This window comes from Streptomyces sp. NPDC001348 (assembly GCF_053597535.1).
Genome location: NZ_JBSFIK010000023.1, coordinates 1 through 50,650, shown reverse-complemented (window position 1 = coordinate 50,650; position 50,650 = coordinate 1). Strand labels below are relative to the sequence as shown.

Below are 50,650 nucleotides of genomic sequence, written 5' to 3'. Positions count from 1 at the left end.
GTCCGGCAAGATCGGGCCGCGGATCGGTGTCGTGAAGGACTACGACCGCACGCTCCCGAAGATCCCCGCCTACCCGGCGGAGCTCAACCAGGTGTGGACCAACCTGATCGACAACGCGGTCTCCGCCGTCGACAGCGCGGGCGGGGACGGCACGCTGACCGTACGGACCGCGCTCGACCACGAGCGGGTGCTGGTGGAGTTCCGGGACACCGGTCCCGGCGTCCCGCCGGAGATCCGGGACCGCATCTTCGACCCCTTCTTCACCACCAAGCCGGTGGGACAGGGCACCGGGCTGGGCCTGGACATCTCCTGGCGGATCGTCGTCAACAAGCACCACGGCACCCTGCGGGTGGAGTCGGTGCCCGGCGACACCCGCTTCCAGGTCCTGCTTCCCCTGACCGCCGAGACGCCCGAGGAGGCAGCATGAGCGCGGAGTCCGCGATCGACCCGAGTGTCCCGCCGAGCGGCACCGGCTGCGTGGAGTGCGACGCGGCCGGCGGCTGGTGGTTCCACCTGCGGCGCTGCGCGGCTTGCGGCCACATCGGCTGCTGCGACGACTCCCCCGCCAAGCACGCCACCGCCCACCACCGGGAGACGGGGCACCCGGTGATCCGCAGCTTCGAGCCGGGCGAGGCCTGGTTCTGGAACTACGACACCGAGGAGCTGTACGAGTCCGGCCCCGAGCTGGCCCCACCGGCCGCCCACCCCGCGGACCAGCCCGCACCGGGGCCCGCGGGACGGGTCCCGGCCGACTGGGCCGAGACGCTGCGCTGAGCCGGGTTCCTACGGGCCGGCGCAGTCGAGGGAGTTCAGATCGACGGCGTCGGCCATCGCCTGCATGCCCTTGTCGTCGGGGTGCAGGTGGTCGCCGCCGTCGAGGAAGGGCAGCAGGCGCTCGGGGTCGTAGGGGCTGCGCAGGACGCGGTCGAAGTCGGTGACCGCGTCGAACTCCCCGCTGGTGCGGACGAATTCGTTCACCTGCTGCCGTACGGCCTCCGCCGCCGGATCCCATTCGGGCCAGCCCTTGAAGGGGCCGACGGTGGCCCCGACCACGCATTTCCCGGCCGCGTGCGCCCGGTCTGCGATCTCCCGGTACCCGGCGATCAGATCCTGGGCGGTGACGCCGGTGTGCGCCTTGAGGTCGTTGACGCCCTCGAAGAGGAAGACGGTCCGCACCCCCGGCTGGGACAGCACGTCCCGGTCCAGCCGGTGCAGCGCGCTCTGTCCGGCGCCGTCCGCCAGGACCTGGTTGCCCGAGATCCCCTCGTTGGCCACGCCCTGGAGCGGGCTGCCGGCCGAGTGGAGCCGCCGGGCGAGGTAGTCGGGCCAGCGGCGGTCCAGATCGGTGGTGGACTGCCAGCCGTCGGTGATGGAGTCGCCCAGGGCGGCCACGGCACCGGTGGCCGCGCCTGACGGGCGTACGGAGACGGCGTCGAGGTAGAACCAGGAGCCGGTCGTGCCGGTCCAGTGGGCGGCGCTCTCCTCGCCGGTATGGTCGCCCTGGGTGGCGTACGACGTCTGCATGGCCATGCCGTGACCGGTGGCGGGGCCCGCCGCGTCCGGGCTGTGCAGGCTGACCACCAGGTTCGTCGCGGCGGGCAGACCGCCGGGCAGCGGGTCGCTCCACACGGTGGTCCCGGCCGGGACGGTGACGGTGCGGGAGCCGCCGAAGGTGAGCCGCCGGTTGCTGCCCCGGCGCAGCGCGGCGCCCTGGTCCTGGACGCCCGCGTAGACACTGTCCAGGGTCAGCGGCCGGTCCCCGAATGCGTTGGAGAGCCGGATCCGCGGGCCGCTGCCGGCGGCGCTGGTGTGCACGACCAGCCGGTAGGAGCGGTCGGCGACGCCGTCGCCGAGACGGTCGGCGCTCGCCGCCCAGGTGACGACGCCGGGCGGGGTGGTGGCCGATGCCCGGACGGGGGCCGCCTGGCAGCCCAGGACGGTCAGCAGGACGGCGGCGAGGCGGCAGGCCCGTCCGATGCGGCCGGTCACCGGGCGAGGTCCTTCAGCGTGACCGATCCGCCGGGGCGCAGGGTGACGGTGCGGGACCTACCGCCGTACGCCACCTCGGTCGTACGGCCGCCGACACTCCGGATCCGGGCCTCGGTCGGCTTCCCGTCCTTCCAGTGCAGGTCGACGACGAAGCCGCCGCGGGCCCCCGCCCCGGTGAGCGAACCGGACGCGGCCCAGGCGCCCGGGAGGGCGGGCAGCAGTTCCAGATGGCCCGGACGGGAGTACAGCAGCATCTCGGTCATCGCGGCCGGGGTGCCGAAGTTGGCGTCGATCTGGAAGATGCCCCGGCCCTGCTTGACCTGGTAGATGTCGAAGAGGTTCACGGCCGTGCCGTTGCCGCCCCCGGTCGAGGGGCGCAGGTTCGTCATGACCAGCTGGTAGGCCTTGTCGGCGTTCTTCAGCCGGGCCCAGCACAGGGCGCGCCAGGCGTTGGCCCAGCCGAAGCTGTTCATGCCGCGGGCGGTGAGCAGGGCGGTGGCGCCGGCGACGAGGTCGGCGGGGGTGGAGCCGTCGGGCCGGATGCGGTCGCCGGGGAAGAGACCGACCAGCGGGGACAGGTGCCGGTGGGTGGTCTCGCCGAGGTTGTCCGGGGACATCCACTCCTCCAGCCAGCCGGTCCTGGGGCTCACCCGGGGCAGGTACAGACGCTCGCGGAGCGCGCCGACGGTGTCCGCGTACCCAGGATCCCGCTTCAGCTCGGCCGCCGCAGCGCGGAAGTTCCCGAACAGCGCCCACACCAGTTCCTGGGCGTAGGTGATGCCCTTGGCGGTCAGCGGGCCCTGCTCGGGCGACCAGTCGCTGTCGGCGACCAGCACCTCGCGCCCGGTGTCCGGCTCGGTGACGGTGACCAGCCGCGCCTCCCAGAACTCGCAGGCGCCCTTGAGGAGCGGGTAGATCCGCTCGAGGTGGGCGCGCGAGCGGGTGAACTCGTAGTGCTCCCAGAGGGTGTTGCACAGCCAGGCGTTGCCGGCCGGATGCCACCACCAGCCCAGTCCCCCGTGGGGGTTGGTGGATATCGCGACCGTCCAGCCGGCGTTCTTCCCGCTGGAGTTGCGGTAGCGGTTGCGCGGGTCGTTGAAGTGGTCCCGGGTGAGTGCCGTCCAGGACGGGAGCTGGGCGAGACAGTAGTCGGTGAGGGCGTCGAAGCAGTCCGGGAGGCCCGCCCGGTCGGCCATCCAGTAGTTCATCTGGACGTTGATGTCGGTGTGGTAGTCGCCCATCCAGTCCGGGTCGTTGCCGTCGAGCCACAGCCCCTGCAGGCCCAGCGGCAGGCTGCCCCGGGACCCCGAGATCATGAGGTAGCGGCCGAACTGGAGGTAGGCGGCCTCGAGTTCCGGGTCGGGCTCGCCGTCCCGGGAGCGGGCCTGGAGCCGTTCCCAGGTGTCGAGGGAGCGCTGGGCGTCGGACGACGTACCCAGACGGACGTCGAACCGTGCGAACAGCTCCCGGTGGTCGGCGACATGTGTGCCGAGCAGGGTGCCGGCCGGGTGGCGGGAGGCGGCGCGGACCTTGGTGCGGGCCAGCGCCTCCGGGTCGAGGGACGGGTTCCGGTAGTGGGCGGTGGCGTCCGGCGCGTAGTCGGTGCCGCCGCTGACCACGACGGTCAGTTCCGTGCATCCGGAGAAGACGATGCGTGTGCCGCCCACCCGGACGCTGCCGTCCCTGCCGTGGGCGGCGACGGCCGCCCCGTACCGCAGGCCGTTCGGGAAGGCACCGGCGAACGACGCGGCGGCCGCGGGGGTTTCGCCGTGCGTGCCCTCCAGGGTCACCGCGCCGGTGTAGTGCCCGCCGCCGCTCTGGGTGAAGTGGAGGACGATCACGTCGTCGGGGCGGCTGGCGAACAGTTGCCGTCGGTACGTCACCGAGGAACGGACGTACGACGTCGTCACCAGGCCCTGGTCGAGGTCGAGGGTGCGGCGGTAGCCGGAGACTGCGGACAGCTCGTGGCCGGGAAGGTCGACGGTGAGCCGGGCGAGCAGGGTGAAGGAGCCGAAGTCGGTGCGGCCGTAGGGGAACTGGCCGTCGGCGTCGAGGGTGTCGTTGAGGCCGCCGGTCCACATCGTGGCGTCGGTGACCAGGAGCAGTTCGCGGCCGGGGTCGTTGCTCGCGAGGGCGCCGAGACGGCCGTTGCCCACGGGCAGGCCCCGGTCGATCATCGAGTGCTCGTCGGCGGGGGCCTGCCACCACAGACGGTGGCGTGAGGTTCCTGCCACCGGAGCGGTCTCGGTGGGCCGCAGGGGTGCGGCCGTCGCGGTGAAGGCGGGCAGTCCGGCGAGGGCTCCGGTGGCGGCGGCGAGAGCGAGGAAGCCGCGCCTGCTGGTCGGGTTTTCCATGGTGGGCTCCGATTCCTCTAGCGCGGCGACCTGGGAACGTCGATGCGGTCGATGTCCGGCGCGTAGCCGGGACCGCTGCTGTCGAAGGTGAGTGTGTTGGCGCCCGCCTTGAGTGTCACGGGCACGCTCACCGTCTCCACGGTTCCCCAGTCGCCGGAGGACGGGAACCGGTGGCGGGTGGCGGCACCGGAGTTCGCGGAGATGTCCACCGAGCGGGGGTCTCCGCTGACTTAGGCGACCCGCACCAGGTAGGTGCCGGGCCTGTCGACCGTGATGTCGTTGAAGCGCAGCCTGCCGCCGAGGTAGAGGTCGCCGGTCTTCTTCCCGCCGGAGCACGCCGAGCAGTCGGCGACGGAGGCGTTGCCGGCGAGGGTGTTGGCGGCGGACTCCGCCTCGTAGCCGGTCGCGGTGAGGGCGCCGCCGTGCGGGGTGACGGTGAACAGGCGGGAGCCGTGGGCGGGCAGCGCCTCGGTGACCCTGTTCCGGTACGTGCCGAGGTCCTCGTGGTTCCACAGGTCCCGGACGGCCGCCCTGCCGGTGAAGCCGAGGGAGGAGAAGTCGGCCGTGACGGCGGCGGGGGCGTCGGCGAGGTTGAACAGGGCGACCGAGTAGGTGCCGTCGGGGTTCTTCGCGGCCCACACCTGCTGGGGGTCCGACGGGGTCACCGGCCGGGCGGGCGGGGTGCCGGCCTGGTCGACGGCGATGACCTCGCGGTTGGTCAGGAGCTTCAGACCGTAGTCGTCCAGACGGGTCAGGTCGTCGCCGGTGTAGAGCGGGGACTTGGCGATGGCCCACAGGGTGGCGTAGCTCTGCCGCTCGGCCTGGGTCAGACCGTCCATGGCGCCGTTGCCGACGTCCAGGGAGTCGAGGTCGTTCCAGCCGCCCGGACCGGCGTGCTTCGTCCAGCCGGGGGCGTCGTCCCAGCGGTCGTCGACGGAGTTCACCCAGCTGACAAGGGTGTTGCAGGAGCACTCGACGTCGGTGTCGATGCGCCAGCCGTTGGAGTACTTCTTCCAGTCGGCGGCGTGCCCGATGTCCAGGGACCAGGACAGTTCGAGGTGAACGGGACGGCCGGTGGCGGCGATGGCCTTGTTCCAGGCGGCCACGTCGGCAACGTTGTCGTACTGGTCGCCGCTCTTGCCGGAGCCCGGTCCGACGCCGTCCAGCTTGAGGAAGTCGTAGCCCCAGTCGGCGATCGACCGCGCCTGGGAGTCCACGTACTTCTGTGCGCAGGGACGGGAGAAGTCGAGCTTGTACGAGCTGTCCCAGCCGTGGGTGGTGCGCAGGTCGGGATAGACGATGTCGCCGGTGGTGCAGCCGTCGGCGTCCAGGACCGGTGTCCTCCCGTCGCCGTACACCTCCTTCTCCAGTCCTGCGGGAAGGTAGATGCCGGCCTTGAGGCCCTTGGCATGGATGCGGTCGGCTACGGCCTTCATGCCACTGGGGAAGCGCTTCGGGTCGGCCTTCTGGCGTCCGTACCGGTCGTACCCGGGCTTCCAGCCGCGGACAGGCGAGTGCCCCGCGCGGGGCGCGGGGCACTCGGGTCTGCCTTCGGTCCGTCCGCCGTCAGTGACGGGCGGCCGGCGTGTTGGCGGCGGTGACGTTGACCGCGGCCCACGCCTTGTCCACCGTCTTGTACTCGGTGCTGGTCGCCCCGTACAGGTCCTTGGCCGCCTTCAGCGTCGCCACACGCGCGTCGTGGAAGTCGGTCGTGGAGACCATGTAGCGGGTCAGGGCGCGGTAGAAGATCGCCGTCGCCTTGGTGCGGCCGATGCCCTTGACCGTGGAGCCGTCGTAGGTCGGCGAGTCGTAGGTGACGGTGCCGATCTTCTTCTTGCCACTGCCCTCGGCGAGGAGGTAGTAGGCGTGCGAGGAGACACCGGAACCCGCGTGCACCTCGGTGTCGACGGTGTCCGGCGCCCAGTAGTCGATCGTGCCCTCGAGCTTGTCGAGCGACGGCTTGTCCAGGCGGCGCAGGAACTTCTGGGCCAGGCCGAGCTTCTCACCGATCAGGTAGTCCGGCGTGTCCTTCGCGTTGTTGGCGAAGAACTCCACGTTGGAACCGAAGATGTCGGCGAGCGACTCGTTCAGCGAGCCGGGCTCGCCGTACTGGTTGCCATCGGGGTCGACGTAGGTCGGCTCGAGCTTCGCCGTGGCCTCCACCACGCCGTGGGTGAGCTCGTGACCGGTGACGTCGAGCACGACCAGCGGCTTCTTGAACATCTGGCCGTCGCCGTCGCCGTACAGCATGCAGTTGCAGGTGGGGTCCCAGAAGGCGTTGGCGACCTTCTTGCCCCAGTGGACCATCGCCTGGGCCGCCTTGCTGTTGTTGGCTATGCCCTTGCGCCCGAAGGTCTTCTTGTAGAAGTCCAGGGTCTCGGTGACTCCGAACTGGGCGTCGGCGGCGGCGCTCACCCGGCTGGTGGTCTGGCCGTTGCCCCACACGTCGGTGGTGTTGGTGAACTTCGTACCGGCGCTGAACTTCTCCGTGTACGAGCCCTTGGCGTCCCGCGTCTCGGTGCCGTACCGGCTGGGGTCCTTCAGCTGGTAGTGGCCGCGCGAGGTCGCCGTGGTGGTCAGACCGACGGTGCCCACGAAGAGGGTCTTGCCGGTGCCGTGCGCGGTCGCCGGGTAGTGCGTGACACCGGACACGCCGGAGCCGAGGAGGCCGGCGCTGCCGGTGCCGGCGCCGATACCGGTGGCCGGGTCGATCGTCTCGCCGCGCTGCCGCAGGGTGTCGAGCAGCTTCGGCGACAGGAACTCGTCGCTGTCGGGCATGTTGCTGCGCACCTTGCCGGTGACGGCGTCGACGACGACCGTGTGCGAGCCGTCGTTGTCGGTGACCGTCACCTGGTAGGCGAGGGCGGCGGCGCCGTTACGGGCGTCGACGACGAGTTCGGCGGCGCCCGCGTCGCCCTGGGCGGCTGCGGCGGCCTTCTGCTGGGCCTGCTGGGCGGTCAGCTTGGCCTGCTTGGCGGCGGGCTTCACCGCGTGGTCGGCCGCCCGGGTGACACCCGTGTAGGCCAGCTGCCGGGAGAGGTGGACGACGAGGTCGCCGCCGAGCACCTGCATTCCGTTGTGGCTCCTGACGAACCGGACGTGCCGAGCACCCTCCGGGTCGATCAGTACGTCCTGGGCGTGGAGCTCGTCGCCCTGCGACACGCCGGTCGCGGAGGCGTGGGCGAAGGCGGCGGTCCGCGCGGCCTGCACGATCGAGTCGGCCGTCGTCGCGGACGACGACGCGCTGTTCCCGGCCCCCGTGGACGGACCGGCGAAGGCCGTGCCGGCCAGGCCCGTGGCAGCCGTCGCCACTGCGATGGCAACCGCCACGCTGCGTATGTGCGGTCTACGCACTATGTAGGGTTCCTTCGTTCGAAGGCAGCCGGGGTCACCAACCGCCTTGAGACATGGCGGGGTTGGCCCGCGCCACGAGGGCTGGTCGGGCCCCCGACGAACCCTTACGGATGAGTCATGTCCGCGTAAAGGCGGAATGATCGCTTTCGCGGTCTTCTATGACAATCCTTTACGAATACGCACCGCAGGGTGATCGATGCATGACCAACTGTGTGTCACCTGTGGTGATGTGACGAGACACGAGTAGGTTCCGTTGCCCTGATGTGATGTATCTCGCACCACATGAGGTGCGGATGGGAGTGGTGACGGATGGTCAAGGCAACGGTCGGCAAAGGTCTGGTCCTCGGGGCGGTCGCCCTGTCCCTCCTGGCGCCGCCCGCTCAGGCCGCGCACCCGGGTGTGCGGGCACGGACGTCGGCGGCGGATCTGCCGGTGCCCGACACCGCCGGGCTGCGTGCGGCGCTGCGTTCGGCGGTCACCGAGGGCGCGCCCGGCGCCATGGCCCGGATCGACGACCACGGCACCGTGTACAAGGCGGTGCGGGGCGTCGCCGACCGCGGCACCGGGCGGGCCATCGACACCGCCGACCACTTCCGAGTCGGCAGTGTCACCAAGACCTTCACGACCGTCGTCCTGCTGCAACTGGCCGACGAGCACAGGCTCAGCCTCGACGCGCCGGTCAACCGGTACCTGCCCGGTCTGCTGCCGGACGACCGGATCACGGTGCGGCACCTGCTGAGCCACCGCAGCGGCCTGTACGACTACACCGACGACATGTTCGCCAAGAGCGTCTCCGGCTTTGCGGCCGTGCGCAACAAGGTCTTCACCTACCGCGGCCTGGTCGGTCTCTCCCTCGCGAAGCCGCGCACCAACGCACCGGGCGCCGCGTACTCGTACTCCAACACCAACTTCGTCGTGGCCGGGATGCTCATCGAGAAACTGACCGGGCATCCGGTACGGAACGAGTACGAGAACCGGATCTTCAGGCCGCTGCGCCTTCGCGACACCTTCTACGTCCACCCCGACACGAAGATCCCCGGCCGCTACGCCAGGGGTTATCTCACCCCGGACACGACGGGCGACGCACTGGTCGACGCCACCGAGCAGACGGTGTCCTGGGCGCAGAGCGCGGGGGCCGTCATCTCCAGCACCCGCGACCTGAACACCTTCTACTCCGCGCTGCTCGGCGGAAAGCTGACCTCGGCCGCGCGGCTGGCGGAGATGGAGCGGTGGATCCCGGTCGACGGCACCTCCGCGTACGGGCTCGGGCTGCGCCGGCGCACCCTGTCCTGCGGGGTCTCGGTCTACGGTCACACGGGCGCCGTCCAGGGCTACTACACCTACGCCTTCACGTCCGGCGACGGCCGGCGCAGCCTCACCGCGGTCGCGAACACGTCCAACAACGGCACCGTGCTGAGCGCCATGGCGGGAACCCTGGAGTCGGCGTTCTGCGGCAAGCGACCGAAGGAACGCCGGGGCCTCCTGGCCGTCGAGTGGAACGAGGACAAGATGCGATGAGAGAGGACCACGTTCCGTGATCTTGGCGGAACCATTCCGTCCGGGACACCATGCGCGCATGAAGGGTGACCTCTTTTCCAGTCAGCACGTGGTGCAGCCGGCCGTGGCGCCGGGAATGTCCGCCGAGAACGCCAAGTGCCTCAGGTACACGGTGAACGGTGAGATGCACGCCCGCCAGGGCGCGATGGTGGCCTGGCGCGGCGACCTCCAGTTCGAGCGCAAGGGGCAGGGTGTCGGCGGTATGCTCAAGCGCGCGTTCACCGGTGAGGGCCTGCCCCTCATGGCGGTGCGCGGGCAGGGTGAGGCGTGGTTCGCGCACGAGGCCCAGAACTGTTTCATCGTCGACGTCGAGCCCGGCGACCAGTTCACCGTCAACGGCCGCAACGTGCTCTGCTTCGACGCCTCGCTGGCGTACGAGATCAAGACCGTCAAGGGCTCGGGCATCGCCGGGGGCGGCCTGTTCAACAGCGTCTTCACCGGACAGGGCCGGCTCGGCCTGATGTGCGAGGGCAACCCACTGGTCATACCGGTCTCCGCGCAGGCGCCGGTGTACGTCGACACGGACGCGGTGGTGGGCTGGACCGCCCAGTTGCAGACCTCGCTGCACCGCTCGCAGTCCATCGGCTCGATGCTGCGCGGCGGTTCCGGGGAGGCCGTGCAACTCAAGCTCCAGGGCGAGGGGTATGTCGTGGTGCGCCCGAGCGAGGTGACGCCGCAGAAGGCGGAGCAGCACTGACGCCCACTGGAACGAGTTGCTCCGCGAAAGCAACCCCGTCGGCCGTACCGGCGTCTTGATCGGCAACAGACCGAGACCAGCCCTGGCCCGCAAGGCCAGGGCTGAAAACCGACGGACTATACACATTGTGTATACACGGCGTGTATAGAAAGGCAGTCATGTACGGCAAGGCATTCGCCCCGGAATACCAGGGCGCCCTCACCACCCTGTCCGTGAACTCCTCGCTGGTGGACGTGCTGGCCGAGGGCACCGAGCGGCTGCGCGCGGCCGAGCGCGACGGACGGCGCGACGAGGCCGCCCGCTGCGGGCTCGCGGTCGCCGAGGCCCATCGCCGGCTCGGCCAGGTGCGGGACGCCGACCGGGCGTGGAAGGCGAGTTACCGTGCCGCCCGGGAGGCCGGTGACACGGCGGCGATGGCATGGGCGCTGTGGAGCGGCGGCACGCTCGCCCGGCAGCGCGGCGCGTTCCCGCTGGCCTGGCGGCTGCTGGGGCTCGCCGCCGAACTCGGCGAGCGGGGCGGGGACATCGTGGTGCGCGGCTACTCACTGGCCGGGCTGGCGGAGACGGGCCGCATCCAGGGCGACTACGAGGCCGTCGGCCGACTGCACGAGCAACTGCTCTCCGAGGCACGCAGGCGCGGGGAGGCACGGCACACGGTGTGGGCACTGGAGGGGATCGCGCAGATGCACCGCAACACCGGCTCCTACGACACGGCGTACGCCATGTTCGAGGAGGCGGCGGAGATAGCCGACCGCGCGAACGACCGGCGCGGACACGCGTGGGCGCTGCGCGGTCTCGCCGACATCCTCTCGGTGCGCGACGGGGACACCGGGCGGGCGCTCGCCCTGCTCTCGCAGGCGGAGACGACGTGCCGCGCGATGAACCTCTCCAGCGCGCTCGCCTACAACCACAAGATGCGCGGCAACGTCCTGTACCGCGCCGGCCGGTACGCGGAGGCGAGGGAAATGTACGAGACGGCGCTCGGGGAGTTCCGGGCGATGGGCGAACCGCGCGGCGAGGCACTGGCCCGCCTCGGCCTCGCCAAGTCGCTGGCCCGGCTGGGCCGGGACCGGGCCGAGACGGCGGCCGAACTCGCGGATCTGGCCCGCACGGTGCGGCGCGGCGGGCTGCGGCACGTGGGGCGGATGGTCACCCTCGCACAGCAGGAGTTCGACGTCGAGGCGGAGGCCGCACGGTGAGCGCGCTCGACTCTCCGGTGCAGGCACCGCCGTCCCCGCCCGAAGTGCTGGACCGCTGCCGGGAACTGGTACGGCCCGCACTCGCCGAGGCCGTGGGCCGACTGCATCCGTGGGTGGGTGAGATGGCGGCCTACACCTTCGGATGGTGCGAGGTGGGCGGCGCGCCGGCCGTCGCCCCCGGCGGCAAGGGCGTACGGCAGGCGCTGGCCGTGCTCGGGGCGGAGGCGGTCGGCGCGCCCGCACGGGCCGGGGTCGCGGGGGCTGTCGCGGTGGAACTGGTGCACGCGTTCTCACTGCTGCACGACGACATCATGGACGGAGACGCGACCCGGCGTCGCCGTCCCACCGTCTGGAAGGCGTACGGCACCGGACCCGCGGTGCTGGCAGGAGACGCCCTGTTCGCGCTGGCCGTGGAGACCCTGGCGGTCGAGCCGGGCGGAGCGGGTGCGGTACGGGTGCTGTCGGCGGCGCTGGCCGATCTGGTGCGCGGGCAGGCGGACGACCTGCTCTTCACCGCCCGGCCGTGGGCCGGGCCGGACCGGGTCTCACCGGCCGAGTACCGGGCGATGGCCGAGCACAAGACGGGCGCCCTCCTCGGCTGCGCGGCCGCGCTGGGTGCCGCGCTCGGCGGGGCGCCCGCCGCCACGGTCGCCGCGCTCGACGAGGCCGGCCGGGCTCTGGGGGTCGCCTTCCAGCTGGTGGACGACGTCCTGGGCATCTGGGGCGACCCGGCGGTCACCGGCAAACCGGTCCACGGTGATCTGCGGGAACGGAAGAAGACGTACCCGGTGCTGGCCGCGCTCGCCTCACCGGGACCCGGCGCACGCCGCCTCGCCGCGCTCCTGGACTCCCCCGAGGAGACGGATGCGGCGGCCGGGCTGGTCGAGGAGCTCGGCGGCCGCGCCGCGGCACTGGCCGAGGCCGCCAGGCATACGGCAATGGCTCGAGCGGCACTCACCGCCCTGCCACTGGCGGCCGAACCGGCCGGTGAACTGCGGTGCCTGGTCGGCTTCCTGGTGCGTCGCCAACTGTGAAGCGGGCCGACCCCGGCGGAACACCCGGACGAGTGCGCGGTTTTACCGTGGGTTACCCCCAGGTCGCGGCCCGGCCATACGCCGTTTTCCCCAAGGTGCGGGGCTGACCTGCGGTTTGAACAAAAGGCAGGAAGCGGCTTCGAGTTGCGGATCGTTTGAACGCAACGTGTCGCGCCCCGCGTACCTCTGGGAAAGACGAGGCAGGGGTTGCAGCGAGGGATGACCATGGTCAAGGCGCACGTCTCCGCACAAGAGCTGGTAGCGGGCAGGTACCGGCTCCTCGAGGTCGTCGGCCGCGAAACGAACCGCGTCTGCTGGTACGCCGAGGACCTGGAGGCGGAACGGCCACGGCTGATCACCCGGATCGCGCTCCCGGACGGCCCGGCCGAGGAGACTCCACGCCGGACCTCCGCCCGCCTCCTGCGCACCTCGGAGGTCATGAGTGTGCTCCGCCCCGGCCGGGTGCCCACGGTGATCGACGCGATCGAGGAGTCCGGCGTGCTGTGGACGGTCACCGACGTGATCGGCGGTACACCGCTCGGCGAACTCCTCACCCAGGAGGGACCGTTCCACTACGTGCGGGCTGCCCGGATCGCGCTGGAGCTGCTCGACGTACTGGATGCCGCGCACGACGAGGGCTTCACCCACGGCGAGCTCAGCCCCGGTCAGGTGTTCGTGCGGGACCGGGGGCCGGTCGTCGTCGCGGGCTTCGGGCTGGCGGGCGCGACCCTCGCGCCACGGGTGACCGCACCGTCGTACGCCTCTCCCGAACAGGCCCGCGACGAGCGCATCGGCCCGGCCGCCGACCTGTGGGCGCTCGGCGCGATCCTCTACACCATGGTGGAGGGACGGCCGCCGTTCCGGGACCGGGGCCGTTTCGAGTCCACCCTCAAGGGAGTGGACCGGCTGCCCCTGCGCACCCCGTTGCGGGCCGGTCCACTGGCCCAGGTCGTGCAGGGCCTGCTGCGCAAGGACTCGCGGGAGCGGCTGACCCGGCCGTCGGCCCGCGAGGCGCTCAGCCGGGTGCTGAGCGAGGACTTCGACGCCGAGCGGCAGGTCGCCGCCGTGCCCCGGCTGCACGGCGCGTACACCGCGTTCCTGCACTCCGGCGGGGCGTGGGGCCGACGGGCCATGGTCGCCGGGACCGCGTTCGCCGTGGTCACGGTCGCGGTCGCGGTACTGGCCGCGACGCACCAGCTGCCGGGTACCGGCTCGGGCTCCGACACCGCCTCGTCCGCCACCGCGCCCCAGCCGTCGGCGACCGCCACCCGGTCGTCCCCGGCGCCCGGCGCTCCGGGCGACCGCACCGACGGCAGGAAGTCTCCCGGAGCCTCCGCGACACCCTCCCCCGCACCGACCGGCACACCCTCACCCCGCCCCTCGCCGTCCGCCACCACCACCGCCACCGCCCCCGCCACCGCCACCGCCACCACCAGCGCGCTCCCGGACGGCTACCACCGCTACACCGCGCCGGAGGGCTTCTCCGTCGCGTTGCCCGACGGCTGGAAGAGGCTGGACACGACCCGTGAGTCCGACGCCTACCGCGTCATCTTCGGCGAGGCGGACGGCTCCCCCACCCTCGCGGTCACCTACAGCGAGGGCGAGCGCGTCGGGCCCGATCCGGTCGCCATCTGGCGGGACGACGTGGAGCCGAACCTGCGCAAGCACGCGGGCTTCCGGCGGATCGGCTCGATCCGGGCCACCACCTACCAGGGGTACAAGGCGGCCGACATGGAGTGGGTCGAGGGAACCGGCGAGGACGCCGTGCACACCTTCGGCCGCGGTTTCCTGCTCGGCGGCCACCGCGCCTTCTCCCTGCGCTTCACGACCCCGGCGGCCGACTGGGAGAAGGCGGACAACAAGGAGGCGCAGCAGACCTTCCTGCGCACCTTCCGGCCGACGGCGAACTGACCCGGCTCCGCTCGAACGGGCCGTTTTCCGTCCGGCAGGCAGGGGACCCGAGGTTCATGGTGCAAATCGGATACACGATGATGACCGAGCAGGCTGGCCCACGTGACCTCGTCGACCATCTGGTGCGCGCCGAGGAAGCGGGCTTCGACTTCTCGGTGACCTCGGACCACTACTTCCCCTGGCTGCGCTCGCAGGGCCACTCCTCCTACGCCTGGAGCGTGCTCGGGGCCGCCGCCCAGGCCACGTCGCGCATCCCGCTGATGACGTACGTGACCTGCCCGACCTTCCGTTACCACCCGGCGATCGTGGCGCAGAAGGCGGCCACGGTGCAGTTGCTGTCCGAGGGCCGTTTCCGGCTCGGGCTGGGCTCCGGGGAGAACCTGAACGAGCACGTCGTGGGCGGCGGCTGGCCGCCCGTGGACGTACGGCACGAGATGCTCGAGGAGGCCGTGGAGATCATCCGCGCGCTCTTCGAGGGCAAGCACGTCACCCACCACGGCACGCACTTCGACGTGGAGTCGGCCCGGCTGTGGGATCTGCCGGAACAGTCGCCGGAAATCGGCATCGCCGTCTCCGGCGAGCAGTCCTGCAAGCTCGCGGGCCACCACGCCGACCTGGTCATCGCCACCGAGCCGAAAGCGAACCTTCTCGAGGCCTTCGACCGGCACGGCGGCACCGGCAAGCCGCGGGTGGGCCAGCTGCCGGTCTGCTACGACCCCGACCGGGACACCGCGATCGAGCGGGCCCACGCCCAGTTCCGCTGGTTCGGGAGTGGCTGGAAGGTCAACTCGGAGCTGCCGCACCCGGACTCCTTCGAGGCGGCCACCCAGTTCGTGACGCCCGACGACGTGGCCGCGTCGATCCCGTGCGGTGACGACCCGGACGCCTTCGTGGAAGCCGTACGTCCCTACGCGGAGGCCGGGTTCACCGAGATCGCCCTGGTGCAGATCGGCGGCGACTCCCAGCCCGCGTACCTGGACTGGTCCGCGAAGACGCTGCTGCCCGCACTGCGCGACGCGTTCGGCTGAACGGGAGAAAAGGCAATCTCCTGGCAATCACCCGAACGACTGAGCATCTTGTGCGCTTCGGGGGTACTAGAGGGTCCTACGTCGATCGTCCCGGAGGCCCTCGGTGACCCCCTTCGTGCACAAGACCCTCGTCGTACAGCTCCAGGCGGGCGGTACGGAGCGCTGCCCCGTCCTCGCCCACCTGACGTACGACGCCGACGACCCGTTCGCCGTCACCGCGGTGTTCGCCCACGACGGGCGGGTGCTCGCCCGGTGGCGGCTGGACCGGGAGATGCTCGCCGACGGGCTGGACCGGGCGGTCGGCGTGGGAGACGTACGGTTCCGGCCGGTGGCCACCGGGCCGTGGCACGAGCTGCGGATGGACTTCTACGGCGACGTGCACGCCGACGGTGGCCGCCACCGGGCCGTGGTGTACGCGTGGGCGCCCGCTGTCGCCGCCTTCCTGCGGGACACCTGGGCGGCCGTGGCACCGGGCCGGGAGGAGGTCCGGGTGGACGACTTCCTGGCGCAGATCCTCGCCACCGGCTGAGTCACCGCGCGACCACGGCTGAGCAGCCGTACGCGAGCCCTGCGGCGACCCTGATCAGGGTGCACCCCGCGCCGCGCCCCGCGATCGACGTTGGACCGACGTTACCCGCCGACGGCCCGCCACGGCCGCGCCTCACCGCCGCGCGGCGGCCGGTGGCCGGTGCCGCCGACCGTGAGCGCCTGCCTCGCCTTGGTGCACGACCGGCAGCCCGACGGCGCCGGATGGTCAGCGAGAGGTGTGACGGCGCCGCGTCCACAGGGGGATCCCGTACCAGCAGACCAGGTACCAGGCGACGACCGCCGCCACCAGCCAGGGCACGTACCCGTCGTGCGTGGCCACCCGGAGGATCAGCAGGAGCGAGGCTGTCATGGTGGCCAGCAGCAGGACCAGGCCGATGAAGGTCAGCCGCGAGGCCATGCGCACCGCCTGCGGCTTCACCCGCCGCCCGGCCACGAGCCGGTGCAGTGACACCGGCCCGATGAGCGCGCCGGTCGCGCAGGCGCCCAGGCACACGGTCACGATGTAGATGACCTGGTCGGTGTGGGAGAGCTGGGCGTACTTGGCCTGGAAGACGACGGTGAGCAGGAAGCCGAAGAGGATCTGCACTCCGGTCTGGGCGACGCGGACCTCCTGGATCAGCTCGACCCACATCCGGTCGGCTCTCTCCTCCTCGGTCTCGTTGCGCCCCCGGCGCCGCTCTGCGCCCTCGCGGGTGTCCTCCACGTCTCCTCCTGCCTCGGGTATGCGAGTTCCGTAGCCTCGCGAGTTCCCCGAAACGGCGGGATCGTGCCTGCTCAACCGTCCGGCCGTGACCGGGCCGGACGGCCACCGAGCGGAGGGGCCACCGTTACCAGCGGCTCTCGACCTGGTCCTGGATACGGCGCTCGTACAGCTCCCGGATCGCGCTGAACGTCTCCTCGGGCGGTGCGGGGAGCCTGGCGGCGGCCGCGTTGGCGCGGGCCTGGTCCGGGGTGCGGGCGCCGGGGATGACCGTGGTGACGCCTGGCTGCTCGATGATCCAGCGCAGGGCCAGCTGGGCGGGGGTGTAGCCCTCGGGGGCCAGGGCCGCGAACTCGGCGGCCGCCTCGACGCCGGTCCCGTAGTCGACGCCGGAGAAGGTCTCGCCCTGGTCGAAGGCCTCGCCGTGCCGGTTGAAGGTGCGGTGGTCGTTGGCCGCGAAGACCGTGTCCCTGGTGTACTTGCCGGACAGCAGCCCGGAGGCCAGCGGCACCCGGGCGATGATCCCGACGCCCGCCTCCCGGGCGGCGGGGAGCACCTCGCGCAGGGGCTTCATCCGGAACGGGTTGAGGATGATCTGGACGCTGGCCACGTTCGGGCGGGCGATCGCGGTCAGCGCCTCGGCACAGGTCTCCACGCTCACGCCGTACGCCGCGATCCGCTCCTCCTCGACGAGCGTGTCCAGCGCGTCGAAGACCTCGTCGGAGGAGTAGACGGGGGTGGGCGGGCAGTGCAGCTGCACCAGGTCGACGCGGTCGACGCCGAGGTTGCGCCGGGAGCGGTCGTTCCAGTCGCGGAAGTTGTCCAGGACGTAGTTCTGCGGGATCTGCTCGACCCGGCGGCCCATCTTCGTCGCCACCAGCACGTGCAGGTCGGGCCTGCCGCTCAGGAAGGCGGCGATGGTCTGCTCACTGCGCCCGTCGCCGTACACGTCCGCCGTGTCGAAGAAGGTCACGCCCGCCTCGGCCGCCGCCTCCAGTACGGCGAGGGCCTCCTTGTCGTCCACGTCGCCCCAGTCGGCGCCCAGCTGCCATGTGCCCAGGCCCACCACCGACGCCCACTGCCCCGACCTGCCCATCACGCGTTCGTCCATGCCGCCAGTCTGTCACCCGGCCCCCACCCGGCGCGGGACAGGGGCCCGGCCCCGCCGTCGTGCGTCCGGGCGGGCTGCCCGACCAGGTGACGGCCCGGGCAGGTCAGGGCGCCCCGGGGGTCAACTGGGACTGCACGACCGCGCCGTAGCGCTCGGTGAGGTCGTCGACATCGGCCGAGCGGACATGGGAACCGCGCGCGATGCCGTACATCACGCCGAGTCCGAGGAGGCTGGAGACGGCCAGCTCGGCGCGCAGCGGGGCGTCGGGGCCGGTGAGCTGCTCGGCGAGACGCTCGGTCACCTGCGTGCGGAAGTTGGCGCGCAGGACGTCCCCTCGGTCGCCGTGCAGCGGCGCGAAGGCGATGCGCAGCAGCGGGTCGGCGCCCCGTTCGCGCTGGCTGGCCAGGACGTGCCGGACCATGTGCCGCCCGAGCTGTTCCAGGGGGGCGTCGAAAAGGGCGGAGGCGTCGGCCTCGAAGGACATGACCCGGGAGAAGAGGGCGTCCTTGTTACCGAAGTACTTCACGATCAGCGGCGCGCTGACCCCGGCGCGTTCGGCGACGGCCTTGAGCGTGATGTCGGCGTGGGCGTGCCGTGCCAGGAGATGGCGGGCCGCGCGGAGGATGGCCGCCTTGGTGGCTTCGGCGTCCCTGCGGGCGGTACCGGTCGCGGCGGTGTCGTGCGGGCTGCTCGCGGCGGTCACGCTTCCTCCAGTGCCCCGTCGTGGTCCCGCGTCCCGCCCGTGTCCGCCGGCACGGAACTCTCGGCGGTGGGGGCGTCCCCGGGTATGGACAGTGCGGCCGCGCAGGCCGCCAGGGCGACGGCACCGGCGATGGCGAACGCCAGGAGGTAGCCGTGCAGCGTCGGGACCGGTACCCCGCCGACCGGGCTGCTGTGGTGCACGAGGACGGCGGCGACGGCCGCGCTGGAGACGGCCTGGCCGATGGTGCGCATCAGGACGTTGACACCGTTGGCGGAGGCGGTCTGCCCGGCCGGGACTGCGCGCAGGATCAGGGTGGGCAGCGCCGAGTAGGCCAGGGTGGTGCCGGTCGCCACCACCGTCGCCCCGAGGACGATCATCCACAGCTCCCGGCTGTCGGCGATCCGCACGGCGTACCCGCAGGCGATGACGGCGGCTCCCAGGGCCAGCGTGATCCGCGGTCCGCGCGCCGCCGAGATACGGGCGGAGAGAGGCGAGAACAGGAGCATGGTGACACCACCCGGCAGCAGGCACAGGCCGGTGGCGACGATCGACAGCTGCAGACCGTATCCGGTGGCCTTCGGCGCCTGCACCAGCTGGGCGGTGACCAGGGAGTTGGCGTAGAAGGCGAAGCCCGTCAGGAGGGCGGCCACGTGGGACAGGCCCACCCGCGGCCTGGTCACGAGCCGCAGGTCGACCAGCGGGCGCTCGGCGCGCAGCTGCTGCCACCACCACAGGGCGAGCACGAGCGCGGCGGAGCCGAAGAGGGCGACGATCCGCGGGCTGCCCCACCCCCACTCTCCGCCCTGGGACACCGCCAGCAGCAGGCAGACGAGCCCGGCGGCGAGCCCCAGTGCGCCGAGCACGTCGAACCGGCCGGGCTCCCGCACCGGTGACTCCTGCACCGCCCACCACACGGCCGTGACACCGAGCGCACCGAGGGCGCTGGTCAGCCAGAACATGGTGTGCCAGTCGGCGTACTGCACGACCAGCGCGGCGAGCGGCAGCCCCAGGGCGGCGCCGATACCGACGGTGGAACTCATCAGCGCCACGGCGGACCCCCGGCGCTCGGGCGGCAGTTCGTCCCGCAGGATGCTGATGGACAGCGGCACGACGGAGGCCGCGGCGCCCTGCAGGGCGCGGGCGGCGATGAGGACGCCGATGTCGGAGGACAGGGCGCACATCACCGAGCCGACGGTCATCAGCGCGAGGGACGCGATGAGCACCCGCCGCTTGCCGTACATGTCCCCGGCGCGCCCGAGCACCGGGGTCAGGACGGCGCCGGAGAGCAGTGTCGCCGTGACCATCCAGGAGACGGTGGCCGCGGACGCACCGGTCAGCCGGGGCAGGTCGGGCAACAGCGGGACGACGACCGTCTGCATGACCGCCATGAGGATGCCGCCCGAGGCCAGCACCGGGATGGTGAGGCGCTCCCGGAGGGGCCGGGTTATGGGGACGGGCTGGTCCATCGGTCGCTCCTGAGGGGCGCGCTGCGAGGTGAATCTCCATTCACCTTACCAATTCACCCGGGCGGGTGAATGGTCATTCACCCGGGTTTCCGGTGGTCACACCCGTGTGCCCGAGGAGCGCGTGTGCAGCGCGCGGGCCGCCCTCGGTCCGAGCCACCGCTTGAGCCGGCGCAGCACCGCGAGCTGCCCGACCGCCTTGTCGAGGCCGTAGTAGAGCTGTGGGGGCACGTACGGCAGCAGCGGCGAGTGGCGCTGGCCGAGCAGGGCGAACATCTGGTGCGGGGGCAGGTCGATGTAGCGGGTCAGGTTCTCGTACCACTGGGCGCTGTAACGGGCGGCGCTCTGCGCGGCCAGCAGGTCCGCCTGGCGCTGCCGTTCGTAGGCGGCCAGGGCCTCGGGGCGCCTGCCGTACTCGCGCAGGACGTCGGCCAGGCAGAGGGCGTCCTCCAGGGCGAGGGCGGTGCCCGCGTCGGCGGAGTAGTGGGTGGTGTGCGCGGCATCGCCCAGCAGGACCAGGTTGCGGCGGTACCAGGTGCGGTTGGTGAGGGTGCGGAAGGTGAGCCACTGGGCGCTGCCGTCGGCGGCGGATCGGCCGATCAGGGGGTGGCCGTCGAGGAAGTCGGCGAACAGGTGCTCCAGCAGCGCCAGTGCGTCGGCCTCGCTCGCCCGGTCCAGACCGAGGCCGGTGAAGGTCTCGGGGGAGCACTCCACGACGCAGGTGCCGTGGGTGGCGCTGCAGCCGTGGCCGTAGGCCCAGATCCAGCCGTGCTCGGTCTCGGTGAAGGCGAAGGTGAAGGCGTCGAAGACCTGGGTGGTGCCGAGCCAGATGTAGCGGTTGCGGCCCGAGACGATCCGTGTGCCGAAGTGGTCGCGGTACCGGTCGCGCAGTGCGCTGTGCACGCCGTCGGCCGCCACGGTCAGGTCGGTGCCAGGGGGTACGGCGGTGATCTCACTTCCGTAGGCGAGACGGACGCCCAGCGAGCGGGCGCGGCGGGCGAGGAGTTCGAGGAGCCGGTGGCGGCCGATGCCGAATCCCTCGTCGAGATGCCGGGCCGTCAGGCCCCGGACGTGCGCGGCACGTTCGGTCCAGCGCACCGAGTTCTGCTCGACGGCGAGTGCCGACACGGGGTCGTGCGCGTGCAGTCTGTCGAGCAGTCCGCGACGGTACGTCACCCCCCAGCCGTAGGTCGAGCCCTCCGGGTCGCGCTCGTGGACGGTGATGTCGTGAGACGGGTTCTGCAGCTTGAGCAGGATCGCGATGTACAGGCCGGCGGGCCCGCCTCCGACGCATGCGACCTTCACGCACACACCCCCGGGATGTCACTCAAAGTGGTCGATTGGCACCGCAGGGTAACAAAGATCGGATGGTAGGGCCGGGGTTCGGGATCGCGTCAGCTTCCGGCGGTGAGCGGCACCACTCGGACGGACGGCCGCCGCCAAAGATCACCCGCAAGAGCCCCCGGCGGGCAAGGAATTCCCGCTTCCGTCCCCCTCGGGCCGTCACGGCGGCAAGATCATCTTTGTTCAACACTGTACGACATGTAGCGGATTGTCCGGATCGCAGCCAACCCGATCCGAGGGATTTCTCCCGTTCTCGGGTGGGCCGATAGGCATGCGGGGCCATCACCCGAACGCATCAGGAGGTCCCGCATGCCGGAACTCACCCGACGTCGCGCGCTCACCGCCGCGGCCGCCCTCACCGCCGCGGCCGGGGTCAGGGCCGTCGACACACCCGCCGCATCCGCCGCCGAGCACCACCACGGCTCCCCCGCGGTCTTCGACGAGGTCTACAAGGGCCGCCGGATACAGGGCCGCCCGGCGGACGGCGGCGGCCACCACCACGACCACGACAGCGGCTACGCCGTGTTCGTCGACGGTGTGGAACTGCACGTGATGCGGAACGCCGACGGCAGCTGGATCAGCGTCGTCAGCCACTACGACCCGGTGCCCACGCCGCGCGCCGCCGCCCGTGCCGCGGTCGACGAACTGCAGGGCGCCACCCTGCTGCCCTTCCCCGCCAACTGACCCCCACCCGCCAGGACATCCGGAGCACCGCGCACATGACCGTACGCAAGAACCAGGCCGCCCTGACCGCCGACGAGAAGCGGCGGTTCGTCGCCGCCGTCCTGGAGCTCAAGCGCAGTGGGCGCTACGACGAGTTCGTCAGGACGCACAACTCCTTCATCATGTCCGACACCGACAACAGTGAGCGGACCGGCCACCGTTCACCGTCCTTCCTGCCGTGGCACCGCAGATTCCTGCTCGACTTCGAGCGTGCGCTGCAGCAGGTGGACGCGTCGGTCGCGCTGCCGTACTGGGACTGGAGCACGGACCGCACGGCCCGCGCCTCGCTGTGGGCGCCGGACCTCCTCGGCGGCACCGGGCGAAGTCTGGACGGCCGGGTCATGGACGGGCCGTTCGCCGCGTCCACCGGCAACTGGCCGATCACCGTTCGGGTGGACGGGCGCACGTTCCTGCGCCGTTCGCTCGGCTCCGGGGTGCGCGAGCTGCCGACGCCGGCCGAGGTGGAGTCGGTACTGGCGATACGGACGTACGACATGGCGCCCTACAACAGCGCCTCGGACGGCTTCCGCAACCACCTCGAGGGCTGGCGCGGGGTCAATCTGCACAACCGGGTCCACGTCTGGGTGGGCGGGCAGATGGCCACCGGGGTCTCTCCCAACGACCCTGTGTTCTGGCTGCACCACGCCTACGTCGACAAGCTGTGGGCCGAGTGGCAGCACCGGCACCCGGACGCCGGATACGTGCCCTCGGGCGGCACGCCGGACGTGGTGGACCTGAACGAGACCATGAAGCCGTGGAACGACGTGCGTCCGGCGGACCTGCTGGACCACACGGCGTTCTACACGTTCGACACCGCCTGAGGCGCCGCCCGGCCGGTCAGGCCCCAAGGGGTCCTTGCACTATGCCCGCCCGGGTCGCGCGGCCTGGCACCGCACCTCGCCGCGTTGCCGAAAAGCCCTGGTAGCTCCTCCCCCACTCTCGGCTTCACTCGAGCGGGGGCCCCATCGAGGGCTCTCCGGCGCCTTGCGATGCACGGCACCGGACCACGCGACCTCATCGGGCGCTCATAGTGCAAGGACCCCTAAGCCTCGGCCGTACGGCACTCGGGGTGGCCCCAGCCCTGCGGGTTCTTCGCGATGGGCTCGCCGGCCGCGTAGGGGCGGCCGCACGCACAGCGGCCGGGGAACTTCGCCTTGATCGTGCGGGAGGAGGAACCGCCGCTGCTGCGGGGCGCCTTCCTGCGCGGGGTCCTGGCCGCCGGGACGTCGGGCGAGGGCGGCGGCTCCGGGGAACCGAGGTCGCTGCCCGCCGCCTGCTGCACGCTCGCCGCCTGGCTGGCGGCGCGGTCGGCGAAGTCGTTCAGGGGATCGCCGTCGACCTGGTGGGCGGGCACGTAGCGGAACTCGACCGAGCGGCCGTCGAGCAGCTCGTCGATGCGCACCACCAGGTCCTGGTTGGCGACGGGCTTGCCGGCGGCCGTCTTCCAGCCGTTGCGCTTCCAGCCGGGCAGCCAGGTGGTGACGGCCTTCATGGCGTACTGCGAGTCCATCCTGATCTCCAGCGGCACGTCCGGGTCGCTGGCCGTCAGCAGGCGTTCGAGCGCGGTGAGTTCCGCGACGTTGTTGGTGGCCCTGCCGAGCGGCCCGGCCTCCCAGCGGGCCGGCTTCTCGGCGTCGTCGGAGATCACCCACGCCCAGCCCGCCGGACCTGGGTTTCCCTTCGAAGCCCCGTCGCACGCGGCCACCACTCGTTCACGCATGGCCCCGATCATGCCACGCCCGCAACGGGCGCCCGGCACGCCTAGGAGACGTCCGTGGTCTTCGGCATCTCGCCCTGCCTGGTCGTGATGTCGATCACCGAGAAGTTCGCGCCCTGCGGATCGCTCAGCGCGGCGAAACGGCCGAAAGGGCTGTCCATCGGGCCGAACCGGAGGACACCGCCGCGCTTGGTGGCGCGGGCCACGGCGTCGTCGCAGTCGCCGACCGTGAAGTACACGTTGACGTACGAGGGCACCTCGGGCGGGAAGTCGTCCGTCATCCTCATCCGGCCCAGGACGGTGTCGTCACCCGCCCTGAACATCCGGAAGTCGATGCTCGCGTCGTCGATCCGCTGCGCGGTGTAGGGGAAGACCGCCGGGAGGAAGGCGTCCGTCTGCTCGGGGTCCCGGGTGAAGAACTCGGCCCAGCAGTAGGCGCCGGGCACCGCCGTGGCCTCGAAGCCCTCGTGGGTGCCGCCCTGCCAGACACCGAACACGGCGCCGCCCGGCTCACGGGCCAGGCACATGGTGCCGAACTCACCGACCTCCATGGGCCCCATGAGCACCTCGCCGCCGTTGTCCCGGATCTTCTCGGCCGTCGCGGCGGCGTCCTCGGCGGCGAGGTACAGGCACCACTGCGGCTGTCCCTCCTGACCGGGCATCGGCGGCACCACCGCGGCCACCGCCTTGCCGTCCGCATAGGCCTGGGTGTAGTTGCCGTACTCCGACGACGACTCGCCGAAGGTCCAGCCGAGGACGTCGCCGTAGAAGCTCTTGGCCTGCTCGACGTCGCTGAACATCGCATCGGCCCAACAAGGGGTTCCCTCAGGTCGTACGGCCATGGTCGTGGCCCTCTCCCGTTCGACGCCACTGCCCGATTTTCACCTCTTCACGCTAGTCATCCCCGGGGCGGCCCGCGCGCCGAACCGGGCGCGCCGCCGGAGACTGGGAGGAGACGGCGGTTTTCCGGCGGACGGGGCACGGGATGACGGACGTGGCGGGGAGGGTTTCCGCGACGATGCGGGCGTGGTCGGTGGTCCGCCCGGGCCCGGTCGAGGGCGATCCCCTGCGGCTCGTGGAGCGGCCGGTGCCGGTACCCGGGGACGACGAGCTGCTGGTCCGGGTGCTCGCCTGCGGGGTGTGCCGCACCGACCTGCACGTCACCGAGGGCGACCTGCCGGAGCGCCGGCCGGGTGTGACCCCGGGACACGAAGTGGTCGGGGTGGTGGCGGGGACCGGGGCGGCCGTCGAGGACTTCGCCGTGGGGGAACGGGTGGGCGCGGCCTGGCTGCGGCGCACCGACGGCAGCTGCGCCCACTGTCTGCGCGGTGCGGAGAACCTGTGCCCGGAGTCGGCGTACACCGGCTGGGACACCGACGGCGGCTACGCCGAGTACACGACGGTCCCGGCCGAGTTCGCCCACCGGCTGCCCGGCGGCCTGGACGACGTGGCCGCCGCGCCCCTGCTGTGTGCGGGGATCATCGGCTACCGCGCGCTGCGGCGCACCGCGCTCCCGCCGGGCGGCCGGCTCGGACTGTACGGCTTCGGGGGCAGCGCCCACCTGTGCGCCCAGGTGGCACTGGCCGAGGGGGCCACCGTGCACGTGCTGACCCGTGGCGAGGCCGCCCGGCGACTGGCGCACGAGCTCGGCGCCGCCTCGGCGCGCGACGCCTACGACCGGCCGCCCGAGCCCCTGGACGCCGCGATCCTGTTCGCACCGGCCGGCGACCTGGTCCCGGTGGCGCTGCGCGCCCTCGACCGGGGCGGGATCCTGGCGGTGGCCGGCATCCATCTGAGTGACGTACCGCCGCTGCACTACGAGACCGAGCTGTTCTACGAGAAGGAACTGCGCAGCGTCACCTCCAGCACGCGCGCGGACGCCCGAGAGTTCCTGTCCCTGGCCGCGCTGCACGGCATCCGGGCGCGGACGCACACCTATCCCCTGTCACGGGCGCTGAAGGCCCTCAGGGACCTGAAGGCCGGCCGTTTCGACGGGGCGGCTGTGCTGGTGAACGACTTCTCCTGAACCCGGCGGATGCCGCCAAGGGGGCGGGGCGGGACGCGGCGGGACGCCAAAACCCTTCGACAGGGTGCTCCCCCGACCGCTGGAATGGGGGCCGTGTGTGCCATGAAGATGCGCCCGGACGAGGTCGACATCGACGTCGATGTCGTCCGCCGGCTGATCGCTGACCAGTTCCCCGTCTGGGCGTCGCTGCCCGTGGAGCGCCTCGAGTCCGCGGGGACCGAGAACGCCATGTTCCGCCTCGGCGCCGACAAGGTCGTACGGCTCCCCCGGCACCCCGGTGCCGTGGACGACGTGCTGCACGAGCAGTGCCGGCTGCCCGGACTGGGGCCCTGGTTGCCCGTGCCCACGCCCGAGCCGGTCGGGCGGGGCGAGCCCGGCGCGGGCTTCCCCTGGCCCTGGTCGGTGTACCGCTGGCTGGAGGGGCGCAATCCGGTGGCCGGGCGGCTGGAGGAACCCGGGGCGCTCGCCGGGGACCTCGCCGGGTTCGTCCGCGCGCTGCGCCGGATCGACCCGGCGGACGGACCGCCGGGGTACCGGGGCGTTCCCCTGGCGACCCGGGACGCGCCCACCCGGGACGCGATCGCCCGGCTGGCGGACCGGGGCGTCGACACCGCCCCGCTGACGGCCCGGTGGGAGGAGGCCCTGCGCGCTCCCCGGCACACCGGACCACCCGCCTGGGCACACGGGGACCTGTCACCCGGCAACGTCCTGGTCGAGGACGGGCGGCTCAGCGCGGTGATCGACTTCGGGACCGTGGGGGTGGGCGATCCGGCCGTCGACCTGATCGCGGCCTGGAACCTGCTGCCCGCGTCCGCGCGTGGAACCTTCCGCGAGGCCGTGGGCGCCGACGACGCCGAATGGGCGCGCGGCCGGGGCTGGGCACTGTCGATCTCGCTGATCCAGCTGCCGTACTACTGGGACACCAATCCGCCGCTCGCGGAGAACTCCCGCCACACGATCGCCGAGATCCTGGCCGGGTGACGGCCGGCCGCGCACACGGGTCGGCGGCCGGCTCGCCGGTCACTCACCCGCGTAGGCCTTCTCCAGTTCGGCGACGTCGAGCTTGCCCATGGACATCATGACGCGCGTGGTGCGGGCGGCCTTCTCCTGGTCCGGATCGCCGATCATGTCGATCAGCCGGTCGTACACCACCTGCCAGGAGACGCCGTACCTGTCCTTGAGCCAGCCGCAGGGTCCGCCCTCGCCGCCGTTCTCGGTGAGCCTGGTCCAGTAGTGGTCGATCTCGTCCTGGTCCGAGCACATGATCTGGAAGGAGACGGCCTCGTTGAACTTGAACTGGGGGCCGCCGTTGAGCGCGACGAACTTCTGGCCGTTGGCGGTGAACTCGACGGCCAGCACGGAGCCGGCCGGGCCGGGGCCGGCCTCGGTGTGGCGGCCGATCCGTCCGATGCCGGAGTTCTTGAAGACCGAGACGTAATAGTGGGCGGCTTCCTCGGCCTGTCCGTCGAACCAGAGACACGTGGTGAATCCGTCGGTGGTCATGAGCTCCTCCTGGGGCGTGGAACGCGGTCACCTGTGTCGACCGATCCTCGCCGCGGAACTCATCGGCCGGGCCCGCGGTTAATTCGGATGGCCGCGGCTTTGCACCCAACTAGCCTGGCGGCCATGACACCCTCGCCCGCCGAGAGCATCCGGCCGTTCCGCCTCGCGATCCCCCAGAGCGACCTCGACGACCTGCACGACCGCCTCGACCGCACCCGGTGGCCGGACCAGCTGCCGGGCGTGGGCTGGGCGTACGGCGTCCCGGCGGACTATCTGCGCGACCTGGTGCGGTACTGGCGGCACGAGTACGACTGGCGGGCGGCGGAGGCGCGACTGGGCGAGTGGCCGCAGTTCACCACCACGATCGACGGGGCACACGTCCATTTCGCGCATGTGCGCTCCCCCGAGACGGACGCCACCCCGCTGGTCATCACCCATGGCTGGCCCGGTTCGATCGTCGAGTTCCTGGACGTCGTCGGACCGCTCACCGATCCGGCGGCGCACGGCGGTGATCCGGCCGACGCCTTCCACGTCGTGGTGCCGCACATCCCGGGTTTCGGGCTGTCCGGGCCGACGACCGAGCCGGGCTGGGAGGCGGGCCGGGTGGCCGATGCCTGGGCGGAGCTGATGCGGCGGCTCGGTTACGAGCGGTTCGGGGCACAGGGCGGCGACTGGGGCGCGGCGATCTCCCGCGAACTGGGCCGCGCGCACCCCGACCGGGTGATCGGCGTACACCTCAACCTGCTGCCCGGTGCGCAGGCGCTCACCGAGCCCACGGACGGGGAACTGGCAGGTCTCACTCCCGAGGAGGGCGAGCGGACGCTCGGCTCCTGGCGCCGGTGGGACGCGTGGTTCCGCGAGGGTGCGGGCTACGCGGCCCAGCAGTCGACCCGGCCGCAGACCCTGGCGTACGCGCTGACGGACTCGCCCGTCGGGCAGCTGGCCTGGATCGTGGAGAAGTTCCGGGAATGGACGGACTCCGAGCAGTTGCCGGAGGAGGCCGTCGACCGGGACCTGCTGCTGACGAACGTGATGCTGTACTGGCTGACGGGCACGGCGGGGTCCTCCGCCCGGATCTACTACGAGCGGGCGCACGCCACCGGCCGGACAGCCGCTCCGGCCGAGCCGTCGACGGCGCCGACCGCGCTCGCCGTGTTCCCGGCGGACCCGCAGATACCGCTGCGGCACAAGGCGGACCGGACGGAGAACATCGTGCGCTGGACGGAGTTCGGCCGGGGCGGGCACTTCGCGGCCATGGAGGAGCCGGACCTGCTGGTCGGTGACGTACGGGCGTTCTTCCGGCAACTGCGCGAGAAGGACGCGGGCTGAGGCCTTCCCGTCGCGGCTGCCGTCAGGCCGCCAGGCACATACCCCGGTACGAGACGCGCGTCCCCTGACGGCTCCCGCCCGTCCGCTGCCGGGTGAGCTCTCCCTGCGCCAGCGACAGCAGGTCGCCGAGGCCGAGACCGAGGGCCTGCGCGGCGGCCGCGAGGACCTCGGAGGAGGCCTCCTTTCGGCCGCGCTCGACCTCCGAGAGGTACGGCAGGGAGATCCGCGCCGCGTCGGCGACCTCCTTGAGCGTGCGCTCCTGCGCCAGACGCTCCCGGCGCAGGACGTCGCCGAGCAGGTCCCGCCAGAGGGGTTCCCTTTCGGCGGGGCCGGGGGCCGGCGTGCGGGGGCGGACGGGGACGGCGGGGGCCTGGTCAGGCGCTTGGTTGCTCACACGGCCCAGCCTAGGATTTCCGGACGTCCCGGGAAGGGGATCGGCCGGGACCGGCGTTCCGCCCTGCGGGAACCGCAAGGATCACGCCACCTCGCCGCGGGGCCCGCATGCGCTGCGTCACTCTGGGTACTCGCAGCGTGGGACGCGCATGGGTGGATGTTTTCCGGGTACGCGCTTCCCACGCAGTCCTGGACAGGCATACGGGAAACACCCAGCCGAAGAGGCAGACGTCGAACCTGACTTTCGTGGGAGAGGTAATGAATACCGCCGGGATCCGGTCGGAAGCAGTGGTCGCCGACAAGAAGACAGCCGAGGAAACGGCCGAGGAGTCACTGCCTGGAATCGCGGACCCGAGCACCATCGCTCCGCGTGACGCACGCGAGCTGTCCCGCCAGTTCTTCCGGCGTCTGACCGAGCTGGAGGAGGGGACGCACGAGTACCAGTACGCCCGCAACACCCTCATTGAGATGAACATGTCGCTCGTACGGTTCGCGGCGGGGCGGTTCCGCAACCGCGGCGACGACATGGAGGACGTCGTCCAGACCGGGATGATCGGTCTGATCAAGGCCATCGACCGGTTCGAACTGTCGCGCGAGGTGGAGTTCACCTCGTTCGCGCTGCCGTACATCGTGGGCGAGATCAAGCGGTTCTTCCGGGACACCACCTGGGCGGTGCACGTGCCGCGACGGCTGCAGGAGCTGCGGGTGGAACTGGCCAAGGCGCGCGAGGAACTCTCCAGCCGGCTGGACCGCGATCCCACGGTCGGTGAGCTCGCCACCCTGATGAACATCACCGAGAACGAGGTGATCGAGGCCCAGCTGGCCGCGAACGGGTACAACTCCTCGTCGCTGGACGCCGCGCTCACCGGTGACGGCCCCGAGAACGGCGAGGCGGTGCTCGCGGACTTCATCGGCGTCGAGGAGGAGGGGCTGCGGCTGGTGGAGGACTTCCAGTCCCTGGCCCCGCTGATGGCCGAGCTCAGCGAACGGGACCGGCAGATCATCCACATGCGGTTCGTCGAGGAGGCCACCCAGGCGGAGATCGGCGCGCGGCTCGGCTGCTCACAGATGCACGTCTCCCGCCTCATCAAGCGGATCATCACCCGTCTGCGGCACGGCATGCTCGGCGAACTGGGCTGCGCCTGAGCGCGGCCCGGCATCAGGGTTCCCGGCAGGCCCTCAGCGCGGAAGGTGCACCATCGCACGTACCTTCTTGCCGACGGGCACGCGTTCGGCGGTGACCTCCGCCGCCAGCGCGTGCACGATCTCGAGGCCGTGCCGGCCGACGCGCTGGGGGTCGCGCGGAAAGCGCCGGGGCAGCGCCACGCTGCTGTCGTAGACGGACACCGAGACGGCGCTGTCCGTGCCCTCCAGTTCCAGGATGTACGGCCCGTTGCTGTGCCGGTCGGCGTTGGTGACCAACTCGCTGACCACGAGGAGCAGTTCGCCGTCGGCGCGCGCGTCGATGCGGGCGCACCACTCGGTCCTCAGCTGTTCGAGGAACTGCGCGGCGAACGAGCGTGCCTCGGCGATGCATCCGGGTTCGCCCGTGTAGTGCGCCGCCCGTCTCAGCGGTTCCACGGGCACGTCGAAACCATTCGGTATCACTGCCCCGTCCACGTGGTCGGTCATACGTTTCTCTCTCGAATCCGGCCCGGCCGGTCACTGCTGCACCAGTCCTCGTACCCCGACAGAGGCCGCACAGTCCAGCCGGACCGTTCACCGAACGCGCACAAGAGGCATCGGCACGCCGGTCCGGGGCACCCGCATCGGGTGGACCCCGGCCGAGGGCGGCCGGGGCGGACGGCCGGAGGTGGACGGTGGTCTGGTGGGTGTGGCTGATCCTGGTGGTGGCCTTGGTCGCGGTGGCGCCGCTGGTGGCGCTGGGTGTCCAGGCCGGCCGGCGATCGGGAACGGTGATCGCGGTGCGGCGCGGACGCCGGTACGGCGGACGGGGTGTGTGATGGCCGGACATCTTCTGTCGGGGCCCGGGCGGGTGGGCTCGGAGCTGATGGCCGCGCGCAGCCTGTCCACCCTGCCGGTGGTCACGCTCGCGGGTGACGCGGTCGCACAGATCAAGGACACCGTCTTCGACGCCCCGGCCGGCCGTATCACCGGCTTCACCCTGAGTGGACGCGGCCTGTTCTCCGGCCCGCTGGGGCGGAGCCTGCCCTGGTCGGGCGTGCACTCACTGGGGCACCACGCGGTCATGATCGGCGATCCGGGGGCCCTGACCGAGGCGGCCGCCGTGGTCGTCCGCAAGGAGGCGGTCAAGGGCCGGGTGCTGGGTGCGAAGGTGCTGACCGACGCGGGGACGGAGATCGGCAAAGTGCTGGACGTCGTCGTGGAGGGAGGCACCAGCGGCCGGGTCGTCGGCTTCCGGATCGCGGCGAGCAAGTCCCTGACGTCCGGCTCGGGCCGCCGTCGGCACAAGGTGTACGTCCCGCGCGGCGAGACCCTCTCGGTCTCCGGACAGGCACTCGTCGTGCCCGCGGACGCGACGCTCTTCCTGGCCGAGGACCTCCCGAGCTTCGTCGGACAGGTGCAGGCCTTCCACGCCCGCGACGGCGTGGACGGTCCGCCCGGCGCTCCGAAGGAGTCACGCCCGTGATGCTGTACTCGAAGGTGCTCGGCCTGCCCGTGGTGACCCTCGCGGAGGCGGCCGAGATCGGTGTCGTGAAGGCCCTCACGGTCGACAGCGCCGCGCAGGCGGTGACACACGTCCGTGTCGGCACGCGGCGCGGCCGGGACACCGTGCTTCCCTGGGAGGCTCTGCACGCGGTCGGCTCCGACGCCGTACTCGTCCGTGAGGGACCCGAGGCGCGGAGTACCGCGCCCCCGCCGCCGCACCACGAAGTCATGCGCCACCGGATCCTGACCGAGGCGGGGAACGAGCGCGGGACCGTCCAGGACCTCACGTTCGACCCGGCCACCGGCCGCGTGGAGACGGTCTACACCGCGCTCGGCACGATCCCGGCCGACCGCCTGCTGGGGCTGGGCGACCACGCTCTGGTCGTACGCGCCGGGTGAGCGCCCGTCGCGCACCGGCGACGAGTGTCCCGGTGCGTCCCGGTCCGGTGTCACGTGTCAGGCGACGGGAACGACGAGCGCCGGGATGGTGCGCTGCATGCGCAGCGCGTCGACGGACTCGGCGAGCAGTTCGTACTCGGTGGTGTCGTCGTGGACCGCGATCCGCACCAGTCGGCCGTCGGCCAGTTCGTCGGCGACCAGTTCCTGCCGGCCGGCGTCGGCACACCAGGCACGCAGGACACCGGGCACGTCGGTGACGGTGTCCGGAACCGGCACCAGGGCGTTCGGCGGGAAGTGGGGGCCGGCGGGCTGCGGGTCGAGCCGGTCGGCGATCCAGCAGGCGCGGTCACGCAGCCACCACAGGGCCAGTGCCAGGGTGGGGGCACGGTAGGTGCCGAGCGGTACGCCGATGCGCCGTCCGTCGCACCAGCCGTACGCTGTGACATGGCACAGGAATTCGTCGTGCACGATCCACTCCCCCGAAGCGTCGCTCTGCTGCCGGCCGGGCCCTCGCTTTCCGTGCGGCTCCTGTGCGGTGAAGTGCCCCTGACTTCGAGTATCTTCACTACTGACACTCTGTCACCATGACTTTCCAGCCAGTCTCTTGGCATATTCGCCGCCGTTCCTGGCCGAAATCCGGTGGTGCGGTTCGTCGCCGCCGGCCTGCCCTCCGCGCCGCGTTACCTGCGGGGTAATCGACCCTCCCGGCGCCCACGGGCATGGTGGTGGCACCGGTTCGACGCGACCAGGAACCGGTTCCCGACCAGCATCGACGACCTCGATGGAGGCTGATTCGCCATGTCCGTGAACACCGACCGCTACCAGTTGGCCGCTGCCCGGTACTTCGAGGCCTGGAACGCCACCGAGCCGGAGTCCCTGGCGAAGGCGGTGGCCGAGGCCTGGACCGCCGACGGCTCCTACACCGACCCGCTCGCCGACGTCAGCGGACATGAGCAGATCGCCGCCGTGATCGCCGGAGCGCACGAGCAGTTCCCCGGCTTCGTCTTCCGTCCACTTGGCGCCGTCGACGGCCACCACGACACCGCCCGCTTCGCCTGGGAGCTGGTGAACGAGGCCGACGGCTCGGCCCCCGTGGCCGGCTTCGACGTGGTCACGCTGGACGAGGAGGGCCGGATCAGGTCGGTGCTCGGCTTCCTGGACCGGGTGCCGGCCGGAGCGTGACCGGTCGCCCGACGAGTCCCGCTCACCCGGACGCTCCGGGCTGGGGCCCGAGCCCCGGCCCGGGCGGCCGGGGCGGCGGCGGCCCGGCCGCCGCCCGCTGCCCGGCCCCGGCGAGCCCCGGGCCCGGCGCGAGGAACTCCCGGATCCCGAACAGTGCCAGCACGACGACGGCGAACCAGAACACCACCATGCCCGTCGGGTGGCTCCAGAACACGAACACGAGGGCAGCGCCGACCAGGATCACGATCCCGATCCACCGCTTCCACCGCCGCACGAACGGCTCCACCGGCCCCGCACGGAAGCCCGCGTGCTCGGCGACCTCGCGGACGCCGACGATCGCTGTCGTGCACGCGGCACGGATGGTCGTCGCGGGCCGGGAAGGGCCGGCGAAGAACGCGCCGAGCGCGACCAGCACCGCCAGCACCCCCACCGCGCGCACGGCCTGCCGCAGGAAGTACACCAGGGCGTCGTAGACCGACCCCGCCGCTCCGGGGGAGACGCCCTGCGGCAACTGGTTGAGGAAGTAGGTGCGGAAGACCGTGAGCGCGATGCCGAGCACCAGCATGGCCGCGGCGATCCCGAGCGCCGCGCCGATCAGCGCGTGCCTGCGGTTCCAGGCGGTGTAGACGCCCCCCGCCGCGACCAGTACCGCGACCACCGGGAGCCAGTTGCCCAGGATCTGCAGCAACCGCAGATAGAGCTGCAGTGACTGCAGCTTGGGCGAGGCGTACACCGTGAACTGTGTGTGCACGGTCGGGATCCTCGCGGCGGGTGCGAGGCCGGCGTCCACGAGCTGCTTCTTGACCTGGTCGATGACCGGTGCCAGGTCGATGGTGACCTGGTTGCCGGAGATCTGGACCGCCCCGCCGCTCTCCCCGGTCAGGGCCTTCACCATGGCGTTGTGTGCCACCGTGATGGCGTCGGTCCACGCCTTCGCGAACGCCTCGCTCGTCACGACCCGGTCGGACGCCGCGCCGATGAGGCTCTTCAGACCGTTGTCGATGGGGCCGCTCAGCGTGCCGATGAGCTGGGAGACGCGGGGCGGGACGCCTGGCTGGGCCGCCGCCTTGGACAACTCGTCGACCAGGGCCGGCACGTCGATCTTCTGCACCACGACGTCGGTGACCCGGCGGGAGACCGCCTGCTGCACGTCGGGGTCGCTCGCGAGCGGCCCCATGGTCGCGACGAAGCGGTCGGTGTCGGTGATCTCGTCCCGAGCCCAGACGGCCGTCACCGCCAGGATCGCCAGGATCGACGCCAGGACGATGAGCAGCACCGACCCCGTGGTGCGCAGCGGATGCCGTCGGCGCCGCGCGGCCGGTCCGGTGGCCGACTCCAGTTGGGCGACCCGTCGGCGGAGTTCGTCCAGTTCGTTCTCGTCCGGTGTACCGGCCCCGCCGACGGCGTCGTCCTGTGGCGGCATGAAGCACTCCCGTCCTCTCGTCCCACCAGCAAATCCGGTGGTACGCGGAGCCACCAGCGGAGGTGGCCCAACCGGGTGCCCGGCGGTCAGCGGGCCGGGCCCGGGGCCCGGACCCGCTCACGCATCACGCGACGGCCCGCCGAACATGCCGGCCGTGGTGTCCCGCTGCACCACGCACAGCGCCCAGATGATGAACCCGTAGAAAGCGATCAGCACCACCGACCACACCGGGTAGTACGGCAGGGAGAGGAAGTTGGTGATGATGAGCAGCGCGGCGATGGCCACGCCGCCGATGCGTGCCCACAGCGAGCCCTGGAACAGTCCCAGGCTGACGATCACCGCGACCGCCCCCAGGATCAGGTGGAACCAGCCCCAGCCGGTGAGGTCGAACTGGAAGACGTAGTTGCGTGTGGTGACGAAGACATCGTCCTGGGCGATCCCCATGATGCCGCGGAAGATGTCGAGCACCCCGGCGATCATCAGCATGACGGCCGCGAACATCGTCAGGCCGCCGGCCCACTGCTGCTTCGCCGTCTGCGTACGTCCGGTGGGTGTCGCGGTCATACCACTACCTCGTTTCGTTGCGGGTCGGTGTGTTCAGCGATGGGTTGTGGTGCTGCCGGGCTGCTCGCCCGGACCGTGTCCGCTGAGCACCAGTTCCTTCGCCCGGCGGAACTCGTCCTCCGTGATGTCGCCACGGGCCCGGATCTCGGACAGCCTGGCGAGTTCGTCGGCGCTGCTGGGTCGGCTCCCGCTGCTCGCGGTCTCCCGGATGTAGGCGTCCATGGCCTGCTGCTGCGCCCGTGCCTGCGTCATCTCCCTGCGGCCCATGTCCTTGCCCCGGGCGATGAGGTAGACGAACACGCCCAGGAAAGGCAGGCAGACGACGAACAACAGCCAGCCGGCCTTGCCCCAGCCGCTCATCTCGTCGTCACGGAAGATGTCGACGATGACCCGGAACAGCAGGACGAACCACAGCACCCACAGGAAGAACCAGAGCATCGTCCAGAAGGCGCTCAGCAGCGGATAGTCGTACGCGAGGTACATCGCGCTCATGTCTTCTCCTCCGTCCCGGGCGTTCGCCCCGGCCAGTCGTTCCATGCCGTTCTCAGCGTGCCCACGTCGAGATCCGCGGGGCCTCACCCGGCGCGGGTGAGCGTGCGGGCCTCTTGCCGGGGTTACTTCGGCGGGGTGCTCCGGCCCGCCGCGCCTGCCCTGCGCAGCGCCGCCCGCCAGGCGAAGGCGATCCCGAACTCGACCAGGGCGAGCAGTACCAGCCACAGGCCGAGGAGCCTGGTCAGCGCACGGGCCGACTCGGCCGGCAGGGCGAGCACCACGATCCCCGCGACGATGGCCAGGACCGCGCCCGCCAGGACGGCACCGCGGTGGGGCAGGTCCCTGGCGGCCAGTGCCGTGTACAGGGTGAGGATTCCGGAGACGAGCCAGACCACCCCGACGATCAGCGAGAGCGCGGTGATGGTCTGCAGCGGGTTGCGCAGGCACAGCACACCCGCCAGGACGTAGAGGACGGCCACCACCAGTCCCGGGAGGCGTTCGCCGTGTGCCTCCCGGCCGAACACCGCGACGAACCGGAACGCCCCGAGCACCAGCAGGTACAGGCCGATGAGCACCGCCAGGACGTGCAGGGTCTCGTCGGGCCAGACCAGCACCAGAACGCCCGGTACGAAGGTCGCCAGCGCCGAGCCCAGGATCCAGGTCCAGGAACCGCCGAGCCTGCCCAGTGCGTCCGCGGGGTCGCCGGCCGCAGGCGGAGCCGCCCCGTCGGGTGCGTTCTCCGGTCCGCTACGCGCCGCCGGATCGGGCGATACGGTCATGGCTCCTCCTCGCGCGACCGAGCGGGCGCTTCGGGACCGCCGACGGGGCGGTGTGGGGGGGACCTCACCGGGCCAGCGTGCCGCGGGCCGCGGGCCCGGCGGATCACCCGCGGCGGGTGATCCGCCCCCGCCGGCCGGGCGCTGGAGTGGGATGCGGGGGTACGCGCGGTGGAACGGAACGAAGAAGCGCCAGATGAGCGAACCCACGGCCGACCGGACGCGGCGGTTCCGGTCCGGACGGGAGGCATACCGGCCCGGCAGCGGGGTCCGCTCCGTGCGGCGGCCGGCGCGCCCGGCCGTCGCTCTCTCCAGGTACACGGTCACCGCGCTCGTCACCGCCTCCTACGTGCTGCCCTTCGACGGCCACCGCGCGGCCGGTGCCCCGGTGCTGCCGGTGTGCGGCCTGTCGGGGGTGCTGCCGGCCCTCTCCGCGCCGCCTGTCACCTGCTCCACCGGGCCGCCCTCGGCTCCTTCGCCAGGCTGACACCGCCGGCGGAGCGGAACGCCGGTACCGGCACCACCACCCTGGACCAGGAGGTCGGGACATGACCGCATCGAGCGTTTTCACCGCCCGTCTGCCGGCCGCCGAGCGAGCGGCGTACGGCAGGCAGGCCCGTACCCGCGTGCCGCGTTCCGAGCAGGGCCGGTACGAACCGGGGCCGGAGCGGCCCGACCCCGTCGAGGTGATCGAGCGGCAGTCGGCCACCCGGGTGCCGGAACTGGTGCCGATCCGCTACGGCCGCATGCTCGAGTCGCCGTTCCGTTTCTACCGCGGCGCGGCCGCGATCATGGCGGCGGACCTGGGGGCCGCCCCGAGCACCGGGCTGCAGGTGCAGCTGTGCGGCGACGCCCATCTGCTGAACTTCCGGCTGCTCGCCTCACCGGAGCGCCATCTGGTGTTCGACATCAACGACTTCGACGAGACCCTGCCGGGGCCGTTCGAATGGGACGTCAAGCGGCTGGCGGCCAGTTTCGTGACGGCGGGCCGGGCCAACGGCTTCTCCCGCAGGGAGCAGGACGACGCCGTCCGGGCGTGCCTGCTGGCCTACCGGGAGCGGATGCGCGAGTTCGCCGGCATGCGCACTCTCGACATCTGGTACGCCCAGGACGACGCCGACCGTCTGCGGAAACTTCTGGCGTCCTCGATGGACCGGACCGCCAGGCGCCGCACCGCCCGGGCCACGGAGCGGGCCCGCTCCCGCACCCAGATGCAGGCCTTCGAGAAGCTCACCCGGACCACGGCCGAGGGCCGGCGCATCACCCCCGACCCGCCGTTGATCACTCCGCTCGGGGATCTGCGTCCGGATCCGGGCGACGACGCGCAGGAGAGGGAACTGCAGACCGTGCTGGAGGGGTACGCACGAACCCTTTCGTCCGAGCGCCGGTACCTGTTGCGCCGCTACCACCTGGTGGACATCGCCCGGAAGGTGGTGGGGGTCGGCAGTGTCGGCACGCGGTGCTGGATCCTGCTCCTGCTCGGCAGGGACGACGACGATCCTCTGCTGCTGCAGGCCAAGGAGGCCCAGGAGTCGGTGCTGGCCGACCACACCGAGGGCGAGCACTACGACAACCAGGGCCGCCGGGTGGTGACCGGGCAGCGTCTGATCCAGACGACCAGCGACATCTTCCTGGGGTGGACGCACGTCACGGGCCTCGACGGGCACGGGCGGGATTTCTACGTGCGCCAGCTACGGGACTGGAAGGGCATCATGCAGCCCGAGACGATGGATCCCGCGCTGTTCACCCTCTTCGGTCACGTGTGCGGGGCCTCCCTGGCCCGGGCCCACGCCCGCTCCGGTGATCCCATCGCCATCGCCGCCTACCTGGGCCGCAGCGACCGCTTCGACCGCGGGCTCACGGCCTTCGCGCAACGCTACGCCGACCAGAACGAGCAGGACCACGAGGCGTTGCGGGCAGCCGTCCGCACCGGGCGGATCGAGGCCGAGCAGCTCTGAACGGGACGTTCCTCCCCTGTGCCGTCCCGGGTCACTCCGGCAACTGCCGCATCTCCAGTACACGCAGCCCGAGGGACTGGCAGCGCGCCAGCAGCCCGTACAGGTGGGCCTCGTCGAGGACGGGGCCGAACAGGACGGTCTGCCCGGACATGACCACGTGGTCGAGCTCCGGGAAAGCCTTGGCCAGCGTCTCCGACATGTGGCCGTCGACGCGGATCTCATAGCGCATCGGCTGTTCTCCCACGGGCGACCCACTGACCGGCGGACTGCACCCTTCCCTGCGATCCTCCGCCCCGGCGCCCCGTCCCGGCCTCACCCGGCACAGGTGATCCGGCGACCGGCCGGCTCACGGCCGCTTCCCTCAGTGTGAGATCACGATCTTGAAGACTACGATCAGCAGTCCGAGCAGCAGATTCACCGAGGCGCTGAGTATCACGAGCCTCCAGGAGGCCCCGGATCTGCGTGCCGCGGCCGCGGACCAGCCCACCTGCCCGGCCACGGCGACCGACAGCGCCAGCCAATAGGCGCCCGCCACGTCCAGGCCCAGCAGCGGACTGACGGCCACGGCGAAGGCGGGCGGGACGGCGGCCTTGACGATCGGCCACTCGTCCCGGCACACGTCCAGTACGGCCCGGCGGTCCAGGCGCCGTTGTGCGAGGCGAGCCCCGAACAGTTCGGCGTGCACGTGCCCGATCCAGAACACCACGCCGGTGAGCAGCAACAGCAGCACCAGCTCCGCGCGCGGGAACGAGCCTGCGGCCCCCGCACCTATGACCACGGAGGCCGCGAGCATCGATCCGTACACGCCTCCCGTGTAGTCGGTGTGCGCGCGGCGCGCACCGCTGCTCGCGCGGGCCGTGGTGGGGTCGGTACCGGTCATCGCGGCCTCCGCGGCGGCTCAGCTCGCCGACCCGATCGCGCCGGCCTCGGCACCGGGGTCCGGTTGCGGTGTCCGCTTCGTACGGCCGGCCGGCAACTGCGGTGTCACCAGGAAGCCGGCCAGTGTGACGCCGCCGGTGGCGAGGATCGCCGCCTTCAGACCGTCGAGCTGAGCCGAAGCGTACGACTGCGTGAGGGCGTCGACCTCCGACGGCGGCAGGCCGGCCTGCTCGGCCGCCGAGCGCACCTGGTCGGTGGGGACGAAGCCGACCCCGGCTTCGAGGGCGACACTGGTCTGTTGGCGGGCCTGGGTGGACAGCCGCGGGTCGTCCGCGACCTGTGTGGTGAAGGCGTGTGCCAGCGAGCCGATGAGGATCGACCCGATGAGCGCGGTGCCGAGGGCGGATCCGAGGTTCTGGGCGGTGAACTGCAGTCCCCCGACCTCGCTCCGCTCCGTTTCGCCGGCACTCGACTGGACGACGTTGCCCAGCTGGGACGCGAGGAGGCCGACGCCCACGCCCAGCACCGCCATGGCGCCGGCGAACTGCGCGTCGTCGATGACCGGGTCGATGGTGGCCAGCAGCCACACGATCGCCACCACCAAGGTCGTCAGTCCCAGCCGGATCACACGGCGCGGACCCCACAGCCGCCCGAGCGAGGACGCGCCCATCGAGGTCACGAGCATGGTGACGGACACCGGAAGGAGGCGCAGCCCCGTCTGGAAGGCGTCGAAGCCCTGTACGACCTGCAGATACAGCGGGATGGCGAAGAACAGTCCCAGCAGGATGAGATTCTGGCTCAGCAGTGTCATCAAGCCGGACCGCAGCGCGGGTCTGCCCAGCAGGGACCGGTGCACCAGGGGGTCGGTGCCCTGTTCGTCACGCCGCCGCTCCCAGCGCAGGAAGAGGCCGAGGACGGCGATACCGGCCCCGATGACGAACAGTGTGGGCGCGAACCCCAGGACGGTGAAGGGAGGGTTGACCGGGCGCACCCATCCCCAGCTGCTGCTCTGCAGCACCCCGAGCACGCCCAGCCCGAGTCCGGCCGCGGAGAGCGCGGCGCCCACACCGTCGAGCCGCGGGTGCGGATCCGTCCTCGGGGCCTCCGTGATCACCCGGTGGCAGGCCAGTACGGCCAGGACGACCACCACTTCGCCGGCGAAGACCAGCCGCCAGGTGAGGTACGTGGTCACCCAGCCGCCCAGCAGGGGGCCGACCGCGACGCCCGCGCCGGCGAGGCCGCCGATGACCCCGTAGGCGACGGCCCGGTCCCGTCCCCGGTACGACTCGGCGACGAGAGCGGCCATGGCCGGCAGGACCAGGGCGGCACCGAGCCCCTCCACGACCGACCAGCCCAGCGCGAGCACCCAGAGAGTCGGTGCGACGGCGGTCACCGCCGACCCGATGCCGTACACGGCCATGCCCAGGAAGAACACACGGCGGCGTCCCAGGATGTCGCCCAGCCTGCCGCCGGTGATCATGAAGGCCGCCATGACCAGCGCGTACAGCGTGATGACGGCCTGGATGGCGGTGACCTCGGTGTCGAAGTCCTCGACCAGTCGGCTGATGGACACGTTCATGACGGAGGTGTCCAGCACCATCAGGAACTGGGCCATCCCCAGCACGATCAGAGCTCGCCAGTGCGCCACGGTGCCCACCTCGCGGAGTCGGCCCGGGACACCGGTGGGCATCGGTCGGGCAGCGACCGCTGCGCACCGGCCGCCACCTTCATCGCAGCTCAGGGGACGGATGGCCGCCTCACCCGTCACGGGGGAGGCGGCTGGTGTGCCGCCGGTGAGCACAGACCGGCGGAGCCGTGAACGGGTCCGTTGAAGTCGCCCGGTTCATGAAGAGATGGCACCGAGCGCTCCCGGAGTGACCGAGAGCGATCTCTGGACCGAAACTGCCGGTGCTGAAGGCATCCGAACGTGTGCTGTTCCCGCACCGGACCGAGACCGACGTCCAGGACACCGACGAGGCTGCGGTCAGTTCCGTCTCGGCGGCATGGCTGCAGGCGGACATGATCGAGCAGCTGCGGCTCGAGCCGGGGAAGGTCGTACTGGAGGTCGGATCCGGCGACTACAACGCGGAGTTGATCGCGCACGTTGTCGGGGAACGCGGACGGGTGGTCACCGTGGACATCGACCCGTATGTGGTGCACCGCACCAGGCGACTGTGCGCGGAGGCCGGAAGCAGCCGGGTCACGGCCGTCCTCGGCGACGGCAGCCTCGGGGCGCCCGCACACGTCCCGTCGGGTGGGTTCGACGGCGTGGTGATCACGTACAACGCCGCGGACATCGCGCCGGCCCGGCGAGAACAACTGGCAGAAGGTGGAAGGCTCGTGGTGCCGCTGGAGGTGGGCGGCTACACCCGCTCCGTCACCTTCGTACGACACGGTGACGCCCTGCGCGCCGTGCACTGGACGTACTGCGGGTTCGTACGGGACCGGGGGGCCGCCGCCCGCACCGCCCCGACCGTCTCGCTGGCCGGCGGTGCCGTGACGGTGCGGTGGGAGGACGGTGCCCCCGGCACCACTTCCGGGCTCGAAGAGGCTTTGTGCGGGCCACGCCACGAACTCGCCACCGGCGTCGTCCTGCCTGGCCAGTACAGCTTCGAGACGCTGCAGCTCTACGCCGCGACCACCCTGCAAGGCTTCTGCCGCCTGACGCCCCCGGAAGGGTCCCTTCCGGTGGCGCAGCGGGACGCAGCCGCGATCGTGGCCGACGGCTCGCTGGCCTACCTGACGCACACCAAGACCCATGACGCACCGGAACCCGCAGACCGGCGATACGAGTTCTACATCCACGCCTACGGACCAGCCGGCCCAGACCTGGCCGAGCGGTTCGCCGCCTGCGTGTGGGGGTGGGACCGACACGTGCGCGACAACGGCTACCCCCAGCTGACCGTGTACCCCGCCGACACTGCAGACCGCGATCTGCCGCCAGGACAGGTGCTGGACAAAGCCGCCTCCCGCCTCGTGTTCCGATGGCCCGACCAGCACTCCCACGCCAACGATGCGGCCGACCACGTTCTCACACGGACGGGAGCCGAACGCTGAGGCCCCGATCGACGCAACGCGTGCGGGAGAGACTCCGCCACCACCGCCCACCACCGGAAGAACCGGATAACTGCTCGCTTGAGGCGTTCGATGACGTCGACGGTTTTGCGGACGTGCGTGACGTTGAAACCGTCGTCCGTCACCTTCTACGACAGCATCGGCGAAGTCACCTGGTCGGACACCCGCAACGGCTACTTTCACATCACCGTGGGACCAGGCACGTGGCCGGCCCCATGGTGACCGCAGCGCAGTCCATCAGGGCCGGCAAGACGGCCGGACACTGAGCAGTTCGGTCCTCAGCACGGGCGTGCCGTCGACAGGAGCCGGGTCCTGCGTAGTCGGCTCGATTCCGCCGGCAGCCACCTTGTCGAGCGTCTTCAGGCCGGCGGCACCGACCGTGCCGAACACCGTGTAGTTCGGTCGCAGCGCGGAGTCGCCGTAGACGACGAAGAACTGCGAACCGTTCGTGTCCGGCCCGGCGTTGGCCATCGCCAGCAGACCACGCCCGTAGAGGCGACGGGTGCCGGTCGGATCGCTCGGTGCCGGCGGCAGGTCCACCGGCAGCTCGTCCTTGTACTCGTACCCCGGCCCACCCTCGCCAGTGCCGGTCGGGTCACCACACTGCAGGACCTTCAGCGTCGGATACGCCGTCAGCCGATGGCACACCGTACGGTCGAAGAACCGGTGCCGCGCCAGGTGTACGAAGCTCTGGACCGTGCACGGCGCCTCCGCCCGGTCCAGCCGCAGCGGGAGCGGGCCCTGGCTGGTCGGGACAGCCATGCCGACCGTGCCGTGACTGGGGGTGTGCCGCGGGTCGGGCGGCAGGGGAACCCGCCGCGCCGCCGGCTCGTCCGGGGTCTCGGTGTACTGGCAAGGACCGTGCGTGGTGCGCGGCGGGGCATCGGAAGCCGAGGCGGTGGTACTGCCCCCGGACACGGCCAACGCTGCTGCCGCCAATGCGGTCATGAGAGCTCGGTTCATCCTGCACACCCTCCAAAAGATCGCCGGACTTCGGAGCGGTCGCAGCCTAGAGCGCGGCCCGGCAGGTGAGAACCCGCCCGCAAGCCACATCCGCCTCCCAGCCTCCGGCCCGCGGCCGCGGACCATTACGTTCGGGTGCGGCAGAGTGTCGGCCGGCCGATCGGGTCGTCCGCCCCGTGTGCGTCCCAACGACCGCAGGGCTCGACCAAGTCAACCGTTCTCACCCTTCCGGGCCGCTGCTGAGTGATGTGCACGCGTGATGAAAGCGGCGGGGCGCCCAGTACAGCATCGGGGCGGTCCCGGACAGTCGCCGGCAGGCCTGTGGCGGGGACGGTAACTCGAACCGGCGGCCCGCCGACGCCGACGGGACGCCCGGCCTACCAGCCGGGCCCCGGTCGCCTGGCCCTGATCAGTACGTCACCTCACCGTTGCCGCCGTCGAAGACGATGTCGGAGCAGGAGTAGAAGTTCTCCTGGCTGTCCGAGCGGATCCAGTGGATGAACAGCTCGTGCTGGCCGGTCTTGCCGCTCGGCAACGTGAGGTTCCAGTAGTAGTGGCCTCCGTCCGAGCCGGCGCCGCCGGACTGCGGCGGGTTGGTGACGGAGTTGATGAGCGTGAGGTCGTCCCAGGCCAGGAGCTTGGTCGGGGACCAGCCGTCTTTGGTGATGTAGACGTTGAACATGCCCGGGTGGGCCGCCCAGTTGCTGTACTGCACCTGGATGGTCGAGCCCGCGGTCAGATGCGTCTTGGGCCAGTCGGTGCGGGCCGCGTTGTACGAGGAGAAGTTGAACGGACCGGTGTGTCCGCCGCTGCAGATCTCCCCGTCCGGGATGAAGCCCTTGGTCCGCCCGCCGCCGTGGGACTCCAGGACGGCGAACCAGTTGTACAGCGGCGTGGTGCCGGTCGCCCTGACCGCGTCGGCGCAGGCCGGGTTGGCCGGCATCTGGGTGCTGCTGTGGGCGACCAGGTCCTTGTAGCACAGGTAGGTGCGCGAGCCCGGCATCATGGCGACGCCGTGGGCCGACGCGGGGGAAGGCAGCGAGCTCAGGACGAGAGCGAGCAGCGCCGCCCCCAGCAGGCCGGGCAAGCGGGGGGCGGGCATCGGCGACCTGCGCCGGCTGGTGCGTGAAGTCTTCATGTGGGGGGCTCCTCTGGGGTCATCCGACCGCGGCGGGGACGACAGGCACCGGGCAAGCGCCGGTCGGGCACCGGTCGTCCCGGAGGCGCCGGGACATCGGACCGGTGGCATCCGGCGGGGCCGGCAGCGGCCCGTCCGCGGGTGGTGCGACCGTGCGTGGCAGGCTCCCGTCGCCGGCGCACAGCGGTCCGGGGGCGAACCGGAGCCATGCATTGGGAGCGCTCCCACCCATTGGTATAGCGCGAGCTGATGGTGTCGTAAACGCCTTGTGCCGACATTCCTGCGCGGGGGTGACCAGGTGCGGTTCCGGTCGCATTATTGGCATGAGCCCGACCGGTGTAAGCGGGGACCGCGACGTCGGGCCAGTCGACGTGCCGGTCATCGGGTCCGGCATCCAGGAGGTCACCGTGATCACCGCCCCACCCGCACCACGCACCGGCCGGCGATTACTCGTCACGGCGGTGTTCGGCGTACTGCTGCTCGCCTCTTCGTTCCTCGCCGGCCTGTCGTCCCCATCCGTCGCCGCGGCGGCGTCCACCGCATCGGCCGGCCGCGCCGCCCCCGCGGACCCGGCGGGCCACACCGGCAACGCCACGCATTTCGACGGCCTCGGATCGCCCTACGGCGGGTGCGGGGTACCGCAGGCGAATCTGGAGTCGCAGAACTTCGTGGCGCTCAACGTGTGGAACACACCGGGCGACTACAGCGGGCAGCCCACCCCGCGTCCCGTCCCGTCCAGTGGCGCCGGCAGCATGGGACTGTTCGACAACGGCCACAACTGCGGCCGCTGGGTGCGGGTGACGATCGGCGACTTCTGCACCGGTACCAACGACGGCGCGGCGGGCCAGGCGTTCTGCCGGAACGGAAACTGGACGTCGGACAAGTACAACGGCGCGACCCTGGACATGCTGGTCGCCGACAGTTGCGGCGACACCAACGCATGGTGCCGGGACGACCCGTACCACCTGGACCTGGCCACGCAGTCGCTGAACGCGTTCGAACTCAGTGGCCGGCCGGTGGCGGACATGTACCCGAGCCGCTGGAACAACCGGCACATTTCCTGGTCATTCATCTCGGCGCCCGACTATTCCGGCGACATCTCGATCGGCTTCGTCAAGAACGCGGCGACATGGTGGCCCACCATCGACGTCACACACCTGCCCAACGGCATCCACGGCGTGGAGTACTACGACGGCAGAGCATGGGTGGCGGCCGACATGATCAGCGACCTGGGCCAGCAGTACAAGATCGGCCCGAACTCATCGGGAGGATCGCGCTACACCGTCCGGGTCCGTGACGTGGACGGCAAGCTCGTCCAGGGCGGCCGGACGTACACCTTCGCCATGCCGGGCTCCTGCTCCTCCGGATGTACGCAGACGTACACCGGCGTCAGCTACACCACCGGTGGAAACGGCGGCAGCGGAGCGCTGGACCCGCCGGCGAATCTCACGGTGACCGGCACCACCAGCAGCAGCGTCTCGCTGTCCTGGAGCGCCTCGCCCGGTGCCGTCGGTTACGACGTCTACCGCGACGGGCAGCAGGTGGGTACCACCACCGGCACGTCCTTCACCGACAGCGGTCTGTCCGCCTCGACCTCCTACACCTACACGGTCAAGGCCCACGACGGCTCGGGAGGCACATCGGCCGCCTCGGACGACGTCCTGGCGACCACTCAGAGCTCGGCGGGGGGCGGTGGGAGCTCCGGCTGCACCGTCACCACCAAGCTGGTCAACTCCTGGCCCGGTGGTTTCACCGCCGAGGTGACCGTCACCAACACCGGCACCTCCGCCAGCAGCCGATGGCAGGTCGGCTGGACCTGGCCCGGCGACCAGAAGGTGACGACCGCCTGGAGCACCAAGCTGACGCAGTCGGGTTCCTCGGTCGCGGCCGCGAACGTCGACTACAACAGCGCCATCCCGCCGTCCGGAAGCACGACGTTCGGCTTCAACGCCACTGGAGCCTCCTCCGGCCTGCCCGGCAACCCCGTCTGCACACTCAACTGACCGGCGCGATCGCCTGCGGCGGCGAGCGGAAGCCGGCCGCGGGCGGGTGCGGGCGGGTGCGCCTCCTTGCGGCCCGGCGCCGGGCCGTGTGCGGGCCGCGCCGGGTACGGGGTTCAGATGCCGGGGCCTCGACACCACCGACTCCGTCACCTTCGACGGCACACCCGCCTCGTTCTCCGTCGTCAACGTAGGTCAGACCGTTGTTGGTGCCGCCCGCGGTGGTGACACTGACCGCGACCGGTTCCGCCGCGGCTCCGGCCGGCACCGTGACGCTGAGCGAGCTGTCGGAATTCACGGTCGGGGTGGCCGTCACTCCGCCGAAGGACACACTGGTCGCCGTGGACAGGTCGGTGCCGCTGAGGGTGATGGTGTTGCCGCCGGCCAGCGGACCCGATGTCGTGCCCAGGGAGGACTCGAACGGGGCGCCGACGTAGAAGAACGGCACCGGGTTGCTGGTCCCGCCGGGTGTCGTCACGGTGACCCCGACGGTGCCGGTTCCGGACGGGGAGACGGCGGTGACCTGGGTCGGGAAGACCTGGGTGATGTTGGTGGCCGGCTTGTTGCCGAACTTGACCGCGCTGGTGTGGGACAGGTTCGTGCCCGTGATGGTCACCAGCGTGCCACCACCGGAAGAGCCCTCCCTGGTTGGGTGAAATGGGCATGGCTGCTTCTCCCTTGAACGAGAAACGCATGCGGTGGTCACGAACCGGCCTGGAGCCCGCCTGGCATCCGCCTGCGGCCCGAAGCCCTGAGCGCGGGCACGGCTGACGACGGCTCAGAGCGGAGGAGACCCCACTCCGGCCGTGAGGCGTACGCGGAGTCGGCCCACCAGCACTCATGACCGGCAGCGAAGGAGGAACCCGGCAGACGCCGCCACCACATGCCTCCGGCTGGGGATGGGCGGCCCACCGGTTCGATACCCACAGTGACCCATACGGCCGAACCAGCGACAGGACAGCGGGCAAGAAGGCCACCCGAAAGGAGTACGTGACCTCCGGGTCCGCCGAGTTCGTCGCGACCCTTGATCCACCGCCGCCCCACCAACCGGCACCGGCTTACAGCTGATCCCCCACGGCGGCCGGCTCCGGTGGGTGCACCCCGCCTCCATCCTTGATGTCCTGCTCGCATGTCGGTCTGTCGTAGGACTGGTCGTTGGGAATCACCAGCACTCCGGCCACCTGTTCAGGGTGCCCGGCGGCGAGCCAGTCGTCGCCCGTATGGCCCCCACCCGGCCCGAACGCCTCAGAGGAATAGACCGTCTTGCAGATCAACGCCACGCGTTCCTTGTTCACCGCGCAGGCGTCCACTGCCGGGCCGTTGTCTTCGTCGGCGCCGTTGAAGCGGTAATGGAAGTGGACCTGGTCGCCTCCGGCGGGCACCTGCGGGTGGGGCTCGAGGCGCCAGTCGACGACCTCGGCGGTGACGCCGGTGGGTCGCCCCGACGGGTCGACGACCTGCACCCTGACACCGGCCTCGCCGCGCTCCGCCCTCGTGTCGGTGCAGCCCCAGTGTGAAGAGCAGCCGGCCAGGGCGAGAATGACCAGGGCCGACGGTGCAACGGTCAGTACCCGTGCGGGGAACACTCGGACGACCTCCGGTCAGGGGCGACGGAAGCAGCGTATCCCGGGCCCGGAGCGCGCGGACGACGGCAACGGGCGGATCGCCGCCTGGCCGCCGGAGGACGAAACCGAGTACGGCGTGAGCGGCGCCGGGAACGGGGAAGGCGCTGTGGGTGGATGAGCATGATGTCGATGAGGTGTTGCAGCAGGCGCTGGACCGGCTGACGCTGCTGGCGGATGTCAGTTCGGCTCTGGCCGGCACGCTGGATGCGCAGGAGGCTCTGCAGCGGGTCTGCCGGATCCTCGCGCAGCGGATGGGCGACTGGTGTGCGGTGGATCTGCTGGTCGGTGAGCATCTGGAGCGCGTGTGTGTCACTCACCGTGAGGGAATCCCGCAGCAGCGTGCCGTCGTGCACGAAGCTCCAGCGGTCGGGGTGCCCCGGGTCGCCGACGGCCCACTGAGCCGGGTGCTGTACGGCGCCGGACCCCTCCTCGTCGACGAGGACCAGCTGCGCGGCGAGGCGCATGCCACCAGCGGCACCGTGCTGGACCTGCCACGGGCGGCCAACAGTGCGATCGTCGCGCCCCTGCGAGCCAGGCGGGAGGTGTTCGGGGCTCTGACCATCGCCCGGATGGCACCGCACGCGGCGCTGAGCGGCGACGACCTGGCGCTGTTGGAGGACTTGGTCCACCGGGTGGCGCTGGCGATGGACAACGCCCGGCTGCACCAGGAGACCGAGCGCATCGCCGAACGCCTGCAGCGCTCGCTGCTGCCCACCCTGCCGGACGTCGACCACCTGACGATGGCCGCGCGCTACACCCCCTCCCATGCCACCGCCCAGGTCGGCGGGGACTGGTACGACAGCTTCCTGCTGCCCACCGGCGACACCGCTTTGATCATCGGGGACGTCACCGGCCACGATCTCAAGGCCGCCGTCACCATGAGTCAGTTGCGGAACACGCTCCGCGGCATCGCCTGCGACCGGCGCGAGCCCCCCGGAGCGATCCTGCACCGCCTGGATCTGGTCCAGCACGCCCTGTATCCCCGGGCCACCGCGTCGTGCCTGTACGGGGTGGTCGACGGGCCGGTGGGCGGGCCCTGGCGGCTGCACTACGCCGCCGCCGGCCACCCGCCGCCCCTGCTGGTCACCTGGGACGGCGACACCCGGTTCCTGGAAGGCGGGCGCAGCCTCCTGCTCGGCATCGACCCGCACACGGCACGCCCCAGTGCCACCGAGGACCTCCCCGCCCGGTGCACCGTCCTGCTGTACACCGACGGTCTGATCGAGCGCCGCGGTGAAACTCTCGACCACGGCATGACCCGCCTGCGCCAGCACGCCGGCGCACTCGCCCGCACCGACCCCGGCGAACTGTGTGACGAGCTCCTCGCCGGGCTCGCCCCGCACAGCACCGACGACGTCGCCGTCCTGGCCCTGCGGCTTCCCCCACCCGGACCGCGGGCGAGGAGTGACCGGCGCGAGGACGGGCATACGTGACCGGGCACTGAGAGCCGGCCGTGGGCTGTCGCCCCGCCTGAGGGAAGGGAAGTGGCATGCCGGGCGTCCCTGGCTACCTGCTGAGGAGACTGACCGTCGTATCGCACCGCGCGAAAAGGACGGTGGGAGCGGCGGTGCACCAGGCCCGCAGCGCCCGCAGCAGGCCCTCTCCTGCCCCGACCGGCGAGCCTGCCCCGCGCCGCACGGCATCCTCTGCCCCGGCGGCCACCGATTGAACCGGCCGCGCCACGGACCCGCTGGTACGGCAGCGACCGGCCGCGGACACCGCGACCGGGACGGCCCCGAAGAGCGGGCGATGACGGCGGTAGTGTGGCCCGGAACGGTGAGCGAGGCGGGTGATGGCGTTGGAGTGGCGTGAGTACGCCGAGCAGATGGCACTGCTCGCCCGGGACCTGCTGGCGAAGGACTCCGTCCAAGCCACCCTGGACGAGATCGTCGCGTCGGCGGTCAAGCTGGTCGACGGCTGTGACGCGGCCGGGATCCTCGCGGTGCGCAAGGGCCGGGCCGTGACCCTGGCCGCCTGCGGGGACATGGTCCGGGAGTCCGACCGTCTGCAGGGCGAGCTGGGCGAGGGACCCTGCTTCGATCTCGCCCGCCGCAAGGACGGCGAGCGCGTGTACCGGATCGCGGACCTGGCCCAGCCCCGGCCCGCCTGGAAGCGCTTCGCGGATGAGGCCCGCCGGCTCGGCATCGGCAGCATGACCGGCGTGCTGCTCTACACCGACAACGACGACTTCGGCGCGCTGAACCTGTACGCCCGGTCCCCCGGCGCCTTCAGCAAGGACATCGAGACCGCCGGCTGGCTGCTGGCCTCTCACGCCGCCGTCGCCCTGGCCAGCGCCCGCACCATCGACCAGCTCGAGCACGCCGTGGACACCCGCCATGCCATCGGTGAGGCCATGGGCATCCTCATGGAGCGCCACCGGATGAGTGAGGAGGATGCCTTCAACGTGCTGCGCCGCATCTCCCAGCACCACAACGTCAAGCTCCGCGACGTCGCCCAACGGGTCCGCGCCGACCATACCGATCCCGCCTGATCTCCCACCCGGCCACCGAGGAGACGGTACGTGCCCTGCGGCATGCCCCTCGGGGGCCGGACCGGATCGGTTGTCGTTTCCGGAGGATCCGTCAGTCGTGGGCGACGACGGCGACGGGGGCGGTGGAGTGGTGCAGGACGGCATGGGTGACGGTGCCGATGCGGGCCCCGACGGAGGAACGGCGGATGCGCCGTCCGACGACGACCAGGGACGCCTCGTGGGAGGCGTCGACCAGGAGGAGCGAGGGGCTGCCGAAGTGCGACTGCTCGACGACTTCGACGTCGGGGTACTTCTGCCGCCAGGGACGCAGTACTTCGCTCAGGATGACGGCGTCGCCCTTCGCCATCTCCCGCTCGACCGCGGGCTCCAG

At 71.5% G+C, this 50,650-nt stretch carries 49 protein-coding genes and 3 pseudogenes; 25 read left to right on the top strand and 27 right to left on the bottom strand.

The annotated features are described in order from the left end of the window. Nucleotides 1-427, top strand: a 427-nt coding sequence (locus tag ACWC21_RS23720) for an ATP-binding protein (protein ID WP_450884802.1), incomplete at its 5' end; no start/stop codon positions are given. After that, nucleotides 424-774, top strand: coding sequence for a UBP-type zinc finger domain-containing protein (locus tag ACWC21_RS23715; protein WP_450884801.1), 351 nt, complete (start codon nt 424-426; stop codon nt 772-774). The genes ACWC21_RS23720 and ACWC21_RS23715, both read left to right, overlap by 4 nt. Nucleotides 775-783: 9 nt before the next feature. Here the strand turns inward: ACWC21_RS23715 and ACWC21_RS23710 are convergent, their stop codons facing one another. The 4 genes and pseudogenes from ACWC21_RS23710 to ACWC21_RS23695 all read right to left on the bottom strand — a co-directional run bounded on the left by ACWC21_RS23710 (nt 784) and on the right by ACWC21_RS23695 (nt 7,673). Beyond that, on the bottom strand, nt 784-1,989 hold the full coding sequence (locus tag ACWC21_RS23710) for an SGNH/GDSL hydrolase family protein (protein ID WP_450884800.1): 1,206 nt from the start codon (nt 1,987-1,989) through the stop codon (nt 784-786). After that, complete coding sequence (locus ACWC21_RS23705; protein WP_450884799.1) at nt 1,986-4,343, bottom strand: glycosyl hydrolase family 95 catalytic domain-containing protein; 2,358 nt, start codon at nt 4,341-4,343, stop codon at nt 1,986-1,988. Before ACWC21_RS23705 ends, ACWC21_RS23710 begins: the two co-directional genes overlap by 4 nt. A gap of 17 nt (nt 4,344-4,360) precedes the next feature. Then, nucleotides 4,361-5,842, bottom strand: a pseudogene (locus ACWC21_RS23700) (alpha-galactosidase D); the annotation flags it as partial. 67 nt (nt 5,843-5,909) lie between these two features. Continuing rightward, a complete protein-coding gene (locus ACWC21_RS23695; protein WP_450884798.1) occupies nt 5,910-7,673 on the bottom strand; it encodes a M4 family metallopeptidase in 1,764 nt (587 codons plus the stop codon). 333 nt (nt 7,674-8,006) lie between these two features. Between ACWC21_RS23695 and ACWC21_RS23690 the strand changes: the two genes are divergently transcribed. From ACWC21_RS23690 to ACWC21_RS23660, 7 genes are all read left to right on the top strand, one after another. Next, the gene (locus tag ACWC21_RS23690) at nt 8,007-9,215 is read left to right on the top strand and encodes a serine hydrolase domain-containing protein (RefSeq protein ID WP_450884797.1); all 1,209 of its coding nucleotides are present in this window, start codon (nt 8,007-8,009) and stop codon (nt 9,213-9,215) included. A 58-nt stretch (nt 9,216-9,273) separates the two neighbouring features. Further along, on the top strand, nt 9,274-9,951 hold the full coding sequence (locus ACWC21_RS23685) for an AIM24 family protein (RefSeq protein ID WP_450884796.1): 678 nt from the start codon (nt 9,274-9,276) through the stop codon (nt 9,949-9,951). A 158-nt stretch (nt 9,952-10,109) separates the two neighbouring features. After that, nucleotides 10,110-11,150: a tetratricopeptide repeat protein gene (locus tag ACWC21_RS23680; protein ID WP_450884795.1), complete on the top strand. Its 1,041-nt coding sequence runs from the start codon at nt 10,110-10,112 to the stop codon at nt 11,148-11,150. After that, nucleotides 11,147-12,184, top strand: coding sequence for a polyprenyl synthetase family protein (locus ACWC21_RS23675; protein ID WP_450884794.1), 1,038 nt, complete (start codon nt 11,147-11,149; stop codon nt 12,182-12,184). The genes ACWC21_RS23680 and ACWC21_RS23675 overlap by 4 nt, the downstream gene beginning before the upstream one ends. Before the next feature lie 219 nt (nt 12,185-12,403). Beyond that, nucleotides 12,404-14,095: a serine/threonine protein kinase gene (locus ACWC21_RS23670; RefSeq protein WP_450884793.1), complete on the top strand. Its 1,692-nt coding sequence runs from the start codon at nt 12,404-12,406 to the stop codon at nt 14,093-14,095. Nucleotides 14,096-14,151: 56 nt separating this feature from the next. Next, nucleotides 14,152-15,123 carry an LLM class F420-dependent oxidoreductase gene (locus ACWC21_RS23665; protein WP_450884792.1) on the top strand — a complete coding sequence of 324 codons (972 nt, stop codon included), beginning with the start codon at nt 14,152-14,154 and terminating at the stop codon, nt 15,121-15,123. Nucleotides 15,124-15,226: 103 nt separating this feature from the next. Next, nucleotides 15,227-15,652 carry an SsgA family sporulation/cell division regulator gene (locus ACWC21_RS23660; RefSeq protein ID WP_450884791.1) on the top strand — a complete coding sequence of 142 codons (426 nt, stop codon included), beginning with the start codon at nt 15,227-15,229 and terminating at the stop codon, nt 15,650-15,652. Between the two features lie 225 nt (nt 15,653-15,877). Here ACWC21_RS23660 and ACWC21_RS23655 read toward each other — a convergent pair whose 3' ends face one another. The 5 genes from ACWC21_RS23655 to ACWC21_RS23635 form a co-directional block, all read right to left on the bottom strand. Continuing rightward, complete coding sequence (locus ACWC21_RS23655; protein ID WP_450884790.1) at nt 15,878-16,375, bottom strand: DUF6328 family protein; 498 nt, start codon at nt 16,373-16,375, stop codon at nt 15,878-15,880. Between the two features lie 124 nt (nt 16,376-16,499). Continuing rightward, on the bottom strand, nt 16,500-17,483 hold the full coding sequence (locus ACWC21_RS23650) for an aldo/keto reductase (protein ID WP_450884789.1): 984 nt from the start codon (nt 17,481-17,483) through the stop codon (nt 16,500-16,502). A gap of 103 nt (nt 17,484-17,586) precedes the next feature. Next, nucleotides 17,587-18,186, bottom strand: a complete 600-nt coding sequence (locus ACWC21_RS23645) for a TetR/AcrR family transcriptional regulator (protein WP_450884788.1) — start codon at nt 18,184-18,186, stop codon at nt 17,587-17,589. Further along, the gene (locus tag ACWC21_RS23640; RefSeq protein WP_450884787.1) at nt 18,183-19,652 is read right to left on the bottom strand and encodes an MFS transporter; all 1,470 of its coding nucleotides are present in this window, start codon (nt 19,650-19,652) and stop codon (nt 18,183-18,185) included. The genes ACWC21_RS23645 and ACWC21_RS23640 overlap by 4 nt, the downstream gene beginning before the upstream one ends. A gap of 96 nt (nt 19,653-19,748) precedes the next feature. Beyond that, nucleotides 19,749-20,954, bottom strand: coding sequence for an FAD-dependent monooxygenase (locus ACWC21_RS23635; RefSeq protein WP_450884786.1), 1,206 nt, complete (start codon nt 20,952-20,954; stop codon nt 19,749-19,751). Nucleotides 20,955-21,302: 348 nt separating this feature from the next. Between ACWC21_RS23635 and melC1 the strand changes: the two genes are divergently transcribed. Beyond that, nucleotides 21,303-21,677, top strand: a complete 375-nt coding sequence (melC1, locus tag ACWC21_RS23630) for an apotyrosinase chaperone MelC1 (RefSeq protein ID WP_450884785.1) — start codon at nt 21,303-21,305, stop codon at nt 21,675-21,677. 35 nt (nt 21,678-21,712) lie between these two features. Then, the gene (gene melC2 / locus ACWC21_RS23625) at nt 21,713-22,537 is read left to right on the top strand and encodes a tyrosinase MelC2 (protein ID WP_450884784.1); all 825 of its coding nucleotides are present in this window, start codon (nt 21,713-21,715) and stop codon (nt 22,535-22,537) included. 221 nt (nt 22,538-22,758) lie between these two features. Here melC2 and ACWC21_RS23620 read toward each other — a convergent pair whose 3' ends face one another. Both ACWC21_RS23620 and ACWC21_RS23615 read right to left on the bottom strand, forming a co-directional pair. Then, the gene (locus ACWC21_RS23620) at nt 22,759-23,448 is read right to left on the bottom strand and encodes a ribonuclease H family protein (RefSeq protein ID WP_450884783.1); all 690 of its coding nucleotides are present in this window, start codon (nt 23,446-23,448) and stop codon (nt 22,759-22,761) included. A gap of 29 nt (nt 23,449-23,477) precedes the next feature. Further along, the gene (locus ACWC21_RS23615) at nt 23,478-24,275 is read right to left on the bottom strand and encodes a VOC family protein (RefSeq protein WP_450884782.1); all 798 of its coding nucleotides are present in this window, start codon (nt 24,273-24,275) and stop codon (nt 23,478-23,480) included. A 176-nt stretch (nt 24,276-24,451) separates the two neighbouring features. Between ACWC21_RS23615 and ACWC21_RS23610 the strand changes: the two genes are divergently transcribed. Continuing rightward, nucleotides 24,452-25,459 (top strand): zinc-binding alcohol dehydrogenase family protein, encoded by a 1,008-nt coding sequence (locus ACWC21_RS23610; protein WP_450884874.1) that lies wholly within the window; start codon nt 24,452-24,454, stop codon nt 25,457-25,459. A 108-nt stretch (nt 25,460-25,567) separates the two neighbouring features. Next, nucleotides 25,568-26,440: an aminoglycoside phosphotransferase family protein gene (locus ACWC21_RS23605; RefSeq protein WP_450884873.1), complete on the top strand. Its 873-nt coding sequence runs from the start codon at nt 25,568-25,570 to the stop codon at nt 26,438-26,440. A 39-nt stretch (nt 26,441-26,479) separates the two neighbouring features. Here ACWC21_RS23605 and ACWC21_RS23600 read toward each other — a convergent pair whose 3' ends face one another. Then, the gene (locus ACWC21_RS23600) at nt 26,480-26,962 is read right to left on the bottom strand and encodes a VOC family protein (protein WP_450884781.1); all 483 of its coding nucleotides are present in this window, start codon (nt 26,960-26,962) and stop codon (nt 26,480-26,482) included. A gap of 123 nt (nt 26,963-27,085) precedes the next feature. Between ACWC21_RS23600 and ACWC21_RS23595 the strand changes: the two genes are divergently transcribed. Beyond that, the gene (locus ACWC21_RS23595) at nt 27,086-28,291 is read left to right on the top strand and encodes an epoxide hydrolase family protein (RefSeq protein WP_450884780.1); all 1,206 of its coding nucleotides are present in this window, start codon (nt 27,086-27,088) and stop codon (nt 28,289-28,291) included. A 22-nt stretch (nt 28,292-28,313) separates the two neighbouring features. On the opposite strand, the gene ACWC21_RS23590 is transcribed toward ACWC21_RS23595, so the two are convergent. Next, nucleotides 28,314-28,685, bottom strand: a complete 372-nt coding sequence (locus tag ACWC21_RS23590; RefSeq protein WP_450884779.1) for a helix-turn-helix domain-containing protein — start codon at nt 28,683-28,685, stop codon at nt 28,314-28,316. A 257-nt stretch (nt 28,686-28,942) separates the two neighbouring features. Here ACWC21_RS23590 and ACWC21_RS23585 point away from each other — a divergent pair, with 257 nt between their 5' ends. Continuing rightward, nucleotides 28,943-29,830 (top strand): RNA polymerase sigma factor SigF, encoded by an 888-nt coding sequence (locus tag ACWC21_RS23585; protein ID WP_450884778.1) that lies wholly within the window; start codon nt 28,943-28,945, stop codon nt 29,828-29,830. 33 nt (nt 29,831-29,863) lie between these two features. Here the strand turns inward: ACWC21_RS23585 and ACWC21_RS23580 are convergent, their stop codons facing one another. Beyond that, nucleotides 29,864-30,316 carry an ATP-binding protein gene (locus ACWC21_RS23580; RefSeq protein WP_450884777.1) on the bottom strand — a complete coding sequence of 151 codons (453 nt, stop codon included), beginning with the start codon at nt 30,314-30,316 and terminating at the stop codon, nt 29,864-29,866. 188 nt (nt 30,317-30,504) lie between these two features. Between ACWC21_RS23580 and ACWC21_RS23575 the strand changes: the two genes are divergently transcribed. The 3 genes from ACWC21_RS23575 to ACWC21_RS23565 are packed head-to-tail and all read left to right on the top strand — an operon-like array spanning nt 30,505 to nt 31,714. After that, complete coding sequence (locus tag ACWC21_RS23575; protein ID WP_450884776.1) at nt 30,505-30,648, top strand: hypothetical protein; 144 nt, start codon at nt 30,505-30,507, stop codon at nt 30,646-30,648. Further along, nucleotides 30,648-31,295: a PRC-barrel domain-containing protein gene (locus ACWC21_RS23570; protein ID WP_450884775.1), complete on the top strand. Its 648-nt coding sequence runs from the start codon at nt 30,648-30,650 to the stop codon at nt 31,293-31,295. The genes ACWC21_RS23575 and ACWC21_RS23570 overlap by 1 nt, the downstream gene beginning before the upstream one ends. Further along, nucleotides 31,295-31,714 (top strand): PRC-barrel domain-containing protein, encoded by a 420-nt coding sequence (locus tag ACWC21_RS23565; protein ID WP_450884872.1) that lies wholly within the window; start codon nt 31,295-31,297, stop codon nt 31,712-31,714. The genes ACWC21_RS23570 and ACWC21_RS23565 overlap by 1 nt, the downstream gene beginning before the upstream one ends. Before the next feature lie 57 nt (nt 31,715-31,771). Here the strand turns inward: ACWC21_RS23565 and ACWC21_RS23560 are convergent, their stop codons facing one another. Next, nucleotides 31,772-32,182 (bottom strand): hypothetical protein, encoded by a 411-nt coding sequence (locus ACWC21_RS23560; RefSeq protein WP_450884774.1) that lies wholly within the window; start codon nt 32,180-32,182, stop codon nt 31,772-31,774. Between the two features lie 330 nt (nt 32,183-32,512). Between ACWC21_RS23560 and ACWC21_RS23555 the strand changes: the two genes are divergently transcribed. Beyond that, entirely contained in the window at nt 32,513-32,896 is a 384-nt protein-coding gene (locus tag ACWC21_RS23555; RefSeq protein WP_450884773.1) for a nuclear transport factor 2 family protein, read from the top strand. Between the two features lie 22 nt (nt 32,897-32,918). Here the strand turns inward: ACWC21_RS23555 and ACWC21_RS23550 are convergent, their stop codons facing one another. The 4 genes from ACWC21_RS23550 to ACWC21_RS23535 all read right to left on the bottom strand — a co-directional run bounded on the left by ACWC21_RS23550 (nt 32,919) and on the right by ACWC21_RS23535 (nt 36,154). Then, complete coding sequence (locus tag ACWC21_RS23550) at nt 32,919-34,319, bottom strand: hypothetical protein (protein ID WP_450884772.1); 1,401 nt, start codon at nt 34,317-34,319, stop codon at nt 32,919-32,921. Nucleotides 34,320-34,436: 117 nt separating this feature from the next. Continuing rightward, on the bottom strand, nt 34,437-34,883 hold the full coding sequence (locus ACWC21_RS23545; protein ID WP_450884771.1) for a DUF7144 family membrane protein: 447 nt from the start codon (nt 34,881-34,883) through the stop codon (nt 34,437-34,439). 33 nt (nt 34,884-34,916) lie between these two features. Continuing rightward, a complete protein-coding gene (locus tag ACWC21_RS23540) occupies nt 34,917-35,375 on the bottom strand; it encodes an SHOCT domain-containing protein (protein ID WP_450884770.1) in 459 nt (152 codons plus the stop codon). A gap of 122 nt (nt 35,376-35,497) precedes the next feature. After that, nucleotides 35,498-36,154 carry an HdeD family acid-resistance protein gene (locus ACWC21_RS23535; protein ID WP_450884769.1) on the bottom strand — a complete coding sequence of 219 codons (657 nt, stop codon included), beginning with the start codon at nt 36,152-36,154 and terminating at the stop codon, nt 35,498-35,500. Nucleotides 36,155-36,347: 193 nt separating this feature from the next. Between ACWC21_RS23535 and ACWC21_RS23530 the strand changes: the two genes are divergently transcribed. Both ACWC21_RS23530 and ACWC21_RS23525 read left to right on the top strand, forming a co-directional pair. Next, complete coding sequence (locus tag ACWC21_RS23530) at nt 36,348-36,638, top strand: hypothetical protein (RefSeq protein ID WP_450884768.1); 291 nt, start codon at nt 36,348-36,350, stop codon at nt 36,636-36,638. Between the two features lie 61 nt (nt 36,639-36,699). Further along, nucleotides 36,700-38,109 (top strand): DUF2252 domain-containing protein, encoded by a 1,410-nt coding sequence (locus tag ACWC21_RS23525; RefSeq protein ID WP_450884767.1) that lies wholly within the window; start codon nt 36,700-36,702, stop codon nt 38,107-38,109. A 31-nt stretch (nt 38,110-38,140) separates the two neighbouring features. Here the strand turns inward: ACWC21_RS23525 and ACWC21_RS23520 are convergent, their stop codons facing one another. The 3 genes from ACWC21_RS23520 to ACWC21_RS23510 form a co-directional block, all read right to left on the bottom strand. Then, nucleotides 38,141-38,338 carry a hypothetical protein gene (locus ACWC21_RS23520; RefSeq protein ID WP_388791119.1) on the bottom strand — a complete coding sequence of 66 codons (198 nt, stop codon included), beginning with the start codon at nt 38,336-38,338 and terminating at the stop codon, nt 38,141-38,143. 132 nt (nt 38,339-38,470) lie between these two features. Continuing rightward, a complete protein-coding gene (locus ACWC21_RS23515) occupies nt 38,471-38,989 on the bottom strand; it encodes a hypothetical protein (protein ID WP_450884766.1) in 519 nt (172 codons plus the stop codon). 18 nt (nt 38,990-39,007) lie between these two features. Further along, on the bottom strand, nt 39,008-40,636 hold the full coding sequence (locus ACWC21_RS23510; protein ID WP_450884765.1) for an MFS transporter: 1,629 nt from the start codon (nt 40,634-40,636) through the stop codon (nt 39,008-39,010). Nucleotides 40,637-40,896: 260 nt separating this feature from the next. On the opposite strand from ACWC21_RS23510, the gene ACWC21_RS23505 reads away from it, so the two are divergent. Continuing rightward, nucleotides 40,897-42,045, top strand: coding sequence for a hypothetical protein (locus ACWC21_RS23505; RefSeq protein WP_450884764.1), 1,149 nt, complete (start codon nt 40,897-40,899; stop codon nt 42,043-42,045). Nucleotides 42,046-42,300: 255 nt separating this feature from the next. On the opposite strand, the gene ACWC21_RS23500 is transcribed toward ACWC21_RS23505, so the two are convergent. Together ACWC21_RS23500 and ACWC21_RS23495 are read right to left on the bottom strand one after the other, a co-directional pair. Continuing rightward, the gene (locus ACWC21_RS23500; RefSeq protein ID WP_450884763.1) at nt 42,301-42,825 is read right to left on the bottom strand and encodes a peptidylprolyl isomerase; all 525 of its coding nucleotides are present in this window, start codon (nt 42,823-42,825) and stop codon (nt 42,301-42,303) included. Between the two features lie 616 nt (nt 42,826-43,441). Further along, a pseudogene (locus tag ACWC21_RS23495) lies at nt 43,442-44,128 on the bottom strand (lytic polysaccharide monooxygenase auxiliary activity family 9 protein); the annotation flags it as partial. A 359-nt stretch (nt 44,129-44,487) separates the two neighbouring features. Between ACWC21_RS23495 and ACWC21_RS23490 the strand changes: the two are divergent. Further along, a complete protein-coding gene (locus ACWC21_RS23490; RefSeq protein WP_450884762.1) occupies nt 44,488-46,167 on the top strand; it encodes a cellulose binding domain-containing protein in 1,680 nt (559 codons plus the stop codon). A 187-nt stretch (nt 46,168-46,354) separates the two neighbouring features. Here ACWC21_RS23490 and ACWC21_RS23485 read toward each other — a convergent pair. Both ACWC21_RS23485 and ACWC21_RS23480 read right to left on the bottom strand, forming a co-directional pair. After that, nucleotides 46,355-46,829, bottom strand: a pseudogene (locus ACWC21_RS23485) (IPT/TIG domain-containing protein); the annotation flags it as partial. Nucleotides 46,830-47,222: 393 nt separating this feature from the next. Next, the gene (locus ACWC21_RS23480) at nt 47,223-47,750 is read right to left on the bottom strand and encodes a hypothetical protein (protein ID WP_450884761.1); all 528 of its coding nucleotides are present in this window, start codon (nt 47,748-47,750) and stop codon (nt 47,223-47,225) included. A gap of 149 nt (nt 47,751-47,899) precedes the next feature. On the opposite strand from ACWC21_RS23480, the gene ACWC21_RS23475 reads away from it, so the two are divergent. Then, the gene (locus ACWC21_RS23475; RefSeq protein WP_450884760.1) at nt 47,900-49,222 is read left to right on the top strand and encodes a PP2C family protein-serine/threonine phosphatase; all 1,323 of its coding nucleotides are present in this window, start codon (nt 47,900-47,902) and stop codon (nt 49,220-49,222) included. A gap of 359 nt (nt 49,223-49,581) precedes the next feature. Further along, on the top strand, nt 49,582-50,280 hold the full coding sequence (locus tag ACWC21_RS23470) for an ANTAR domain-containing protein (RefSeq protein WP_450884759.1): 699 nt from the start codon (nt 49,582-49,584) through the stop codon (nt 50,278-50,280). Between the two features lie 91 nt (nt 50,281-50,371). Here the strand turns inward: ACWC21_RS23470 and ACWC21_RS23465 are convergent. Continuing rightward, nucleotides 50,372-50,650: universal stress protein (locus tag ACWC21_RS23465; RefSeq protein ID WP_450884758.1), on the bottom strand; the 279-nt coding region annotated here is incomplete at its 5' end.

Coding starts and splice junctions, on each gene's coding strand:
- ACWC21_RS23500 (WP_450884763.1), bottom strand. CDS start 42,825: ATGGCTGTCCCGACCAGCCAGGGCCCGCTCCCGCTGCGGCTGGACCGG.
- ACWC21_RS23550 (WP_450884772.1), bottom strand. CDS start 34,319: ATGCCGCCACAGGACGACGCCGTCGGCGGGGCCGGTACACCGGACGAG.
- melC2 (WP_450884784.1), top strand. CDS start 21,713: ATGACCGTACGCAAGAACCAGGCCGCCCTGACCGCCGACGAGAAGCGG.
- melC1 (WP_450884785.1), top strand. CDS start 21,303: ATGCCGGAACTCACCCGACGTCGCGCGCTCACCGCCGCGGCCGCCCTC.
- ACWC21_RS23650 (WP_450884789.1), bottom strand. CDS start 17,483: ATGGACGAACGCGTGATGGGCAGGTCGGGGCAGTGGGCGTCGGTGGTG.
- ACWC21_RS23535 (WP_450884769.1), bottom strand. CDS start 36,154: ATGACCGTATCGCCCGATCCGGCGGCGCGTAGCGGACCGGAGAACGCA.
- ACWC21_RS23470 (WP_450884759.1), top strand. CDS start 49,582: ATGGCGTTGGAGTGGCGTGAGTACGCCGAGCAGATGGCACTGCTCGCC.
- ACWC21_RS23705 (WP_450884799.1), bottom strand. CDS start 4,343: ATGGAAAACCCGACCAGCAGGCGCGGCTTCCTCGCTCTCGCCGCCGCC.
- ACWC21_RS23670 (WP_450884793.1), top strand. CDS start 12,404: ATGACCATGGTCAAGGCGCACGTCTCCGCACAAGAGCTGGTAGCGGGC.
- ACWC21_RS23540 (WP_450884770.1), bottom strand. CDS start 35,375: ATGAGCGCGATGTACCTCGCGTACGACTATCCGCTGCTGAGCGCCTTC.
- ACWC21_RS23490 (WP_450884762.1), top strand. CDS start 44,488: ATGAGCCCGACCGGTGTAAGCGGGGACCGCGACGTCGGGCCAGTCGAC.
- ACWC21_RS23515 (WP_450884766.1), bottom strand. CDS start 38,989: ATGACCGGTACCGACCCCACCACGGCCCGCGCGAGCAGCGGTGCGCGC.
- ACWC21_RS23595 (WP_450884780.1), top strand. CDS start 27,086: ATGACACCCTCGCCCGCCGAGAGCATCCGGCCGTTCCGCCTCGCGATC.
- ACWC21_RS23665 (WP_450884792.1), top strand. CDS start 14,152: ATGGTGCAAATCGGATACACGATGATGACCGAGCAGGCTGGCCCACGT.
- ACWC21_RS23580 (WP_450884777.1), bottom strand. CDS start 30,316: ATGACCGACCACGTGGACGGGGCAGTGATACCGAATGGTTTCGACGTG.
- ACWC21_RS23615 (WP_450884782.1), bottom strand. CDS start 24,275: ATGGCCGTACGACCTGAGGGAACCCCTTGTTGGGCCGATGCGATGTTC.
- ACWC21_RS23690 (WP_450884797.1), top strand. CDS start 8,007: ATGGTCAAGGCAACGGTCGGCAAAGGTCTGGTCCTCGGGGCGGTCGCC.
- ACWC21_RS23525 (WP_450884767.1), top strand. CDS start 36,700: ATGACCGCATCGAGCGTTTTCACCGCCCGTCTGCCGGCCGCCGAGCGA.
- ACWC21_RS23620 (WP_450884783.1), bottom strand. CDS start 23,448: ATGATCGGGGCCATGCGTGAACGAGTGGTGGCCGCGTGCGACGGGGCT.
- ACWC21_RS23585 (WP_450884778.1), top strand. CDS start 28,943: ATGAATACCGCCGGGATCCGGTCGGAAGCAGTGGTCGCCGACAAGAAG.
- ACWC21_RS23605 (WP_450884873.1), top strand. CDS start 25,568: ATGCGCCCGGACGAGGTCGACATCGACGTCGATGTCGTCCGCCGGCTG.
- ACWC21_RS23610 (WP_450884874.1), top strand. CDS start 24,452: ATGCGGGCGTGGTCGGTGGTCCGCCCGGGCCCGGTCGAGGGCGATCCC.
- ACWC21_RS23545 (WP_450884771.1), bottom strand. CDS start 34,883: ATGACCGCGACACCCACCGGACGTACGCAGACGGCGAAGCAGCAGTGG.
- ACWC21_RS23680 (WP_450884795.1), top strand. CDS start 10,110: ATGTACGGCAAGGCATTCGCCCCGGAATACCAGGGCGCCCTCACCACC.
- ACWC21_RS23640 (WP_450884787.1), bottom strand. CDS start 19,652: ATGGACCAGCCCGTCCCCATAACCCGGCCCCTCCGGGAGCGCCTCACC.
- ACWC21_RS23715 (WP_450884801.1), top strand. CDS start 424: ATGAGCGCGGAGTCCGCGATCGACCCGAGTGTCCCGCCGAGCGGCACC.
- ACWC21_RS23600 (WP_450884781.1), bottom strand. CDS start 26,962: ATGACCACCGACGGATTCACCACGTGTCTCTGGTTCGACGGACAGGCC.
- ACWC21_RS23555 (WP_450884773.1), top strand. CDS start 32,513: ATGTCCGTGAACACCGACCGCTACCAGTTGGCCGCTGCCCGGTACTTC.
- ACWC21_RS23520 (WP_388791119.1), bottom strand. CDS start 38,338: ATGCGCTATGAGATCCGCGTCGACGGCCACATGTCGGAGACGCTGGCC.
- ACWC21_RS23530 (WP_450884768.1), top strand. CDS start 36,348: ATGAGCGAACCCACGGCCGACCGGACGCGGCGGTTCCGGTCCGGACGG.
- ACWC21_RS23685 (WP_450884796.1), top strand. CDS start 9,274: ATGAAGGGTGACCTCTTTTCCAGTCAGCACGTGGTGCAGCCGGCCGTG.
- ACWC21_RS23570 (WP_450884775.1), top strand. CDS start 30,648: ATGGCCGGACATCTTCTGTCGGGGCCCGGGCGGGTGGGCTCGGAGCTG.
- ACWC21_RS23565 (WP_450884872.1), top strand. CDS start 31,295: ATGCTGTACTCGAAGGTGCTCGGCCTGCCCGTGGTGACCCTCGCGGAG.